Raw genomic sequence first — 53,815 nt, 5'->3', positions numbered from 1 at the left:
AACTTCCTGCTCGACGGCCTCTGCGTGGTGCCCGACCGTCGCGGACAGGGGATCGGTTCGGCCCTGATGAGCGCCATCGCCGCCGAAGCCCGGTTGCGCGGCTATCACTCAGTCCGGCTGGATGTCATCAACAGCAACGCGCGGGCGCAGGCGCTGTACGACCGTTTGGGCTTTGTCGAGACACGGCGACAAAGCATCGGCGTGCTGCGCCACGTCTTCGGATTCTCTTATGCCGTGACGATGGTGCGGCAGTTGTGACGGCTTAGCCGGCGAGGGCTGCGGCTTTCACCCAATAGTTCGGATAAGCCATGGAAATGGCAGATTCTGCCGCTGCTGCTTGATCAGCATGTTCGAAAAGTCCAAAGCAGGTTGCGCCAGACCCCGACATTCTGGCCAGCAGGCAACCCGTCTGGCCGGCCAGTGCTGCCAGCGCTTGGCCGATCTGCGGGGCCAACGACAGCGCGGCAGGCTGCAGATCGTTGCGGCACAGATGAAGGTAGGCGGCCAAAGCCGGGGCATCGCCAAGGGCCTCGGGCGCAGGCAGAGCCGGGTTGTCGCGGCGGGTCATGGCGCGGAACACATCCGCTGTTGCAAGGCCAAAGCCGGGGTTGACCAGCACCAGATGGGCCTGCGGCAGCGCGACCGGCGTGATCTTCTCGCCAATCCCCTGCATCCGCGCCGCCACGCCGGACAGACACACCGGCACATCCGCCCCCAAGGCCAGCACCTGCGCGTCCGAGGGCAAATCACATCCCCAAAGCTCTGCCAAGGCGGACAACGTCGCCGCCGCATCAGCCGAGCCGCCGCCGATGCCCGAAGCCACTGGCAGCCGCTTGTCGAGGGTGATCGCCCCCCCCCGCCCCATCACGGCCGCCGCCCGCAGCACCAGATTGTCCGGCCCAGCCGACAACCCCGCCCCCATCGGGCCGGTCACCATCAGACCAAGGCCGTCCGAGGCCTCAACCCGCACCACATCACCATAGTCGGCAAACGCCACGAGACTGTCGAGCAGATGATACCCATCGGCCCGCCGTCCGGTGACATGCAGGGCCAGATTGATCTTGGCCCGGGCTAACCGTTCAACCGCCATTGCTGCCTTGCGCTTTTTCGTCCTTCAGGACCTGATCCAGTCCGACATCCAGCTTGCGGTTGATCCGGGCGGCGTCCTTGTCTTCGGGGTGGAAGGACAGGGCGCGGTGCCATTGATATTGCGCTTCACGCTTGCGACCCACCATCCAGTAGACATCGCCCAGATGGTCCGTCACCACCGGATCGACCGGCATCAGCAGCGAGGCCTTTTCCTGTGGGGCCACGGCATCGGCATAACGCCCCAGCCGGAAATACGCCCATGCCAGACTGTCGATGATATAGCCTTGATCCGGTGCCGTATCGACCGCCTTCTGGATCATGGCCAAGGCGGCATCCAGATTCTCGCCCCGGTCGACATAGCCGTAGCCCAGTTCGTTCAGCAGACGCGGCTCGTTCGGAGCCAGGGCGAGGGCAGCCTTGTAATCAGCCTCGGCGGCGGGCCAGTTGCCCTGATCAAAGTTGCAACCGCCACGCCGGTAATAGATCGGCCAGTCGCTGGCGGTCGGAGAGACGATAAGTCCGATCGCCTGCGAATAGACCCCAATCGCCAGATCGCAATGCCCCTGCCGCCGCAACGTGTCGCCATAGGCCGTCAACACACCGGAATCCTTGGGATTCTTGTCAGCAAGACCCTTCAGCAGCACCACGGCCGCATCGGTCCTGCCCGCGGATATATCAGCATTGGCCTGACCGACCACGGCCGCCACATAGGCCGGATCGCCTTCAGGCACCTTGGAGAAGGCATCCGCCGCCAATTCGAATTGCTCCAGCTTGTTCAGGATCCGGGCCGTCATCAGTTGCGCTTCGACATGGTCGGGGCGCAGGGCTGTGGCGATGCGGGTATTGATCAGGGTGAAGGTGTCGTCGGCCTGCCCGGCCAGCACGGTGGCCAGGGTGAAGAACGCCTCGGCCAGACCCTCGCGTGCGGTGCGGGCCACGTCAAAGGGCACGGGCTCCCCAGCGGCAAGCCTGCGGCGCAGATCGGCCAAACCAGGGTCCAGATCCGGGCCATAGACCTTGTCAATCAGCGCCACGGCATCCGGCCCACGTTCAAGCTGGCTGAGAATTTCAACCTGCGCCAGCACGCCGCGCCTGAGGCCGGTGATCGCCGATGCCCGCGGGTCCGACAGAAGCTTCTCGGCCCCCTCGAAATCGCCGGTTTGCGCCAGGGCCAAGGCCTTGTGATACAGCCCGAAGGTTTCCATGCCCGGGGTGGCAATGATCTTGTCGAAGGCGGCAGCGGCGTCCGACATCTTGCCGGTGCCCACCTCAGCCCAGGCCGTCACCAGACCGTCCATCAACTGACCGATTGTCGCACCTTTGGCCTGTGCCGCCAGAATGGCCGCGAAATCATCGGACAGCGCATCATCGGCCAGAAGCGTCATGGCGGCGATCTGACTTTTGGACCCGAGTGTCTCCAGCGAACGCGCCAGCTTGGCCGCCCCCGCAATATCGCCCTGCGCCAGAAGACCGGTGACGGCGGCCTCCAACAGGTCCGGGTTCTGCGGATCGACCTGCAGAGCCACGTTGTACCAATAGGCGGCCGCTGCAAAATCATGGGTCGCCGCCGCCTGACGCGCCGCCAGATAGGCTCCGGCGCTGTCGGGCAGGGCTGCGGTGGCGTCGGTCGGCTTGGCCGTGGCGGGCGCAGGGTTGGCCGTCGTCCCCGCCGCAAGGGGGCCTCCGGCCAGCCCGAAGGCAAGGCTTGAGGCCAGGATCAGGGACAATGTGCGACGCGGCATCAGGCTCTCCTTCGACGATGCCCTACGCTAAAGGCGCAAGCCACCAAGAGCAATGCGGCCCGAGGGTCTTATCCTCGGGCCGCCTATGACGTTTCGGTGACAGAGGTCACATGTTGGGATAATTCGGCCCGCCGCCCCCTTGCGGCGTGGTCCAGGTGATGTTCTGCGACGGGTCCTTGATGTCACAAGTCTTGCAATGCACGCAGTTCTGGAAGTTGATCTGAAAGCGCGGCTCCTTGCCCTCTTCGCGGATCACTTCATAGACGCCGGCCGGGCAATAGCGCTGCGCCGGTTCATCATAGTCCGGCAGGTTGACCCGGATCGGGATGGTCGGGTCGGTCAGCTTCAGATGCGCGGGTTGATCGGGGTCATGGTTGGTGGCCGAATAGGCGATGTTGGTCAGCCGGTCGAAGGACAGCACGCCATCGGGCTTGGGATAGTCGATTTTCGGGAAATCGGCGGCTTTGCCGGTGTGGGCCGCGTCGGTCTTGTGATGCTTCAGCGTGCCGAAGATCGTCATGCCAAAGGTGTTCAGCCACATGTCGAGCCCGCCGCCCAAAAGGCTGGCGATAAGCCCGTAGTTCGACCACAGGGGCTTGATGTTGCGCACCTTCTTCAGGTCCTGACCGATGGCGCCACCGCGCACCTCGGTCTCGTAATCGGTCAGCTCGTCGCCCCGACGGCCCGCGCTGATCGCGGCATAGGCCGCCTCGGCGGCCGCTTTGCCCGACAGCATGGCGTTGTGGTTGCCCTTGATGCGCGGCACGTTGACCAGACCGGCCGAGCAGCCCAGCAGCGCCACACCGGGGGCGACCATCTTCGGAATAGACTGCCAGCCACCTTCCGAGATGGCCCGCGCGCCGTAAGCCACGCGCTTGCCGCCCTTCAAAAGGTCAGCGACCATCGGGTGATGCTTGAAGCGCTGGAATTCCATGTAGGGGTACAGGTGCGGGTTTTCGTAGTTCAGGTGAACCACCAGACCGATGTAAACCTGATTGTTCTCAAGGTGGTAGATGAAGCTGCCGCCACCGGCATTCTTGCCCAGCGGCCAGCCCATCGTGTGGGTCACGCGGCCTTCATGATGCTTGGCAGGGTCGATCTGCCAGATTTCCTTCATCCCCAGACCGTATTTCTGGAAGGTCTTGCCGGCATAAAGGTCGTATTTCGCGATGACCTCTTTCGACAGACTGCCGCGCACGCCTTCCGACAGGAAGACATACTTGCCCGCCAGCACCATCCCCGGCTCATACGACGGCCCTGGCGTGCCGTCGGCGTTCTTGCCGAATTCCCCCGCCACCACGCCGCGCACTTCGCCATTTGCGCCGTAGACCAGTTCGGAACAGGACATGCCCGGGAAGATTTCCACGCCAAGCGCCTCTGCTTGCTGCGCCATCCAGCGGCAGACATTCGCCATCGAGACGATGTAATTGCCGTGGTTGTTCATCAGGGGCGGCATCGGCCAGTTCGGAATGCGGATCTGCCCGGCCGGCCCTAGAATGTAGAAGTTATCCTCCTTGACCGCGGTCTTGATCGGCGCGCCGCGTTCCTTCCAGTCCGGGATCAGCGCATTCAGACCAGAGGGGTCCAGCACCGCGCCTGACAGGATATGCGCGCCGACTTCCGAGCCCTTTTCCAGGACGACGACGGACAGGTTGGCATCCAGCTGCTTCAGCCGGATCGCCGCGGACAGGCCCGAGGGGCCAGCGCCCACGATGACCACGTCATATTCCATCTCTTCGCGCACGATGTCCTGTGCCATGACCATCTCCTGCAAATCGGTTGGGGTTCCTTGCCCTATGCCACCGTCAGGGTCAACGCTGCGGCGCAACGAAACACCTATCCGTCGCAAGCTGGCCGCAAGATTCTATCGCTGCAGCGACGATCCGCCGTTTATTCGCGGCCTCCCCCTTGCAATCTTGCCGAGATCGGGCTTTCTGTGTGGCGTATGCAAGGTCATGGTCCGAAAAGGGCCGTGGCCTTTTATTTGATTGAGTGGGCCGATGGAAAAGATTCCGCTGACACGCGCAGGGTTCACCCTGCTGGACGACGAGTTGAAGCACCTGAAATCGGTGGAACGCCCCGCCGTGATCCGCGCCATTGCGGAGGCGCGCGAGCATGGCGACCTGTCCGAAAACGCCGAATACCACGCCGCGCGTGAAAAGCAGAGCTTCATCGAGGGCCGGGTCAAGGAACTGGAATCCGTCCTGTCGCGGGCCGAAGTGATTGACCCGTCGAAGTTCACCGGCGGCGTCAAGTTCGGCGCGACGGTCATTGTCTCGGATGACGAATCGGGCGAGGAAAAGACCTTCCAGATCGTGGGTGAGGTCGAAGCCGATCTGGAACGGGGCTTGCTCAACATCCGGTCGCCCTTGGCACGCGCGCTAATTGGCAAGGAAGAGGGCGATTCCGTCGAGGTCAAAACCCCCGGCGGCCAGAAAAGCTACGAAATCGTCAGCGTCCGCTTCGTCTGAGCCTTTAGGGCGCGATGCGGTCACCTAAGGGCTGATGTTCTTGGCTATTCGCCTATGGCATGGGAAGGTCAGAAGTTGAGGCAGATGTGGCGTCGCGCCAGATTTGCGTCTGACCTTGGGAACGGGGCAAGGATGCCGAAGAAACCAAATGAAGTCCCGAACCTGAAGGCCCTGCCGTTTGGCGCGGCGCAGACCAGCCCGCTGGATTGGGGGGCCGGGGCCTTCAGCCTTGTCTGGCTGCTGGTCGTTGGGATCTATGTCTGGTCCGGCCTCAGCCCCTCGGGTCTGATCGGCAAGGCGATGACCCTCCTGGTGGTGCTGCTGCCGTTGGGGCTGGCCTGGTTCGCGGTGGCCACGCTGAAATCCATCCACGCCCTGCAGGTCGAGGCGGGCCGCTTGCAAGGGACGGTCGACGCCATGCGGGTGTCCTACGCTTCGAGCCAGCAGCAATCGCAAGCCGCAGCCGCGCAGCGCCAGCCCGAACGCCCCGCCGACCGCAGCCGCGACGAGGCTGTGGCCGCCGAGCCCTCGGTGCCCTTCGCGTCACGCCGGGATGCGACGCTGACCTTGCCCTCGGCCGACCGCAAATCCACCATGCTGCCGCCGCGTGCGCCGATGATTGCGGAGGAGCAGCCCGCTTTGGCACTTGGCACGCCCATGGACGAGCCGCAGGCACCTTTGACGATGGAGGTTTTCCTGCGCGCCATCCATTTCCCCGAAGGCCCGGAAGACCGCGAGGGATTCCAGGCGCTGCGGCTGGCCTTGGCCGATCGCACCACGGCCAAGCTGATCCGTGCGGCACAAGATGTGCTGACCCTGCTGGCGCAAGAGGGCATCTACATGGACGACCTCTCCCCCGACCGCGCCCGTCCGGATCTGTGGCGGCAGTTCGCAGCTGGCGAACGCGGCCGCACCATCGCGGGCCTTGGCGGCGTGCGCGACCGCTCCTGTCTTGCCCTGACCGCCAACCGCATGCGCGAGGATACCGTCTTCCGCGATGCCGCCCACCACTTCCTGCGATCCTTCGACAAGGCGATTGCCGCCATCGAACCCAGCGCCAGCGACAGCGAATTGAGCTTCCTGTCCGACACCCGCACCGCGCGCGCCTTCATGCTGTTTGGCCGGGTGACCGGGACATTCGACTGAGGCGGCGCCCCTGTCTGGCCGCAGGGAGGGTTTCACACCCTCCCGGACCCTCCCGTGGAGTATTTCCAAAGGAGCAAATGCAAGGGGTCAGTTGACCCGGCTGACCACGTAGTCGGCAAGTTCGGACAGGGTTTTGCGCAGCGGTTGGTCTGGCAGAACGGCCAGCGCATCACGTGCCTTGGCGGCCCAGACAAAGGCCTCGTCGCGCGCCGCCTGCAAGCCGCCGGTTTCGGTCAGAAGCTTCAATGCGTGGTCCAGATCACCGTCACGCTGATCGCCTTTTTCGATGACCCGGGTCCAGAAGGCGCGCTCTTCAGGGGTGGCCTTGGCCACGGCCTTGATCACCGGCAGGGTGACCTTGCGCTCGCGGAAATCGTCGCCGGTGTTCTTGCCGATGACGGCAGAGGATCCGCCATAATCCAGAAGGTCATCCGCGATCTGGAACGCGATGCCGAGCGCGTCACCATAGTCAAACAACGCACGGACCTGATCCTCGGGGGCGCCGGCGATCACGCCGCCCACTTCGCAGGCGGCCGCAAACAACGCCGCGGTCTTGCCACGCACCACTTGCAGATAGATGGCTTCATCCGTCTTCAGATCCTGTGCGGCCGTCAGTTGCAGCACCTCGCCCTCGGCAATGGTGGCAGAGGCGTTGGCCAGGATATCCAGCACGCGCAGGGTTCCCGTCTCGACCATCAGTTGAAAGCTGCGCGAAAACAGGTAGTCGCCCACCAAAACCGAAGACTTGTTGTCCCACAAGAGGTTGGCCGTCGGGCGACCGCGACGCTGCTTGCTTTCGTCGACCACGTCGTCATGCAACAGGGTCGCGGTGTGAATGAATTCCACCGTGGCGGCCAGCTTGATGTGGTGATCGCCGTCATAGCCGCAGATCCGCGCCGCAGCCAAGGTCAACATAGGGCGCAGGCGCTTGCCGCCGGCTTCGACGAGATGCGCGGTCACCTCTGGAATGCGCGGCGCGTGCTTTGAGGCCATCCGTTCCCGGATCAGCAGGTTGACCGCGGCCATATCCGCAGCCAAGGCATCGGCGAGCGCGTCCTGCGGCTTGACGTGAGCCTGTTTGTCCATCGCGATCATCGCCTTCCCTAACGTCTCGACACGGGACGCAGGGTTCCGTAAGTCTGGCCCATGCGCCTGTTGTTACGCACCAATGACCCGACCCTGATTGCCTTCGCCCAAGCCTTGCTTGCGGGCGAGGGTATAGCGGCGTTTGAAATGGACGTCCACATGAGCGTCCTTGAAGGATCGAGCTTTCTGCTGCCAAGGCGGCTGATGGTGGCGGACCGCGATCATTTCTTGGCCCATGCGGTACTGCGCGACAATGATTTTCCCAAAGACAGCCTGCCGGAATGAACGACGACCTGACCCATGACGCCTTCCTGTGTGGGCGTCTGCATCTGTGGCAACCCCGGCGCGGTTACCGTGCGGCGACCGATGCCGTGCTTCTGGCCGCAGCTTGCCCGGCCGTGGCGGGGCAGCGGGTGCTGGATCTGGGCTGCGGTGCCGGGGCGGCCTCGCTTTGCCTTGCCGCGCGCGTGCCGGGGCTGGTGCAGACCGGGTTGGAATTGCAGGAAGATTATGCAGCGCTGGCCCGCCGCAATGCAGCAGGGAATGGCATTCCGCTGACCGTGATCACCGGCGATCTGACCGCAATGCCTGCCGTGCTGCGGGTGGGCTTTGACCATGTGATTGCCAATCCGCCTTGGTATCCGCGCGGCGGCTCGCCCTCGCCCGTCGCAGGGCGCGACGTGGCCTTACGGGCCGAACTGCCCTTGGGTGAGTGGGTGGCAGCGGCTTCGCGGCGGCTTGATCCGGGCGGATGGCTGACGATGATCCTTGGGGCTGACGGCTTGCCGGAGGTTTTGGCGGCGATGGGGCCGCGGCTTGGCTCGGCGGTCGTCCTGCCGATTGCCGCGCGCGAAGGGCGTCCGGCGCTGCGCGTCATCCTGCGGGCCCGCAAAGGCGGCAAGGCGGCGTTCCGGCTGCTGGCCCCCCTGATCACCCATCAGGGCGAGGCGCATGACGGCGACCGGGAAAGCTACACCCCCCGCGCGAACGACATCCTGCGCAACGGGGCGCCGCTTTCCGCCGAGTTTAGCTGAATTCTTGGCACTACGGCGCCGGGTGACCAGAAGATTTCGTGACAGACTCATGAATTCGTGCTGCACTGAAGGTCTTGGAAACAGCTATCGGAGGTTCCCCATGAGTGTTGCTTCGCATATCACTGAACTGAAGCGGAAGCACGAACACCTCTCCACCGCGGTCGAAATGGCGCAGCGCCGCCCTGCCGTGGATGATCTGGAAATTGCCGAACTGAAGAAGCAGAAACTCAAGCTGAAGGAAGAAATCGCCCGGCTTACCCAGTAGGGCCCTTGCTTCCGGCGCGGGCAGCCAGCGCTGCCCCGCCGGTTATCGCCAAGGCCGCAAGGCCAAGGATCGGGGTCGCGGTGGCGTGACCTGTCGTGATCAAGACCAGCGTGGACAGAAGCGGTGCTGCATAGGACAGAGTGCCAAGCATCTGAATATCCCCGCGTTTCATCCCCACATCCCAAGTGAAGAAGGCCAGCCCCACCGGCCCCGCGCCCAGAGCAAGCGTTGCAGCCCAGCCGGTGGCGCCCTGCGGCCAGGCTGTAACCTCCAGCGCCAGATGGCTTAGCGCTGACAAGGCTGCGGTCAGCAGGCAGAAGACCGTGACCGCCTCGGTCGGCACCTGCCCCATCTTGCGTGACAGCACGGAATAGCCAGCCCAGGTCACGGCACACAAGAAGGCCAGTCCCAGCCCCGCCGCGGCCCCCGGCCCCGCCGTCATGCCACCGCCGAGAACGATCAGAGCTGCCCCGGCGAAGGCCAGGGCTGCACCGATCAGATGCAGGGGCCGCAAAGTCTCGCCCGGCAGCAGGCCCGAGAGCAGAACGATGAACAACGGCCAAAGATAGGCGATCAGGCCGGTTTGCGCATAGGGCGCGATGCGGAACGCCGTAAAGTACAGGAAGTGGTAGCCGAACAGACCAATCGCGCCGAAGGCATAGACCTTCCAGCCCACCCCGCGCAGCACCGAAAAGCCGCGCCCGAAGGCCATCCAGATCAGGCCGATGGCGCCACCCAGACCAAAGCAGACGGCGTTCAGTTGCAAGGGCGGCACCGGGGCCGTGCCGATGGTCAGCGCCGCCAGAAGCGCCCACATCAGGATGGCGGTGGTTCCGATCAGGGTTGCGCGATTTCGGGTCATCTGGTCCTCCGTCGGCCTGCCTAACCGGAGCCGCTCCAAAGGAAAAGGCCCGCCGTGGGGCGGGCCTTCGCAGGATAGCGCTATGGCCCATCCGACCTCAGACGAAGAACTGCCCGCCGTTGGCCGAGATGGTCGAACCCGTGATGAAGCCCGCGTCGTCGGAGGCCAGGAACACCACGATCCGCGCGATCTCGGACGGCTCGCCCAGACGGCCGACCGGAATTTGCGGGATGATGCGCTCGGCCAGCACCTTCTCGTCGATCGCCTTGACCATGTCGGTGCCGATATAGCCCGGGCAGATCGCGTTCACGGTGATGCCAGCCCGCGCGCCTTCCTGCGCCAGCGCCTTGGTGAAGCCCAGATCACCCGACTTGGCGGCCGAGTAGTTCACCTGCCCCGCCTGACCCTTTTGCCCGTTTATGGACGAGATGTTGATCACCCGGCCAAACTTGCGGTCGCGCATGCCGGTCCAGACCGGATGGGTCATGTTGAACAGGCCCGACAGGTTGGTGTCGATGACCTCTTTCCAGGCCTGCGGCGTCATCTTGTGGAACATCGAGTCCCGCGTGATACCCGCATTGTTGACCAGCACGGCCACCGGGCCCAGATCAGCCTCGACCTGCGCGATGCCGGCCTTGCAGGCGTCATAATCCGCCACCGACCACTTGTAGGTCTTGATGCCCGTCTCGGCGGTGAACTTGGCCGCCGCCTCGTCGTTGCCGGCATAGTTTGCCGCCACCGTATAGCCCGCCGCCTGCAGTGCAACCGAAATGGCCGCCCCGATCCCCCGCGAGCCGCCCGTCACCAAAGCCACTTTCGACATTCTGTCCTCCTTAACTTCCCTCGAAGCCTGACTACCCAAAATAGAAATGCCGCGCAACTTTATTGCGCGGCACCGTGCCTATGCGGCAATATTACGCAAGCGCAGCAATCAGGCGCGTTCCAGGCACATGGCAACGCCCATCCCGCCGCCGATGCACAGGGTCGCCAGACCCTTCTTGGCATCGCGGCGGCCCATCTCGTGGATCAGCGTGTTCAGGATACGCGCGCCCGAGGCGCCAATCGGGTGACCGATGGCAATGGCGCCGCCGTTCACGTTGACGATCTCGGGGTTCCAGCCCATGTCCTTGTTGACAGCGCAGGCTTGGGCGGCAAAAGCCTCGTTCGCTTCGACCAGGTCCAGATCAGCCACCGACCAACCGGCCTTCTGCAGCGCCTTGCGGCTGGCCTGAATCGGCCCGACGCCCATGATCGAGGGGTCAACGCCGGCGGTCGCGTAGGACGCAATCCGCGCCAGAACCTTCAGCCCGCGCTTGGCCGCCTGCTCTTCCGACATCAGCAGAACCCCCGCCGCGCCGTCATTCAGACCCGAGGCATTCGCCGCCGTCACTGAACCGTCCTTGGTGAAGGCCGGACGCAGCTTCTGCATCGACTCCAGCGTGGCACCATGACGGATATATTCGTCAGCATCCACAACCGTGTCACCCTTGCGGGTCTTGATGATGAAGGGAACGATCTCGTCCTTGAACTTGCCGGCCTTATGGGCGGCCTCGGCTTTGTTCTGGCTGGCAAGCGCGAACAGATCCTGCATCTCGCGCGAAATCTGCCACTGATTGGCGACGTTCTCGGCGGTCTGGCCCATGTGATAGCCGTTGAAGGCATCCCACAGCCCGTCGCGGATCATCGAGTCGATGAAGGCGATGTCGCCCATCTTGGTGCCAGCGCGCATATGGGCGACATGGGGCGACAGGCTCATGCTTTCCTGACCACCGGCCACGACAACATCGGCATCGCCCAACTGGATGTGCTGCGCGCCAATCGCCACAGCCCGCAGACCCGAGCCGCAGACCTGGTTCAGACCCCAGGCGCTGGCTTCAATCGGCAGACCGGCGCGGATCGCCGCCTGACGTGCCGGGTTCTGGCCCTGACCGGCGGTCAGAACCTGACCCAGGATCGTCTCGCTGACCTCGGCCTTGTCGATGCCCGCCCGCGCCACCAGCGCCTCGATCACCGCCGCACCCAGTTCGTGCGCCGGGGTCGCAGCAAAGGCCCCGTTAAAGCTGCCAACAGCGGTCCGCGCCGCCGAAACGATCACGACATTGGTCATGTTTCCTCGCCCCCTCAGATGTTCCCTGCGGCAGCGTCTGTCGATGCCGCTCTGCAGCATGCCCTAGACGGGAAAGCCTACAAAAGCAACTTCGGATGCTGAAGAGCGACCTTCCATCTTGCCGCAGCGGCATGCATCCGGCGCAAACCTGCCACGGCCCAACACAGGGCCCTTGGCCTCAGGCGGACTTCTTTTGCGCCTCAACCGGGGCCCAGGGTGGCCGGACCGAGGGCGCGCCAAACAGATAGCCCTGCAGGCAATCCACCCCCATCAGACGCAGACATTCGGCATCCTCCGGCGTCTCCACCGACTCTGCCACCGTGAACATTTCGAAATGCTTGCCGATGCCCAGAAGAGCCTTGACCAGCGCCTGATTGTCGGGATCCCGGCTGATCTGGCGGATGAACTGGCCGTCGATCTTCAGGATGTCGAACATGAAGTCCTTGAAATAGCGGATCGCCGTGTTGCCCGCCCCGAAATCATCCATCGCAAAGGCCACACCCTTGCGCTGCCACTCTTCCATGAAGGTCACCACCAGTTCCGGCACTGTCATGGCAGAGCTTTCGGTGATCTCAAGGATCAAACGTTCCCCCACCGTGGGCCCGGCCTCCAGCCCCTTCTTCAGCGTCCGGATCCAGCGAGGGTAGCCGATCGATCGGGCTGACATGTTGATCGCCAAACGCAGGTCAGCGTGGCGGGCCAAGGCCCCCAACCCGAACTCTAACGCGGCACAGTCAATTTCCCGGCCCAGTTCATGGCTTTCGATGGTGTCGATGAACTCCCGCGCCGGGATGATTCGCCCGTTGGGTTCCAAGACGCGGATCAGGCCTTCATGGAAAGCCACCCGCCTTGGGTCGCGCGTCAGAACCACGGGCTGATAGGCCAAAGCCAGACGCCGGGTGCGGATCGCCTCCTCCACCATGCGCAGGGTGTCCTGATCGGCCTGACTGATTGCCGCGCCCAAGGGGCTTGCCATGCCAACCCGCGCCTCAACCCTTGGCTTGCCTTTGTCTGGCTGCATGCTGATTCCCCGTGCTTGTCGTGGCAGCGCACTCCTGCCCATGACAAACTTCGGCCCAAAGGCTAAAGCATCGGTTAACGCCGGCATTTATGCCAATTGCAACGCAGCGAGGAGGAGCCCATGCCCGAAGCAACCGTGACGCGGTGTCCCTGGTGCGGCACTGACCCGCTGTACTGCGCCTATCATGATACGGAATGGGGTGTTCCCGAATGGGACGCGCGCGCCTTGTGGGAAAAGCTGATCCTTGACGGGTTTCAGGCTGGGTTAAGCTGGATCACGATCTTGAAAAAGCGCGAGAGTTTCCGCGCCGAATTCGAGGGTTTCAACCCCCAAGCCATTGCCCGCTGGGGCGAACCCGACATCCTGCGCGCCCTGTCCAACCCCGGTATCATCCGCCACCGGGGCAAGATCGAAGGCACCGTGAAGAACGCCCGCGCCTATCTGACCCTGCAAGAGAAGGGCGATTTCGCCACCCTCCTGTGGGATTTCGTCGATGGCGCGCCGCGCCAGAACCGCCCCGCCTCAGGCCGCGACATCCCGACCGAAAGCCCGCAATCACAAGCCATGTCCAAGATGCTGAAGAAGGCGGGCTTTACCTTCGTCGGCCCCACCATCGTCTACGCCTTCATGCAGGCCTGCGGTCTGGTCAACGACCACCTCGTCACCTGCCATGCCCATGACAAGGTCGCAGCCCTTGCCGCAAGGCCCGCCTGAAGGTCAGGGTGCCATCAGCGCTGCAAACACGGCCTTGGCTTCTGGCGAGCTCCAATCCGCGCCGCCAATCAGCCGGGCCACTTCCATCCCATCCGGATTGACGATCACCGTCACCGGCAGGCCCAAAACCCCCATCTGATGCGCCAGTTCTTGCGTGGGATCGCGCAGCACGTTCAGGGTCTTGACCCCGGCCTTGTCCAGAAAGCTTTGGATCGCGGGCACCGGGTTCGGCCCGGTTGCCACCGCCACCACGGCAATGTCCGGGCGGTCCGCCGCCAACTTGTCCAACGCCGGCATCTCCAGCCGGCAGGGCACGCACCATGTCGCCCATAGGTTCACGACCAACCATTTGCCCTTGTAGGGGGACAGGTCGGCGGCCTGATCCGTCAGATCCGCCAACGCGACGGCAGGCAGAGCCTTGGGCGCCTCGACGATCAGCTTTTCCATGGCCCCGGTCAGCAGCGCCGGATCAACGGCCCCGGCAGAGGCCACATTTGCGCAGGCCAGAAAGCCCGTATAAAGGAAAGCCCGAATGATCCGCATCCATACCTCGCATCCATAGCCCTTGGGGGGGCCACCATGACCCAATCCGACAAGCCCACTGTTCCGCCATCCGCCAATACCATGTGGGGCGGGCGCTTTGCCAGCGGGCCGGATGCGATCATGACGGCGATCAACGCCTCCATCGGCTTTGACCAACGCCTTTACGCCCAAGACATCGCAGGCTCCCGCGCCCATGCTGCCATGTTGGCTGCACAAGGCATCATCACAGCTAGCGATGCACAGGCGATCCGGGAAGGCCTGCTCACGGTCTTGTCAGAGATCGAGGGAGGCAAGTTCACCTTCCGCACCGATCTTGAGGATATCCACCTCAACATCGAATCCCGCCTGACCGAGATCGTGGGCGAACCCGGCAAGCGCCTGCACACCGGACGGTCGCGCAATGACCAGGTGGCGGTCGATTTCCGCCTCTGGGTCCGCGATCAATGCGACGCCGCCATCCTTGGCCTCACCACCCTCATGCAAGCCTTCCTGACCCAAGCCGAGGCCGGGGCCGACTGGGTCATGCCCGGCTTCACCCATCTGCAAGTGGCGCAACCTGTGACCTGGGGCCACCACATGCTGGCCTATGTCGAGATGCTGGGCCGCGACCGCTCCCGCTTTGCCGACGCCCGCAAGCGGATGAACGAAAGCCCCCTTGGCGCCGCAGCCCTGGCCGGCACCGGCTTCCCCATCGACCGCCACATGACTGCCGAGGCCTTGGGCTTTGACCGCCCCACCGCCAACTCTCTGGACTCGGTGTCTGACCGCGACTTCGCGCTGGAGTTCCTGTCGGCCTCCGCCATCTGCGCCACCCATCTGTCGCGCTTTGCCGAGGAGCTGGTGATCTGGTCCACCGCCCAATTCCGCTTCGTCAAACTCTCGGACAAGTGGACCACCGGTTCCTCGATCATGCCGCAGAAGAAGAACCCTGACGCCGCCGAACTTCTGCGCGCCAAGATCGGCCGCATCTTGGGTTCCACCGTCGCCCTCTTCACCATCATGAAGGGCCTGCCGCTGACCTATTCCAAGGACATGCAGGAAGACAAAGAGCAGGTCTTCGATGCCGCCGACACCCTGATGCTGTCGCTGGCCGCCATGACCGGCATGGTCACCGACATGACTGCACAGCGCGAGGCGCTGAAGGCCGCCGCCGCCTCGGGCTTCTCCACCGCCACCGACCTTGCTGACTGGCTGGTCCGGGCCCTGAACCTTCCCTTCCGGGAGGCGCACCACGTCACCGGGCGTCTGGTGGCGCTGGCGGAATCAAAGGGCTGCGACCTGCCCGATCTGACCTTGGCCGAAATGCACTCCGCCCACCAAGGCATCACGCAAGAAGTCTACTCCGTCCTCGGCGTCGAAAACTCGATCCGCTCCCGCGTCTCCTACGGCGGAACCGCGCCGGATCAGGTGCGTGCACAGATCGCCCGCTGGAAAGCAGCGCTGGCTTAGGCCACGCTGCCGCAAACAAACCGGAGCCGCCGATGCGTCGCCTTGCCCTTCTCGCCCTCTTCGCCCTTGCCGCCTGTGGTGCGGAGGGCGCGCCACAGCCCCCGGCCGGCGTCTCCATCCACGGCACGGCAACGGTCGGGCTGGCCACCCAAGGCTAACTTATCCGAAAATGGGGCGACTTTTGCACCATCGCGCCATAATTCGCCCATGATCGACTGGCAGTTTCCCATCCCGAAACAATGCTGGAGAGGATCATGGCCGACATCACTGCACCCAAGGCCTTGACGCAATCAAACGCCCCGAAAGCGGGCGTGGGCCAAGGCCTGATGGTCGAGACGGCCAAGCGCTTCAAGGTCTCGCCCTTCCGGCAATTCTCGGATATGTTCCGCCTGCGCGGAGGGGCGATGCAGATCGTTCCGCGTGAATATTACGAATACCAACTGTTCCGCACCGACCTGCCCCTGGTGCAGAAGAAGGAATTCGTAGGCGAGAAGGGCAGCCTTGCCCTCAACATCCGCATGGCGCCCCCCACCATAACCCATATGCGCAACTTTCTGGCCGACAAGGTCGGGCTGACCACGATGATGGGCGCGCTAGGCCTGCCCACCACCCGCATTCAGGCGGCCTTTGCACCGTCCCGGGGCTTTGGCCTCTTGCCCACCCTGCGCGACGCAGCCGAGGTCGAGACCTTCCTGCGCACCAAGGCGCGGTTTCCCCTATTCGGCAAGCCGATCCAGGGCGCGCAGGCGATGGGAGCCGTGATGATCCTTGGCCTTGAAGGTGACATGGCGCTCTTGTCCACCGGAGCCCGCGTGGCCTTGGCCCAACTGGCAGCCGAGGTCGCGCAGAACCTGACCTACGGCTATGTCTTTCAGGATGCCGTCAAGGTGGCCCCCGAGATCGAGGCGCTGACCGGTTCGCGCGCCGTATCGACCCTGCGTGTGGTCACCGTGAACCGCAGCGACACTCCTGAAGTGCTCTACACCTCGTGGAAGCTGCCCTCGCTGACCGCGATGTCAGACAATTTCTGGCAACCGGGCAGCCTGATTGCTTCGGTCAACCCGCGCACGGGCGTGGTCGAGAAGGTCCGTCATGGCTCCGGCCTCGACACGCAATGGGTCGACCGGCACCCCGTCAGCGGCGTGCCGTTGAAAGGGATCACCCTGCCCCACTTCAAGGCGGCCACCGACCTTGCCGTGGCGTGCCATGCCGTCGTGCCCAACAACGGCCTTCTGGGCTGGGATATCGCCCTGGTTCCCACAGGCGCATGCCTGATCGAGTGCAACGAGAACACCGGCCACGCGCTTTATCAATTGGCTGCCGACCGTGGCGTGCTGAACGCCGATTTCCAGCCCGTCTTCGCCGAAGTGGCCGCCCGCAACGCCCGCCTTTTGGCCAGCCACGAAGCCAAGCGCAAAGCCTACCAGAAAGCCAAGGCCAGCTTTTGACCGCAACCAAGGGCGCCGCGCCCAGGTATTTTCGTTGAAAATTCCCGGGCGCGGCGCGCTCGGCGGACCCGGCTGGGAGGGCTGCCTGCCCTCCCAGACCCTCCCGGGGATATTTGGGCCAAGGTGAATGGCAAGAAAGTGCCGTCTTTCCCATTCATATTTGTGCAAATATCCCCGCCGGAGGCTCCTGCCCCATCCGCAATTGCACCCGGAAGGTCATCTGCTATAGCTGCCATGCAAAGCGAACAGGGACTTCGGGCGCATGGATCATTTCCTTTACAAGGACGGGCACCTTCACGCCGAGGATGTGGCGCTGGAGGATATCGCAGAGGCAGTCGGCACGCCGTTCTATGTCTATTCCGCGGCGACGCTGACCCGGCATTTCAAGCTGTTCAGCGAGGCGCTGTCCCCTTTGCCGCATCAGGTCTGCTTTGCCATCAAGTCCCTGTCGAACATCGCGGTTCTCAAGCTTTTGGGAGACCTTGGTGCGGGAATGGATGTGGTCTCGGGCGGCGAATATCTGCGCGCGAAGGCGGCGGGGGTGCCGGGTGACCGCATCGTGTTCTCGGGCGTGGGCAAGACGCGGGAAGAGATGAAGCTGGCCCTGACCGGCGGCATCCGACAGTTCAATGTCGAATCCGAGCCCGAACTGCACGCCCTGTCGGAGGTCGCCCATTGGCTTGGCCTGACCGCGCCCATTACGCTGCGCGTCAACCCCGATGTCGATGCCAAGACCCATGAAAAGATCGCCACTGGAAAGAAAGAGAACAAATTCGGCATCCCGATTTCAAAAGCGCGCGAGGTCTATGCCCTGGCCGCCAAGCTGCCCGGTCTGCAGATCGTCGGCATTGACGTCCATATCGGCAGTCAGCTGACCGAGCTTGCCCCTTTTGAAGCGGCCTTCATGAAGGTTGCGGAACTGACCGAGCAGCTGCGCGCCGATGGACATACGATCAGCCGCCTAGACCTTGGGGGCGGCCTTGGCATCCCCTACACCCGCTCGAATGAGGCACCACCGCTGCCCCTGGACTATGGCGCCATGATCCGGCGCACGCTTGGCCATCTGGGGTGTGAGATCGAGATTGAACCCGGCCGTCTGATTTCGGGCAACTCGGGCCTTCTGGTCAGTCAGGTCATCTATGTCAAAGAGGGCGAGGATCGCACCTTCCTGATCGTCGATGCCGCGATGAACGACCTTGTACGGCCCTCGATGTACGGCGCGCATCATGACATCGTCCCGCTCATCGAACCGCAAGCGGCGGCAGAGAGCCATGACTATGACGTGGTTGGCCCGGTTTGCGAAACCGGTGACACGTTCGCGAAAAGCCGCGCACTTCCCGCCCTGCACGAAGGAGACCTGCTGGCGTTCCGCTCGGCCGGGGCTTACGGTGCTGTCATGGCGTCCGAATACAACACCCGGCCCCTGGTTCCCGAGGTTCTGGTGCAGGGGCATCACTTCGCCGTCATTCGCGCACGTCCAAGCTTTGACGAAATCCTGAAGCGAGATACCATACCGGAATGGTTGTGAACCGGCGGAGGATATGACCGAAGGCAAGCCCGAAGCGGCCCTGAAACGGATCGAGTTTCCGCTTCGCCTGACCCTTGCCGGTCTTTGGGCGGAACGGCTTGCCCGTGCCTTCTGGCCCTTGTGGACGGTTCTGATCACGGGCCTTGGCCTTGCCGCCTTGGGTCTGCAAGACTACCTGCCGCTGGAGGCCGACTGGTTCGGCTTGGTCTCGCTGGCTTTTGCCGCGATCTGGGCGCTGGTCTGGGGTTGGCGTGCGTTCCGCAGGCCGACGCGGGCCGAGGCGCTCACCCGGCTCGACAGCCGCTTGCCCGGCCGCCCGATTGCCGCCCTGCGCGACGGCTTGGCGATGGGCTCGCAAGATCCGGCCACGCAAGCGATCTGGTCGGTGCACCGCGACCGCATGGCGCTGCGCGCCAGCGATGCCAAGGCGGTGGAACCTGACCTCAGGCTCGCCGCGCGCGACCCCTATGCCCTGCGCTACATGGCGCTGACCGTGCTGGTGCTGGCGCTCATCTTCGGCTCTGTCTGGCGGGTGGCCACCGTGGCGACGCTGCCGGCCCCGGGCGGTCAGGGTCAGGCCGCCACCGGCCCCGCCTGGGAAGGCTGGGCCCAACCGCCCGCCTACACCGGCAAACCCGCGCTTTATCTGGCGGACCAGAAGGACGAGGCGCTGATCCTGCCCGCCGGTACACGCATCCAGCTGCGGTTCTACGGGGCCCCCGGCGCGCTGATCCTTGCAGAGACCGTGTCCGGCCGCACGGATGTGCCCCCCGCCTCGCAGCCGGTGCAGGATTTCGTCGTCAAGCAATCCGGCAAGCTGTCGATCGAGGGCACCGGCGGGCGCGACTGGCTGGTGACGATCCTGCCCGATGCCCCGCCCTCCATCATGGCCACCGGCAAGATGGACCGCGACGCGGATGGCCGCTTCAAGCAACCCTTTGAAGCGACGGATGATTACGGTGTGGTCAAGGGTGACGTGACCATCGCGCTGGACCTTGCCGCCGTCGACCGCCGCTATGGCCTGAAGATCGACCCGGAAGACCGCCCCCCCGTCACGCTGGACCTGCCGCTGCCGATGAAGCGTGACCGCACCAAGGTGGATCAGGTGCTGGTTGATGACCTGTCCAAGGATGTCATGTCGAACCTGCCGGTGACGCTGACCTTCAGCGCAACCGATGCCGCGGGCCAAAAGGCGCTGGCTCAGCCTTTGCACGTCACCCTGCCCGGCCGCCGCTTCTTTGACCCGATTGCCGCCGCGCTGATCGAAATGCGCCGTGATCTGTTGTGGAACCGCAAGAACGCGCCAGAGGTGGTGCAGGTTCTCAAAGCCGTCACCAACAAGCCCGAGGGCTTCTTCCCCGACCAGAAGGCCTATCTGCGCCTGCGCGTGGCGATCAAGGAACTGGATGCGGTGGCCGCCACCCTCGACATCAAGACACGCGACGACGTGGCCGAGGAGCTCTGGCAGATTGCCCTGATCGTCGAAGACGGCACCCTGTCCTCGGCGTTCGAAGCCATGAAACGCGCACAAGACCGCTTGGACGAAGCCATCCGCAACGGGGCCTCCCCGGCGGAAATCGACCGTCTGATGAAGGAAATGCGGCAGGCGCTCGACAATTACATGAAGCAGCAGGCCCAAAAGAACGCCCAGAACCCGGACGAGCCGAACAAGCCTGACGGCAAGGCCATGCAGATGACGCAAGATCAGATGCAGCAGATGCTCGACAAGCTGCAGGAACTGATGAAAGAGGGCCGCACCGCCGAGGCGCAGGCCCTGATGCAGCAACTGCGTGATTTCATGAACAACATGAAGGTCACTCAAGGACAGGGCCAAGGTCAGGGCCAGGGCTCGCCCGGTCAGCAGGCGATGAAGGATCTGGGCCAGACCCTGCGCGACCAGCAGAAACTGTCGGATGACAGCTTCCATGACATGCAGAACGGCAGCCCGGACAGTCAGGCCAACCCGGATGGCCAGACAAACCCCAATGGTCAGACAAACCCCAATGGCCAGACCAATCCTGACGGCACCCCCAACCCGGATGGCAGCCAGCCCAATGGCCAAAGCCTGGCAGACCGGCAGAAAACGCTGAAAGACCGCATCGACCAGCTTGGAAAATCCGGCACCCTGCCGGGCGCGGGCGATCCCAAGGGCGAAGCGGGCCGCAAGGCGCTTGGCGATGCCGGCAAGGCGATGAACGACGCCGAAAAAGCACTGCGCGAAGGCGACCTGCCGCAGGCGCTCGACAAGCAGGCGCAGGCTCTGGACGCCCTGCGCAATGGCATGAAGCAGTTCGGTGACGCGCTGGCGCAAAGCCAGCAAGACCGCAATCCCGGCGACAGCCAGGCCAGTACGGACAATGCCCCGCAAGGCCAGCGCGACCCCTTGGGCCGCGACACCAGCCAGGGCACCCAGATGGGCACCGATCATTCACTGCTGCAAGGTCAGGACGTCTACCGTCGGGCACAGGAACTGCTGGACGAAATCCGCAAACGCGCTGGCGAGCAAGCCAGACCTGATCAGGAACGCAGCTACCTCAAGCGCTTGCTGGATCTGTTCTGAACGCCAGCCAAGCGCCTGATTTTTCGTAGAAAAATCGTGGTTCGCGGGTTGCGCGGGCCCTCAGCCCTGCGAGCCGCCTTCCATTCCGTGCAGCATGTTGATCAGGGTGCGGATTTCCGTATCCAGCCAGATCCGCCCCGCATCGACCGCCGCCACATAGGCCCCGGCCACATCGGCCAGCGCGGGCACCTGGGCCGCGATGATCGGCGCGAAGACATAAAGCGCCACCAGAATGACCGCCAGCAGCACCAGGGTCAGAAACCCGCTGCCAAACCGGTTGCGCGCTTCGTGGGCGGCTTCGGTCGCGGCTTGGGCCACGTCTTCGTCGCCCGTGCGCCCGGCACTGGCCCGCAGGGTCGAGTTGATTTCTTCGATCGCCGGCAACAACTCGCGGCGCGGGCGCGGCGCCTGTGCGGCGGCGGCGGGTTCGGGCTCGCCCTTCAAGCGGGCCACCACGCGGTTGGCCGCCTCGGCTGCACCGGGGTCCAGACGCATTTCGGTTTGGGTTTCCAAGGCAGGTGCCTCAGCCCGCCGCGCCGCCACTTCCCGCGCAGCTTCTTCGCGCAGAACCGACAGGACGCTTTCGTCGATGTTGCGGGTGGCGGCCACCGGTTCGGCCACGGGTTCGGCCACTGGTTCGGCGGCCAGTGGTTCAGCAACCACGGCGGCCTGCAAGGCCGGCCCGGCAACCGGTACGGGCAGCGGCACCTCGGGGGTTGGCTGCACGTCAAGTTCGTCCTCCGGCACCTCATCGACCGCCGGGTTCTGCGCGAAGGGGGTAACCTCGACAAAGGTTTCCGCCGCCGCATCCTGTTCCGCCGGTTCGCTCAGCGTGGCAGCCTCTTCCACGACCGCCTCGGGATGGGCCTGAAACCATGCATGCCCGCAATTGGAACATTGGACGTCCCGCCCGGTTCGCGGGATGGCAGCATCATCCACCTCATATTCCGCGTCACAATTGGGGCACACCAAACGCATTTTCACCTGTCCCGCCGGGTTCTGGGTAATCTGGCTGTCGTTGTAGCAATTAAACCTGTCCCGTCCAATGGTTTGTACCCAAATCATTAACTCTTCGACCGTCCAGCCACACTCCCGCCAGACAGGCGTTGAATCCCGACCCTCCTTGGGCAATGGTGCAACGGAAACCTGCGCGGGACGGAACCAGACCTTGATCGCCTTCGAAAATGCCGCCTACAGCTATGGCGGCGGGGAACTGCTGTCAGAGATCTCGCTGCGCCTTGCGCCGGGGTCCTTTCATTTCCTGACCGGGCCTTCGGGCTCGGGCAAATCCACATTCCTGAAGCTGTGCTATGCCGAGCTGCTGCCGACCGCCGGTCGCATCACGCTGTTTGACCGCGAGGTGCGCGGCCTGACCCGCGATGACGTGGCCCTGACCCGCCGCCGCATCGGGGTCGTGCATCAGGATTGCCAGTTCCTCGACCATCTGCCGCTGGCCTCCAACGTGGCGTTGCCCCTGTTGGTGGCTGGCAAACCCACGCCCACCTCGGACCTGTCCGCGCTGCTCGACTGGGTTGGCCTTGGCCCCTTGGCCACCGCCCTGCCGCCCTCGCTGTCGGGGGGGGAGCGGCAACGCGCCGCCCTTGCCCGCGCCATCATCATGGGTCCCGATGTCATTCTGGCCGATGAACCGACCGGCAACCTTGATTGGGAGATGTCGCTGCGGCTTCTGACCCTGCTGGTGGAGCTTAACCGCATGGGCAAGACGATCCTTGTGGCCACCCATGACCTCAACATCATCCGCCAGGCCAAAAGCCAGATCGCCGCGCGCGTGCTGCGCATTTCCAAACGACGCATCCAACTGGCGGGGGCTGACCTGTGATCCTGCTTCAACGCCAGCACCGTCAGGACGACCGCGTGGTGCCGCCGTCTGGCGCCTCGGCCCGGCTGACCTCGTTCACCGCCGCCGCCATGACCTTCCTCGCCGTCTTCGCCATGGCCCTGTCGCTGGCCACCGGCAAACTGGCCACCCGTTGGGCCGATGCGCTGGACCGCACCGCCACCGTGCGCATTGCGGCCCCCGAGGATCAGATGGCCCTGCAGACCAAGGCCGTCGTTGATATCCTGACCACCACCCCCGGCATCGCCACCGCCCGCGCCCTGACCGCGGACGAAGCGAAGAAACTGCTGGAGCCGTGGTTCGGCCCCGACCTGCCCTTGGCCGACCTGCCCCTGCCGCAACTGGTCGAAGTGACCGAAACCGGCGCCGGCTATGACGCCGAAGGCCTGCGCCAAAGGCTGGCCGCCGAGGCGCCCGGCGCTGTCCTGGATGACCACCTGCGCTGGCGCCGCCCGATGGCCGAGGCGGCGGGCCGTCTGCGCCTGCTGGGCCTGTTGTCGATGGTGCTGATCGGCTTTGCCATGGCCGCGATGATCACTCTGGCCGCCAACGCGGCACTGTCGGCCAATGCGCAGGTGATCCGCGTGCTGCGGCTGGTGGGCGCCAAGGACAGCTACATCGCCAAGGCCTTCGTCCGCCGCTTCACCCTGCGCGCCGCCTCCGGCGCGCTGGTGGGCGCGGTTCTGGGCACAGCCGGCGTCGCCCTACTGCCGGCCCAGGACGCCGCCGGCGGTTTCCTGACCGGCCTTGGCTTCACCGGCACCGGCTGGTTGCTGCCGCTGCTTCTGGTGCCGCTGGCTGCCCTCGTGGCGTTCCTTGCCACCCGCACCGCGGCCTTCCGTACCCTGAGGGGATTGACCTGATGCCCACCCCGATCCGCTGGCTGCTGTCACTGATCTTCATCGCCCAGATGTATCTGGCCATGGCCCTGTGCGCGCTGATCTTCGCCATCCCGGCCCTGATCTCGCGCAATGGGGCCTTCGCCGCTGTCCATACCTATGCCAACTGGGTGCGCCTCTCGGCCCGCCTGCTTGTCGGCCTGAAGACCGAGTTTCGCGGCCCCGTCCCGCAGGGCGAGGTCATCATCGCCGCCAAGCACCAAAGCTTTTTCGACATCATCCTGCTGTGCGCGATCCTGCCGCGTCCCAAGTTCATCATGAAGCGTGAACTGATCTGGGCACCGATCCTCGGCCAATATGCCCTGCGCATCGGCTGCATCCCGGTGGATCGCGGCAAGCGCGGGGCCGCCATCGCCAAGATGAAGGAAGACGCGGCCAAGGCAGCCCTCAACCCCGGTCAACTGGTGATCTACCCGCAAGGCACCCGCGTCCCTCCGGGCGAAACTCTGCCCTACAAGGTCGGCGCGGGCCTGCTCTACGCCCAGTTCAACCAACCCTGCATCCCGGTTGCCACCAATGTCGGCCTGTTCTGGCCCAAACGCGGCATCCTGCGCCACCCGGGCACCGCCGTCATCGAATTCCTGCCCGCCATACCGCCCGGCAAACCCTTGGGAGAGTTCATGCGCGGCATCGAGGCGACGATCGAATCCGCCTCAGATGCCCTGATGCGCGAAGCGGGGTGGAGGGGCTGATGGCGACCCGCACCCAGACCATCGAGGATCTGCTGGATGCGCTGCGCGAGCTGCCCGGCCTCAGCACACGCAAGATGTTCGGCGAATATGCGCTTTATCTGCACGGCAAAGTGGTGGCGCTGATCTGCGATGATCTGCTGTTTGTCAAACCCACCCCCGGCGCGCTGGCCGTGGTCGATACCCCGACGATGGCGCCGCCCTACCCCGGGGCCAAGGACCACATCTGCCTTGAAGGGGCGCTGGACGACCCCGACCTGACCATCGCGGCCCTGCGCGCCGTGGCCGCCGACCTGCCCGAACCGAAAGCCAAAGTCGCACCCAAGCCGCGCAAACCGAAGGTGTAGAATGGACTGGATCACCACCCTCGACGACCTGCACAGCCTGTATGGCACGCCATCGTCGCCCGCCGTCGTCAAGGTCACGCCGCACCTGATCCCCAGCTACCGCGCCTTCATCGCGCGCAGCCGGTTCTGCGTGCTGACCACCGTCGGCCCAGAAGGGACTGACGGCTCTCCGCGCGGCGATGCCGGGCCGGTGGTGCGCGTGCTGGATGACCGCACCCTTGCCCTGCCCGACTGGAAGGGGAACGAGCGGATCGATAGCCTGCGCAACATCCTGCGGGATGAGCGGGTCAGCCTGATGTTCCTGATCCCCGGTTCCACCACCGCCATGCGCGTGAACGGCCGCGCCCGCCTGACCGCCGACCCCAGCCTGACGGAAAGCTTTGACCGCGATGGCAAGCACCCCCGCACCGTCATCGTGATTGCCGTGGACGAGGTCTATTCCCAGTGTGCCCGCGCCTTGCAACGCTCAGAGTTGTGGACCGCGGGCGATCAAAGTCAGGACCTGCCCTCGGTCGGCACCATGCTGCAAGAGGCCAGCGCCGGCGGGATCGAGGCAAGCCAGTACGACCGAGACCGGGCAACGCGCGCGCATCTGGGCTGGTGGTAACCCCAAATCTTCCGCGAAAATTCCTGCCGCCGGTCCAGGGCCTGATCTTTCGCAGAAAGACCTTGGTCCGGCGGGGCAGAACCTGAACAAAAGGTTAAGGTTTTTCAATAAATCGTTTTATAACAAAGAGTTAGACAGAATTGCACGCGTGCAATCCTGTCCGTTTCACGCGGCCAGACCCTTGGTCCCCATGTCAAGGAACTTCTCGCGACGGTCCTTGATCAAGGTCTCGGGCTTCTTGCCGGACAATTCCTTCAACATGGCTTCGATCGCCTTGCCCACCGCCTCGATGGTTTCCTTGCGGCCCCGCTGTGCCCCGCCCAAGGGCTCCTTCACGATCCGGTCCACCACGGCCAGCTTCTGCAAGTCCTGCGCCGTCAACCGCAGCGCCTCCGCCGCCTCCCGCATCTTCTCGGCATCCTTCCACAGGATCGACGCGCAGCCTTCGGGCGAGATGACCGAGTAGATCGAATGTTCCAGCATCGCGATCCGGTTCGCCGTGGCCAAGGCAACGGCCCCGCCCGACCCGCCCTCGCCCACGATCACCGAAATCACCGGGACGCCGATCTGCAGGCTTTTCTCGGTCGCCCGCGCAATGGCCTCCGCCTGCCCCCGCTCCTCGGCACCCTTGCCCGGATAGGCACCGGGCGTGTCCACGATCATCACCACCGGCAAACGGAACCGGTCGGCCATCTCCATCAGGCGGATCGCCTTGCGGTAACCTTCCGGCCGCGCCATGCCGAAGTTGCGCTCGATCCGGGTCTTGGTGTCATGCCCCTTTTCTTGCCCCAGCACGATCACAGCGGCATCGTTGAACCGGGCCAATCCGCCCATGATCGCGTGATCGTCGGCGAAGTTGCGGTCGCCCGCCAAGGGGGTGAACTCTGTGAACAGGGTCTCAATGTAATCGCGGCAATGCGGGCGGTCCGGGTGGCGGGCCACCTGACATTTCTGCCAGGCGTGCAGCCCCTTGTAGAGGTCTTTCAGCATCTGATCCGCCTTGCGGTCCAGCGCCTCGGCCTCCTTGGCCACATCCATCGTCGGATTGGACCGGCCCATGGCGCGCAGCTCCTCGGCCTTGCCTTCGATCTCTGCGAGGGGCTTTTCGAATTCAAGATAGTTCATCGGAAACTCCCAAGGGGCCGCGTCAGGTCAGGGCCCCTATATGGCCGCGCCGCGTGCAAGTTGCAACTGAGCCGGTAAGGAGCATGAAAGGCCCCCAAAATCAACGCGCCCCGCAGCCGCAGGGGCGCAGGGCGCGTTTCCTCCCCAATGCGCTGCCGAAGGCCTCCTCTCCCGCGGCAGCTGGGTAACCAAATGACGTAGCGTCATGTCCCTTGTTTTGACACGTTAGTCAACACGAGTCGCTCAAAGGTCAGGCTGCGGCGATCAAGTCTGACTGCGCCACGATCACCTCCGCCTGTCGGATCGAGGCGATGTCGACCAAACGCCCCTTGTACACCGTCGCCCCCTCGCCGCGCTGTTTTGCATCGGCCATGGCGGCAAGAATCTCGCGCGCTTCGGCGACTTGGGTCTGCGAAGGCGTGAACACTTCATTGGCCAGCGCCACCTGTTTGGGATGGATCGCCCATTTGCCAACCATCCCCAGCGTGGCAGAGCGGCGGGCCTGGGCGCGAAAGCCCTCGTCATCGGAGAAATCGCCAAAGGGGCCGTCGACCGGCAGCAGGCCATGGGTGCGGCAGGCGGCGACGATGGCGGTTTGCGCCCAATGCCACGGGTCGGACCAGTGTCGGGCGCCTTGGTGCAGCATGTAGTAATTTTCCTGCGTGCCGCCGATGCCGGTGGTCTGCATGCCCATGCTGGCCGCAAAGTCGGCGGCACCAAGGCTCATCGCGGTCAGACGCGGCGAGGCTTTGGCAATCTCTTCGACATGGCTGATGCCCGCGGCGGATTCGATGATCACCTCGAACCCGATCTTCTTCGTCCGCCCCATGGCACGCTCGACAGCGGTGACCAGCGCGTCAACGGCATAGATATCCTCGGCGCAGCCGACCTTGGGGATCATGATCAGGTCCAGCCGCTCCCCGCCCTTTTCCAGCAGGTCTACGACGTCGCGGTACCAATAGGGCGTGTCCAGCGCGTTGATTCGCACCGACAGAATCTTGCGGCCCCAGTCGACCGATGAGATCGCCTCGATGATCTGCGCGCGCGCCTGCGACTTGTCGGCCGGAGAGACCGAATCCTCCAGATCGAGGTTGATCACATCGGCGGCAGACGCGGCCATCTTGGGAAAAAGCGCGGGCCGGGAGCCGGGGGCGAAAAGCTGGCAACGGTTCGGGCGGGCGGGAGGAGCAGGTTGCAGGCGGAAGGACAAGGCGGCCTCGCAAGTATGTTTCAAGATTACATGGCGCTGTGGTATATTGTTGCGCAACTACTTGCAAGCGGTCTTCGCAGGCGCAGCATGAGAAAGCTGTGGCGCAGCGGAAAGGAACATGGGCAAATTGTCCATCCTACGAGGGCCGCCATGATCACCGTCACGCCAGATACGTTCAAGATCGCCAGAACCTTCACGATCTCCCGGGGTTCAAAGACCGAAGCCCATGTGCTGACAGTCCGCGTGACGCGGAGCGGGGTGACCGGCTGGGGTGAATGCGTACCCTATGCACGGTACGGGGAAAGTCTGGAGTCGGTGACAGCGGCCATTCTGGCTTTGCCGGAGGGGATCACGCGGGCGGCGCTGCAAGGGGCGATGCCCTCGGGGGCCGCACGCAATGCGGTGGATTGCGCGCTATGGGACTGGGAGGCGAAGGCATCGGGGCGACGGGCGTGGCAGGTGGCGGGGCTGGCCGCGCCGGGGCCGGTGCAGATCGCCTTCACGCTGTCGCTGGACACGCCAGAGGATATGCGGGCGCAGGCGGCGGCGAATGCGCATCGGCCCTTGCTGAAGATCAAGCTGGGCACGCCGGACGACATGCCAAGGTTGGAGGCGGTGCGGGCGGGGGCACCGAAAGCGCGGCTGATCGTGGACGCGAATGAGGGCTGGACCCCGGAGGTCTATACCGAGCTTGCCCCGCACCTGATCCGGCTGGGCGTGGCGATGGTGGAACAGCCCTTGCCTGCCGGGGCGGATGACATGCTGGGGGAGATTGCGCGGCCTTTGCCGGTCTGTGCGGACGAAAGCTGCCATGGGACTGACAGTTTGGCGCGGTTGAAGGGCAAGTATGATCTGGTCAACCTCAAGCTCGACAAAACGGGTGGCCTGACCGAGGCGCTTGCGGCCAAGGCCGAGGCGGTCAGGCTTGGGTTCGGGCTGATGGTGGGCTGCATGGTCGGCTCCAGCCTTGCGATGGCACCTGCGGTAGTGGTGGCGCAGGGGGCGAATTATTCAGATCTTGACGGCCCGCTGCTTCTGTCCCAAGACCGCGAAAATCCCCTGCACTATGATGACGCCGGGGTTCATCCGCCTGAAAAGGCCCTTTGGGGATAGACCATGACCCGTATCGTCCATGTGAACGGCGCCTTCGTGCCGGAAGCCGAAGCTGTCGTCTCGGTCTTTGACCGGGGCTTCCTGATGGCGGATGGGGTTTACGAGGTGACCTCGGTCTTGGGCGGCAAGCTGATCGACTTCGCTGGCCATTGCGTGCGCCTGGCCCGCAGCCTTTCGGAACTGGAGATGGCCAACCCCCATACCGACGCGGAATGGCTGGACCTGCACCGCGAACTGGTGGCGGCCAATGGCATCGTCGACGGCATGGTGTACCTGCAGGTCACGCGCGGCAATCCGGGCGACCGCGATTTCGCCTTTCCGGGGCCGGAGGTGAAGCCGACGGTGGTGATGTTCACCCAATCCAAGCCCGGTCTGGCGGAGAACCCTGCGGCCAAGTTGGGTTACAAGGTGATTTCCATCCCCGACATCCGCTGGGGGCGGCGCGATATCAAGACGGTGCAGCTGCTTTACCCCTCGATGGGCAAAATGGCGGCCAAGAAGGCGGGTGTCGATGACAGCTGGTTTGTCGAAGATGGCGTGGTGACCGAAGGAACCAGCAACAACGCGTATATCGTCAAGGGGAACCGGATCATCACCCGGCAGCTGTCCTCCGACATCTTGCACGGCATCACCCGCGCCGCCGTGCTGCGCTTTGCGGCAGAGGCGCAGATGGAAGTGGAAGAACGCCCCTTCACCATCGCCGAAGCGCAGGCGGCGGACGAGGCGTTCATCACCTCCGCCTCCGCCTTCGTGATGCCGGTGGTGGAGATTGACGGCGCAGCCGTGGGAACCGGCAAACCCGGGGCAATCGTCGGGCGTCTGCGTGAAATCTACCTGGAAGAAATGCGCAAGGCCGCCATCTGAGGCGAGGGCACAGCCCTCAATGCAACAGGCGGCGTCGCAAGACGCCGCCTGTTGCATGTGATCCCTGCCGTGCGACCTTCCGTTCAGGCCTTGGCGATGCGCCCCTGCGGCAGAACCTTGCAGGTCACCAGCTCTTCGGGATGGGCGTTGGGGTCATCAAGGTGGGAAAAGTCTTGCGTCCGCGGCCCGGCATCCGCGAATGCCACGTCAAGCAGGACCGTGGAAATGGCCAACATCAGGATCGACAGGACTGGCAGAAACGCGATCATTCTTGCTCTCCGTGCTTTAAGGCACAAAGAAGGCAAATTCACGCAATGTCAAATTTCCGCCGTGTTCCCTGTCTTGGCATGAAACAGTCCCGGTCCCGCCAATGGACTGTCAACCAGCCGGATTGAGTGCCGCAAAAACGCCATCATAGGTTCCCGATGATTCGGCCTCGCGCAGGCGCTTGACGCGCTGGACCAGGATCTCGGGGCCACCCTGAGCCAGAAGGCCCATGACTTCCGCGATGTAATCCTCCAACGGCTGTGCCATCGGGTTGCTGCGGCTGCGCGGCATCAGGTCAGTGGCGACGGCGGGCGGCGCGATCTCGATCACCTCGACCGAGGTGGCCCGCAACTGGTGGCGCAGCGACTGGCTCCAGGAATGCATGGCAGCCTTGGTGGCCGAATAGGTCGGTGTCATTGCCAAAGGCACGAAGGCCAATCCTGAAGAGACGTTGAGCACGGCGGCTTTCGGTTGCGCCTTCAGATGCGGCAGCAGGGCGGCCGTCAGGCGGATCGGGCCCAGGAAATTGGTCGCCACCGTGGCTTCGGCATCGGCCAGATCGTAGGGTTCGGACAGCAGATTTTCGGCCCGCATGATGCCGGCGTTGTTGATCAGCACGTTCAGGCTGGGATGAGCGCCCAACACGGTCTGGGCAAAGCCCGGCAGCGAGGCCGCGTCTTCAATATCCAGAACCACACAATCCATGCCCGGATTGGCGTCAACAACCTCGGCCAACGCATCAGGGCGACGCCCGGCGATGATGACCCGATTGCCCAGCTTGTGAAAGGCTTCCGCCAGACCGCGCCCGATGCCGGACCCGCCGCCGGTGATGAGGATGGTGTTTTCGGTCAAGTTCATGATGGGTCCTTTCGGGGAAGATCTGTGGGTCTGATATAGCCACCGCCTTGCCCTTGGTAAGGTCACAGGACGAATATTCCTGCCGCGCCGAATCTGCAGCGCCACGCGATACGGCGGCTCAGGTAGCGGCATGGACCAAGGCTGACGTGACCCGCGCGCTCAAGCTGTCAGACCCGATCGCAAAACGATCTAAGGGGCCACCTTGGCCCCTCGCCGCCATCATTTGGACAACCGCGTCATGCCCCGGACCAAGGATCCTGCCTTTGCCATCCATGGCACAGACACCCGGCGCGGTCAGATCGCCTCAGGTCTTGGCGGGATCGCCGACATTTTCGGCAAAGGCCACTTTGAACGCCGCCTGTTTGGCGGCGTCTGCGGCGGTCTGGTGCTGCGCCACCCAATCGGAATACGGCATGCCATAGACAATCTCGCGCGCTTCGTCCTTGGTCATGGCGATGCCTTCCGCCGTGGCCGCCTCGTTGTACCAGCGGCTCAGGCAGTTGCGGCAGAAGCCGGCCAGGTTCATCAGGTCGATGTTCTGCACATCTGGGCGCTTTTCCAGCAGGTGGTGCATCAGGGCGCGAAACGCCGCAGCCTCCAGCTTTTCGGTCATGGCGGGATCAAGCTGTTCCATCAAGAGCCTCCAGTACTTCGGTCAGGATCGGGGCAAGGCGCAGGGCCCAGACCCTTTGCCCATCAGCGTCAGAGATGAGGTCGTTGCGCACCTCGATCAAGGTGTTCTGACGCCCCATCTGCAAGGCGTGCAGGTCAATCGCATCACCGGGCAGATGGCCGGCATAGGGTTCATTGTCGCCAACACACAGATCAGGCTCTGCCGACAGACGACGGATCAAGGGCACCGACAGACGGTCATCAAGATGGGAATAAAGCACGCCCACCTGCCACGGGCGCGGCTGGCGACCACGCAGGCAGGGGGTGAAAGAGTGGATCGCCAAAATGACCGTGTCCGGCCGCCGCGCCGCAAGCCGCGCCAAGGCAGCGTGATAGGGCCGGTGCAGACGGGCCAGACGGCGTTCGATCTCTTGCGGCGTTACATGGGCGTTGCCGGGGATGATCGTGCCGTCATAAAGCCGCATGACAAGGGTCGGGTCTTCTTCCCCCCGGTTGGCGTCAATCACCAAGCGGCTGAAGTCTGAACAGATCACCGGGCTGTCCAGCGCCTGCCCGAGTGCTTCGGCCACACCGCGCGCGCCGACGTCCCAGGCGATATGGCGCTGCATGTCCTGCGCCGAAATACCCAGATCGCCACCGCAGACATCGGCGGGGACGCGGTTGGAGGCGTGGTCGCAGGTAACAAGCCAGCGGCCGGGGCGTTCTTCGCCGATGATGTGAAAGGGGGTCATGCGTTGGGTTCCTGTCCGGCGGTCATAACGAAGGGCGGTCGAAAAGGGAATCACCTCTGTGTCAAAAGGCCCGCCAAACTGCATCTGCCGCTTGCTTGGGCGCAACCTGATCACTTCTTCGCCAAATTTTCACTCCGGGCGTATAGGGGGTGAACGGCCCGGTTGCCCCTGTGGCCCAATTGGGCCATAAGGCCAGCGGCCCACCGTAACATCGGAACACGACGAAAAGGATCAAGGCATGAGACGCCTTCGGAATGTAAAGATCGTGGCCACGTTGGGCCCGGCCTCCAGCGACTACGCCACCATCCGCGCTTTGTTTGAGGCAGGAGCCGACGTGTTCCGCCTGAACATGAGCCACGGCACCCACGATGACATCCGGGCGCGCCACGTCATCATCCGCAAGGTCGAGGCTGACGTTGGTCGCCCGATCTGCATTCTGGCCGACCTTCAGGGCCCGAAACTGCGCGTTGGCACCTTCGCCAATGGCAGCGAAGAGCTGATCGAGGGCGCGAAGTTCCGCATGGATCTGTCCTCGATCCCCGGCGACGTGAACCGCGTGCAACTGCCCCACCCCGAGATTTTCGCAGCGCTGGAGCCGGGCGCCTCGCTGCTGGTCAATGACGGCAAGATCCGTGTTGTCGTGGACGACTGCGGCAAGGACTATGCCAACTGCACCGTGACTGTCGGCGGCACGATTTCCAACCGCAAGGGCGTGAACGTGCCTGACGTGGTTCTGCCGGTGGCGGCGCTGTCCGAAAAGGACCGCGTCGATCTGGAATTCGCCTGCGAACTGGGCGTTGACTGGCTGGCCCTGTCCTTCGTGCAGCGCCCTGAGGATGTGATCGAAGCGCGTGGCATGGCCCGTGGCCGTGCCGCGATCCTGGCCAAGATCGAAAAGCCTGCTGCCGTGAAGGCCTATGACGCCATTCTGCAAGTGTCGGATGGCATCATGGTTGCACGCGGGGACCTTGGCGTTGAACTGCCGGTCTACACGGTTCCGCCGATCCAGAAGCGCCTGATCCGTGGCGCGCGCGCTGCCGCCAAGCCGGTGATCGTGGCCACGCAGATGCTGGAATCGATGATCGAATCGCCGGTTCCGACCCGGGCCGAGGTGTCGGACGTGGCGACTGCGATCTATGAAGGTGCCGACGCCATCATGCTGTCGGCCGAATCGGCAGCGGGCAAGTACCCGATCGAAGCCGTGACGACGATGAACAACGTCGCCATCGCGGTCGAGAAGGACCCGACCTACCGTCAGGTGATCGAAGCCAGCCGCCACATCCAGCGCGAGACCATCGCTGACGGCATCGTGGCCGCCGCACGCGAAATCGCCGAAGCGACCAACATCAAGGCGATCTGCTCGTTCAGCCAGACTGGCAACACGGCGGCCCTGGTGTCGCGGGAACGTCCGCGGGTTCCGATTATCGCGCTGACGCCGCTGATGTCGTCCGCCCGTCGTCTGGCCCTGACCTGGGGCACGCATTGCGTGATCTGCGAACCGCAGGAACGCCTGAAGGGCGCAGTCCTTGCCGCCGTCCATGCCGCCCGCGCCGACGGCTTCGCCGGTGTCGAGGACATGATCGTGCTGACTGCGGGCCTTCCGTTCAACGTGAAGGGCACAACCAACGTCCTTCGTGTCGCACCTTGCGATGAACGGTTGATTTCGCGGGTCGATCCTGAATAATCGCTGACACGCGGTTCCGGATTTAACCGCCGGAGATTTCATGGATACGGATCTGATCATTGTGGTGGGCATCCTGGCAATCTTGCTGGCGGTGCCCGCCTTGCTGTCATCCTGGGTAGACGGCACAGTGCCCCGCGCCGCCTCAATTCTGGTGTTGATCGGCGGGGTTTTGATCGTGGTGGCGCTGACCCAGCATGGTCGCGCCTACACCTTCGCCGAAATGCCTGACGTGATCATGCGGGTTGTCGCCCGTTTTACCAAGTAGCGGGCTGGCCAGACAATTCGGCTTTGCCCCTTGCGTCCCGGCGGCCCTGCCCCTATACGCCACCGTCTGAATACCCCGCACGGCCGGCCCACGTGGCATGCCGAGTCGTGCCTGCAACCACGGAGATGGAAATGCCCAAGATGAAGACCAAATCGGCGGCCAAGAAGCGCTTTCGCTTCACCGCCAACGGCCACGTGATCGCAGGCCCCGCAGGCAAGCGTCACGGCATGATCAAGCGCACGGCGAAGTTCGTGCGTGACTCGGCTGGGACGATGATCCTGTCCGCGTCTGACGAGAAGATCGTCAAGAAATACATGCCGTACAACCGCTAAGGAGAGCCAGATATGTCCCGCGTCAAATCCGGCGTTGTCACCCACGCCCGCCACCGCAAGGTGATCGCCAAGGCGGCTGGCTACTATGCCGCCCGCTCGACCAACTTCAAGACCGCCACGCAGGCCGTCGACAAGGCACAGCAATACGCCACGCGCGACCGTAAGGCCCGCAAGCGTCAGTTCCGCGTCTTGTGGATCGCCCGTATCAACGCCGCCGTCCGTCTGTTCGACCCGGCCTTCACCTATTCGCGCCTGATCGACGGCCTGAACAAGGCTGGCATCGTGGTCGACCGCAAGGTTCTGGCTGACCTTGCCGTGCATGAGCCCGAGGCGTTCAACGCCATCGCGGCACAAGCCAAGGCCGCTCTGCCCGCCGCGGCCTGAGCTGACCTTCAGACCTGACATCAGAAACCCCGCCAGTGGCGGGGTTTTTTGTTATGCATTGGTCGGCGAATGGCTGGCGTCAGTTGAAGGCCCGCAGGGCCGCTGCGCGATGACGGGCGGCGATGCGGAACGCCACCATCGACAGCCCGCCCACCCCCGCGGTCACCACAGCCGCCGACAGGGCCGGATCTGGACCGAGCCCCACCAAGGTCGTACACAAGGCCGCCACCATCATCTGCACGAACCCATAAACGCCCGAGGCGGCTCCGGCGAACTCTGGCAAGATGCCCATGGCTTCCGAGGTGGCAATCGGGCTGGTCACTCCGGTTGCCATGCAGAACACGAAGACCGGCGCCATGAAGATGGGGGCCGACAAGGGCATGACCTGCGGCACGACAAGCACCACGGCCAGCAGCGCCAGCCCTGCCCCCAGCGTCATCCAGTTCGCCACCCGCAACAAAAGCTTCAGCGGCACCTTGCCCGCTGTCAGCCTTATGACAAAGTTGCCCAAGGCCACGCCAAGCACGGCCATCGCCAGCCATGGCCCAACCTCGTGCGCGGGGCGGTGCAGATCGACCTCGAAGATGAAGGGCGCCGCTGTGATCACGCCGTACATCGAGGTCGTGGCGCAGGCGCCGCCCAGCACCAGCCACCGGAAATCGGGCCGCTTGGCAAGGGCTTTGGTTCCGGCGGTGAACTTGGCCTTTGCTGCCGCCGCGGGCCGGGTTTCCGGGATCAGCAGCAAGACGCTGGCCAAATTGGCCACGCCAATCGCCAACAGCAGCAGGAAGATCGCCCGCCAGCCCATATATTGCACCACCAGCCCGCCAAACAGCGGCGCCAGCGACGGTCCCAGCACCATGACCATCGTCAGCACTGCCAGACGGCTGGCAATCTCGGATGGGTGCGAGGTGTCGCGCAGGATCGCCCGGCCCAGCACCAGCCCGGCACAGCCGCCGAAAGCCTGAAACAGCCGCGCGGCGATCAACAGATCAAGGTTTGGCGCCAGATAACAGGCGATCCCGGCCAGCACATACAGGCTCAAGGCCGCCATCAGCACCGGTCGCCGCCCGAAATGGTCGCTCAACGGGCCGTAGAGCAACTGCCCCACCGCCATGCCAAGGATATAGACGCTGATCGTCATCTCCATCCGCGGGATCGAGGCGCCAAAGTCCTTGGCCGCCCCCGGCAAGGCCGGCACAAAGATATGCATGGCCAAGGAACCGGTCAGCGTCAAAGCCCCCAGAACCCAGATCGGCACATGGGCCAGCGGCTTGTCCGACGGGGAAACTGGGGCCTCAGCCGCAACTCTGTCAAAAGCCGTCATGCCGGCGTCTCCTCTGCCGCATCGGGCATGTGGGACAGGATCTGATGCAGAACCCGCTCCGTTGTGATCAGGTCCACCGGATCAATGCCCGACAGCACCTTGGCCCGCACCTCGCGCGCCGCCAATTCTGCAGCCGTCACCACAGGGGCGGCGGCCTGTGTCAGAACGATCCTGCGGGCGCGGCGGTCCTGCGGATCATCTTCGCGTACAACCAGCCCCTGCACCGACAGCGTGTCGATCAGGCGCACCACCGTGGACCGGTCAAGCCCCAGATAATCCGCCAGATCGCCCTGTCGCACCGGGCCCACCCGATTGAGGTACAAAAGCGGCAGCCACGTCGCCTCGGTCAGACCCACGGGCACAAGGCTCAGGTCCAGGGCACGCCGCCAATGGCGCGCGACCTGCTGGATCAGGCGTCCGACCCGTTCCCGCGCGGCTTCAGGTGTCATGGGGCCCTCGATTGGTTGCATTGCAACAATTGATATGTCACCGACATACGACCCTATAAGCTTTGGTCAAGGCGCCAGCTTTGCCGATTGCGCCGTAGCGCCACGGCGCGACCGCAAATGGAGTGCGCCCTCCCGACCAAGGCCAGTGCCTTACCCCGGTTTTGCCCGACCTTGGTCCGTCGCCAGAGGCCCTGATTCTGCTAAAGTTGCCCTCAGTTCAGGATCACACAGGTGCGAGATGACGCTTTTTGCAGGGCAGGTTCTTCGTGTGGTTCGCGCCACGGGCGAGGTTTCGACGACCTATCTGACCGTGGATGACAGCAACTCGACCGGCTCATCCGGGGATATCGGCACCGTTTGGTCGACCTGCGGCACCAAATTGGCCGGCCCTCCGGCGCTGGACATGCAACTGCTGACGGGCACATTGCTGGACGGATCAGCCTACAGCATCAAGGCGGTGCATTTCTTTGCCAACGGGCGGGATTTCTACATGATGCCGTCGGACCACGCTCCCGAGGCGATTGCCACCGTGGCGACTTCCGTCAGCGCAGGCGATGCCAACCCGTTCTCGTACCTCGATCGCACCATGTCGCCCGATGACGAAGCGCTGCAGTCGGGTCAGGCGCTGACGGTGCGCTTTGATGCGCTGGGGCATGCGCTGTCCAAAGCCACCGGGCAGGTCGTCGTCTCGGACGACGACGGGCTGATCCAGTTCGCGTCTGAAACCGGGCGCGGGGCAGAAGTGTTGCTAGGCCCCGGCCATGGCACCCACGCCTTCAACACCACCGGCGCGGGCCAGATGGCTCTGGTCGACGTCAGCTATCACGCCGCAGCCGGTGACGGCAGTTTCGAGGCGCTGCGCTACAGCCTGCCCGCCGCGGGCGGCAGCAGCCTTGTCTATTACATCCCCCTGGCCGGCAGCGTCGCCTTGGGCAAAGTGATCAGCTATCTGGGCGAGACGACCTTGGCTGGCAGCGCCGAGGGCATGCATTATTCCGACTTCGGCCTTGGAACCCAACTGTACACCCACGCCGGCACAGCGGGCGCCGATTTCCTGCAAGGGTCGATCCTGCCGGACTATCTGAAGGGCGGCGATGGCAACGATTCGCTGGTGGGTGGCATGGGGGCGGACAAGCTTTCGGGCGGCAACGGCAATGACGTCGAGCAGGGCGGCATGCAGAACGACACCCTGCTGGGCGGCGATGGCAATGACTTCCTGCAAGGCGGCAACGATGCCGACTATCTGCAGGGTGATGCGGGCAATGATCGGCTCTTGGGCAACTGGGGCAGCGACACGATCTATGGCGGCCTGGGCAACGACAATATCAACGCCGGGTCCGACAATGACACGGTGTTCGGCGACGGCGGCAGTGACACCATCAACGGCTTTGACGGCGATGACGAATTGCATGACGGCACCGGGCAGGATGTGCTGACCGGCGGTCTGGGCGCGGATCATTTCGTGCTGGAAAGCGATGGGGTCAAGGACCGCATCACCGACTATCAGGATGGCATCGACAAGATTTCGCTGGGTGTTGCCTTTGCGGATCTGATCATCACCACCTTGCAGACCGGACGGGTGCAGATCGAATATGGCACCGACCTGCTTTGGGTGTCGGACACCGCCCGCCATCTGACCGCCGCCGACCTGACCGCTGCCGATTTCATCTAGGCCCGCCGCGTTCCAGAGGGCCTCACCACTTGCATCCAGCCCCCCATCCGGCTAGCACCTTGGCCACTCTCAAGGAGACTGCCATGGACGGGCTCGACGCACTCAAAGCCAAATTTCTGACCGCCGTGGCGGCTGCATCGGACGAATCCGCGCTGGAAGAGGTGCGGTTGTCCGCCCTTGGCAAGAAGGGCGAGATTTCGGCCCTGATGGCGGGTTTGGGCAAGATGGCGCCCGAGGACCGCAAGGCCGCCGGGGCCAACCTCAACGTCCTGAAGGACGAGATTGACGCCGCGCTGCGCGCCAAGAAGGCCGGGCTGGCGGATGCCGCGCTGGACGAGCGTCTGCGCAGCGAATGGCTGGATGTGACCCTGCCGGGCCGGCCGCGCCCGCGGGGCACGATCCATCCCGTGTCTCAGGTCATGGAAGAACTGACCGCGATCTTCGGCGACATGGGATTTGCCGTGGCCGAAGGCCCGCAAGTCGAAAGCGACTGGTACAATTTCGACGCCTTGAACATCCCGCCGGAACACCCCGCCCGGCAAGAGCACGACACCTTCTTCATGGCCCGCGCGGCGGATGATCCACGCCCGCCGCATGTGCTGCGCACCCATACCTCTCCGGTGCAAATCCGCGCCATGGCTGCCCAAGGCGCGCCGATCCGCGTGATCGCGCCCGGCCGCGTCTACCGGATGGACATGGACCAGACCCACGCGCCCATGTTCCATCAGGTCGAGGGTCTGGCGATTGACCGCAACATCTCGATGGCCAATCTGAAATGGACGCTGGAAGAATTCTGCCGCGCCTTCTTCGAGGTGCCTTCGGTCGAATTGCGCTTCCGTGCCAGCCACTTCCCCTTCACCGAGCCCTCGGCGGAAGTCGATATCCGCTGCTCGTGGGAGGGTGGCCAACTGAAGATCGGTCAGGGCGACAGCTGGCTGGAAATCCTCGGCTCGGGCATGGTGCATCCCAAGGTTCTGTCGGCGGCCGGAGTGGACCCGACCCAGTGGCAGGGCTTTGCTTTCGGCATGGGCATCGACCGCATCGCCATGCTGAAATACGGCATCCCCGACCTGCGCGCCTTCTTCGAAAGCGACCTGCGCTGGCTGCGCCACTATGGCTTTGCCGCACTTGACCAGCCCGATCTGCCGGGCGGGCTGAGCCGATGAACGATGTCACCTATGTTGTGACAGACGTCGAATGTGACGGCCCGAACCCGACCCGCAACTCGATGCTGGCCTTCGCCTCGGTCGCGGTTTCAGCGCAGGGCGAGATCCTCAGCGAGTTTGAAGCCGTGCTGGAGCCGCGCCCGGACCGGATTGCGGACCCCGGCACGATGGACTGGTGGCGCAGCCAGCCCGAGGTCTGGGCCTCGGCCACCACAAACCCCGAACCGCCCGCCGTGGTGATGGAGCGGTTTGCGCAATGGGTGGAAGGTCTGCCCGGTTTGCGGGTCTTCACCGCCCGCCCGTTGATCTTTGACGGTCCGTGGATTGACCACTACCTTGACCGCTATGTCAGTTCGCGCGCCAATGTTGGCATCCGTCTGCAGCGCAAGGTTTTCAATGGCTTCGCCGCCCTTGACCTTGACAGCCTGATTGCCGGCCTGATGAGCCAGCCACAGCGCGTGGCCTACAAGCCCGATGTTCCCCCGGCCTGGTCGGGCGTTCATGAACACACGCACCGCGCCATTGACGACGCGCGTGGCTATGCCAGCATTCTGCAGAACCTGCTGGCCCTGGCCCGATCGCGCGGCTGAACCTAACCGCGCCACAGCGGCAAGACGGCCAGAAAGATCAGGACTGTCACGGCCATCAGCAGACACAGCTGACCGTGGGCAATGGGCTTGCGGCCTTTGGGGATGTCCAGCATGGGGTCCATGCGCCTGCTCTACCCTATCCCGCCGAGGAAAGTGTGAATTTGCCCGGCGAATTCACGGGACAATCCGTTTCCACCCCGGCAACCCGCGATTTCCGGCCTTGCCCATGCTTTTCCTTTCCCGCGCTTTGCGCTAAGCCCCGCAAGCTGAAACCCTGACCCGCCCCAACCCCAAGCTCACGAAGGCCCGCGATGAAATTCACGCTCTCCTGGCTCAAGGACCATCTCGACACCACGGCTTCGGTGGATGAGATCACCGAGGCGCTGACCGATCTGGGTCTGGAAGTGGAAGAGGTGGTCAACCCCGCCGCGCGTCTGGCGCCGTTCACGCTGGCCAAGGTGCTGCAGGCCGAAAAGCACCCCGATGCCGACAAGCTGCGCGTCTGCCGCGTGCTGACGGATGAGGGTGAAAAGCAGATCGTCTGCGGTGCGCCCAATGCCCGCGAAGGCATCACGGTGGTTCTGTGCAAGCCCGGCGATTATGTGCCCGGGATTGACGTGACCCTTGGCGTCGGCAAGATCCGCGGCATCGAGAGCCACGGCATGATGGCGTCCGAGCGCGAGCTGGAACTGTCTGACGAACACAATGGAATCATAGAGTTGCCCTCGGGTGAGGTGGGTCAGAAGTTCGTCGATTGGCTGGCCGTGAACCGCCCCGGCACCGTCGATCCGATGATTGAAATCAAGATCACCCCGAACCGTCCTGACGCTTTGGGCGTGCGCGGCATTGCCCGCGACCTTGCCGCGCGCGGGCTTGGCGTGTTGAAACCTTTGGCGGTGGTGCCGGTGCAGGGCACTTTCCCCTCGCCCATTGGCGTGAAGATCGACGCCACGCTGAAGGCCAGGGGCTGCCCGCATTTCGCCGGGCGGACCATTCGGGGCGTGAAAAATGGCGCCTCGCCGGAGTGGATGCAGCAGCGGTTGAAGGCGATCGGGCTGCGACCGATTTCGGCGCTGGTCGATGTGACCAACTACTTCACCTATGGACTGAACCGGCCTTTGCATGTGTTCGATGCGGCCAAGGTGAAGGGCGATTTGCGGATCCATCCTGCGGTTGGCGGCGAGGACTTCTTGGCGCTGGACGGCAAGACCTATGCCCTGCGGGCGGGCATGATGGCGATTTCGGATGACGCCGGAGTGGAGTCTCTGGCGGGCATCATGGGCGGCGAAGTGTCTGGATGTGTTGAAGAAACGGTCGATGTCTTCCTGGAAAGTGCCTTCTGGGATCCGATCACGGTGGCCTCGACCGGGCGAGCGTTGAAGATCAACTCTGACGCGCGGTACCGGTTCGAGCGGGGGGTTGATCCGGCCTTCACGCTGGACGGGCTGGAACTGGCGACGCAGATGATTTTGGACCTGTGCGGGGGCGAGGCCTCGGACGTGGTGCAGGATGGCGCGCCGTTGGACGTCAGCCGCGCCTACAAGCTGGACCCGGCGCGGTTGATTTCGTTGGTGGGCATGGAAATTCCTGAGGCAACTCAACGTGCTACGTTGGAGGCCTTGGGCTTTGTGCTGAACGGCGACATGGCGACGCCGCCGACATGGCGGCCCGATGTGCTGGGCGAGGCCGATCTGGTCGAGGAGGTGGCGCGGATCGCGAGTCTGACCAAGTTGCAGGGCATCCCCCTGCCCCGCGTCAACACCGGCGTGCCACGGCCCATCCTTACCGCATTGCAAATCAAGGAAAAATCGGCGCGGCGGACCATGGCGGCGCTGGGGTATAATGAATGCGTGACCTACAGCTTCATTGATGCCGAAGCCGCTGGCCTGTTTGGCGGTGGCACCGATGCGGTGCGGATCGAGAACCCGATTTCCTCGGAAATGACCCATCTGCGGCCTGACCTGCTGCCCGGTCTTTTGCGCGCTGCGGCGCGCAATCAGGCGCGGGGCTTTGCCGATCTGGCGCTGTTCGAGGTGGGTCCGGCCTTCCAGGGCGGGGAACCCGGAGAGCAGGCTTTGATGGCGACGGGGCTATTGGTGGGGGCTTCGGCGGGGCGTGACCCCTATGGGTCGCGTCGTCCGGTCGATGTGTTTGACGCCAAGGCGGATGCCGAGGCGGTTCTGGCGGCTTTGGGCGCCCCCGCCCGCGTGCAGGTCAGCCGCAAGGTGGCGGGCTGGTGGCATCCGGGGCGGTCTGGCGCGATTGGGCTGGGGCCGAATGTGATGGCGACGTTTGGCGAGGTGCATCCGAAGGTTCTGGCGGCGATGGGCGTCAAGGGGCCGGCCGTGGCGTTCACCGTCTCGGTCGCTTCGGTGCCGGAGCCGAAGACCAAAACGCCGACGCGGCCTGCGCTGGTCCTGTCGGATCTGCAGGCGGTGGAGCGCGATTTCGCCTTTGTGGTGGATGGCAAGGTCGAGGCCTTGACGGCGGTCAATGCAGCACTTGGGGCGGATAAGGTCTTGATCGAAAACGTGAAAGTCTTCGACCAATTCACCGGCGAGAAGGCTGAGGCGCAGATGGGGGCGGGCAAGAAGAGCATCGCCTTGACCGTGCGCCTGCAGCCGAAGGACAAGACTTTGACCGATGCGGATATTGAAGCCGTCTCGGCCAAGATCGTGGAAAAGGTCAGCAAGGCGACGGGCGGCACCTTGCGCCGCTGAGGACAAAGCGGCGCCCCGGCCTTGCGCCCGGCCCGGGCGCCGGACCCGCGCCGCCTGCAGCCGGTCTTTTGGCACAACGGCGGGGGCGCTGCCCCCGTGCCCCCGGAGTATTTCCAAAGGAGCAATGGGGCAAGGTTAATGGCGCGGTAGGGATTGCGGTCCGGGCCGGCGGATCGGGGCGGCGAATCGGGGCGGAATTTCGGGGTTAATGCGGGAAAACAGCGGGGTGGGGCCGGCGGGTTTCCGTATTTTGTCCGTCGGTTTTGCGACAGGTTTCTGTAGCTACAGACCGTCCCGCGAGGTCTGGTTAACGCAACGCGCGGCGGCAAGCGTTAACAGGCGCGGGCCTGCAGGTCGGGGCTGCAGGTCGGGTCAGGATTTGCGGCGCCAGAGGCGGGAGAACCAGCCCTTGGTGCGGTCACCGGCCTCTTGCACCTCGGCCACGGCGGGGTCGACCATACGGTCCCAGAACTGCAGCCACATGCGGCGGATCATGAAGGCGCCCAAGGCCAGCAGGGCGAGGATCACCACGTTCAGCCAGGGGAAATAGGTGTAGTCGGGGCCGGAGACTTCGGTGATGCGCAGCGCGTTGGGGTAGATCGACAGCATCGGGAAGCGCCAGCCGTAATGCGTCACCATCACCCATTTCGGCACGGCATCGGAGGATTTCAGATTGGAGGCGACGGCCTGCAGGTTGGAGCTGTCATATTTGAAATAGGGCGGCCAGATCCAGCCGGTGTCCTCGTTGCGATAGACCATCACGGAGCCATCGGCATAGGCCGCCGAGATGAAGCGGATGTCGCGGCTGTCCTTGCCCTCGGCGGTGCCGGTGTCGGGCGAGGCGTAGAAGTATTTGTTGGCCCAGCTGACCGTTGTCAGCCGGTTGTAGACTTCGGTGATGCGCACCACGTCGTGGTGGGGCAGCGTGTAGTTCAGGAAGCCTGCCAGCAAGAGCGCCAGCACACCCCAGATCGCCCATTTCAGCTTGCGCATCGCAGTCTCCTCAGGTGTGGTTCACGACATAGGCGATGATCACGATCAGCACCACCGGGATCACATAGACCAGAGCGATCAGCCGGCGCCGCAACCCGTGTTCATACTGCGCCATGCCTTTGGCAATAAAATCCTCACGCGGGCCGGCGATGCCGCCGGCATCAAATTCGTTTTCCAGCGCCTCGCGGCGGACCGAGCGGGCATAGGCCGAAACGATCCAGTAGAGGGCGCTTAGCCCGACGATCCCGCCGATGATCAGGTCCAGCATGACGGCCCCCTTGCCCCTGTCAGGTAAACATGCACCCGGGCGGGTTCAAGCAGCACCCGGGTCAGACGGCAATGTTGTCGATCAGCCGCACCCCACCGGCCCAGGCCGCCACCAGCAGGCGCAGCGGGCGCAGCGGGCGCGCGAGGTCGGTGGCGGGGGCGAGGGTTTCGGCGTCGCAGAGCGCAAGGTATTCGACCGTCTCGAAGCCTGCGGCGAGGAGGTCTGCCGTGGCGCGCTGCAGGGCGGGCGCGGGCGCTGTGCCCTGGCGCAGCGCCGCTGCCGCCGTCTGCAGGGCGGCATGGAGGGCTGTGGCGGTGTGGCGGGCCTGGGGCGAGAGGCGCTGGTTGCGCGAGGACATGGCCAGACCGTCGGCCTCGCGCAGGGTTTCGCAGCCGATCACCTCGACCGGCAGGTTCAGGTCGGCCACGAGGCGGCGCACGACCTGCAGTTGCTGCCAGTCTTTCTGGCCGAAATAGGCCCGGTCGGCCAGGGTCATGCCGAAGAGCTTGGTGACCACGGTGGCCACGCCGTCAAAGTGGCCGGGGCGCAGGGCGCCTTCCAGCGGGGCTGCGACGCCCAAGACCGAGACCGTGGTGGCAAAGCCAGCCGGGTAGACCTGATCGGGCGTGGGGGCGAAGATGGCGTCAACCTGAAGCGGGGCCAGAAGGGCGGCATCGGCGGCCTCGGTCCGGGGGTATTTGGCAAGGTCGCTGGCGTTGTTGAACTGCTTGGGGTTCACGAAGATGGTGACGATCACCCGGTCACATCCGGCCTTGGCGGCGCGGACGAGGCTGAGGTGGCCGTCATGCAGGGCGCCCATCGTGGGCACGACGCCGATGGTCTGGCCCTGCGCCTTCCAGCCCCGCACAAGAGCACGCAGGTCGGCCACGGTGCGCAGAAGGGGGATCACGATGCTTTGCCCGGCAGGACATCGGCAAAGCCATGCTCTGGCCCCGGAAAGCGGCGGGCGCGGACGTCGGCGGCATAGGCGGCGATGGCGTCTTCGGCCAGTTGGCCGAGGTTGGCGTAGCGCTTGACGAACTTCGGGCGGAATTCGGTGAAGGTGCCCAGCATGTCATCGACGACCAGCACCTGCCCGTCGCACTGCGCGCCGGCGCCGATGCCGATGGTGGGGATGGTCAGGGTCTGGGTGATGCGGGCGGCAAGACCAACCGGAACCTTTTCCAGCACGACGGCGAAGGCGCCTGCCGCGGCGATGGCGCGGGCGTCGGTCATGACACGCTCGGCCTCGGCATCGCGACCGACCACCTTGTAGCCGCCCAGAGTGTTCACCGCCTGCGGGGTCAGGCCGATATGGGCCATCACCGGCACACCCCGTTGGGTCAGAAATGCGATGGTTTCGGCCATGTGGCTGCCGCCCTCCAGCTTGACGGCGGATGCGCCGGTTTCCACCAGCAGGCGTGCGGCGTTGCGGAAGGCCTGGGCGGGGCTTTCCTCGTAGCTGCCGAAGGGCATGTCGATCACGGCCATGGCTTTGGACAGGCCGCGGACCACGGCGCGGCCGTGCAGGATCATCATCTCCATCGTGACGCCGAGGGTCGAGGGCAGGCCGTGCAGCACCATGCCGACCGAATCACCGACCAAGGCCACGTCGCAATGGGCATCGACCAGCCGGGCCATCGGCGTGGTATAGGCGGTCAGCACCACCAACGGAGACTGGCCTTTGCGCGCGCGGATGTCCGGCGGCAGGACGGATCGCTTCTCGCTGGGGCCAGTGGAGGGAACAGCACTCATCTTTCAGGCTCCGCAAGCTTTGATTGCTGACAATATGGGCACGGTTTGCCTGCCACCGCAAGAATCTTGCGCCGCATTGCAGCGGCAGCCGGACTTGACCTTGGTGCAACGCTTTGGCGTTCGGCGGGAAGATCTGGCGTTCGGGGGGAAAAGGAGTTGCCATGTCCCATCTTCTGCCCCTGAGCCGCGACGGCGTAGCCCCCGAGGTGTCACGACCTGCGCCCGAAAAGCGTGTCGCCGGGGACCCGGTTCACACCACATGGAACGTTGAGGAGCGTGGCAACCTGTATGCTGGCCTGTGGCATTCGACGCCGGGGGAATGGCGGGTGCAGTACAGCGAGTGGGAATATGTCCACATTCTGGAAGGCGTCTCGGTTCTGACCGATGAGAGCGGTTTGGAGACGGTGCTGCGGGCCGGGGACAGTTTCGTGATCCGCCCGGGCTTTCGCGGCACCTGGCGGGTCGTGCAGGCCACGCTGAAGGACTATGTCATCCTGACCTGAGGCCAGCAGCGGGCCCGTGCGGGCCCCCTGCAGCCTTGGGGGTGTCGGGTCAGTTGCCGCTGCCACCGGCGGCTTCGGCCTGCTTCTTGGCGGCTTCGTCCGCCGCACGGGCCTCGGCGTCATAGGCGGCGAGGGTGGGGTTTGCGGCCTCGGCGGCGGCGAGGGCTGCGGCGTCCTTGATCTTCTTGGCCTCGTTCTCGGGGGTATCGGGGACGGCGCGGCCGAAGGCGTCTTCCATGTAGGGCCCTTCGAGGGCGATGCTTTCGTCCAGCGTGCGCACCTTCACGACGGTGCCCAGCTTCACACGGTCATAGAGTTCGATCGCATCTTGATTGAACAGCCGGATGCAGCCGGCCGAGGTGGCGTGACCGATCGAGTTGTTGTCGACCGTGCCGTGGATGCGGAAGTGGCTGTCGGCACCGCCGCGATAGAGATACATGGCGCGGGCGCCCAGCGGATTGTCGAGGCCGCCCTTCATGCCGCCGGCGTATTGCGCGTAAAGGTCCGGCCGGGTGCGCACCATGTTGGCGGTGGGTTGCCAGTTCGGCCACTTCTCCATCCGGCCAATCACGCCGGTGCCGCGGAAGGACAGGCCCTCGCGGCCGACGGCGATGCCGTAGCGGGTGGCCATGCCGCCCTCTTCGACGAAGTAGAGTTTGCGGGCGAAGGTGTCGACCACGATGGTGCCGGGCTTGTCCTTGCCGGCATAGGGCACCTCGGCCTTCTCATAGCCGTCGGTCATCAGACGCGGGTCAACCGCGGCAATCTGGAAGCCGCCATCCTCCATCGCTTCATATCCGGGCAGCGGCGGCGGCGGGGCGGCCACCTGCTGGGATTTCGGGCTGGCGCAGGCGGCCAGCATCGAAAGCAGGGCCACAGCGGCGAATTTGGACAGAACTCTGATCACTGGCGCGTCTTCCGAGAGAGAAATACCTCTTGTGGGAACAAACGCCTATCATGGGGCCTGTCAAGCCCTTGCGCATCTGGCGTTAACTTTCGCTGCGCAAGTGTATCAGAGCAGTGGCCGTGCCGCGCTGATCAGCATGATCGGAATGCCGTCACGGATCGGAAAGGCGAGCTGCCCCTGATCGGAGATCAGCTCTTGCTTTTCGGCGTCGTAGCGCAGGGCCCCTTCGGTGCGCGGGCAGACCAGAGCCTCCAGCATGCGGCGGTCACAATGCGCGGGGGGGCTGTCGGTCACTGCCGGACCTCGTCCGTCGTGCCGCCGGTCTGCATGGCGAAGGCGATCAGGGTTTCCATCACGCGGCGCCGGTCGCCCAGACTGTGCGCCTCGAGCAGGGCCTGCTTTTCCTCGGGGGCGAAGGGGCAAAGCATGGCCAGCGCGTTGACCAGCAGTTCATCCTCGGCCTCTTTCAGGGTGGCCCAGTCCACGCCCAGACTGCGGGCCTTGAAATAGCGCGAGAGCTTGTCAAGGAAGGCCTGACGGGGGAAATCTTCCTCGACCTCTTCGCCGCGCAGGTCGTCGGCGAAGGGCAACCAATCCGCCCGGCAGCGGCGGTAGGGGGCAAATCCGGTGACCTCTTCCACGACGCGAAACCGGCTGACGCCGGTCAGGGTGATCATGTAGCGGCCATCTTCGGTTTCCGAAAACGACGTGACGCGCCCGGCGCAGCCCACGGCAGAGAGGGCGGGCACCGGACCGGTGCCGCTGCGCGGCTGGATCATGCCGATCATGCGACGGTCGGACTTCAGGCAGTCGTCGATCATCGCCAGATAGCGCGGTTCAAAGATGTGCAGCGGCAGCCGCGCCCGGGGCAGCAAGATGGCTCCGGGCAGCGGGAAGACCGCGATGGTTTCGGGCAGGTCTGCAAGATTTATCATGGCAGACAACCTAGCGTGCAAATGCCCAAGGACAAATAGGCCGCGTGCGGGTCAGGCAAAGATCATCGACGACAAGCGGCGACGGCCTTTCAGGGCGATCGGGTCCTGTGGCTTCAAGGCGCCGAAGATGGTGAAGAGTTGCGCCTTGGCGGCCCCTTCGTTCCACTCGCGGTCGAGCTTGAAGAGGTCCAGCAGGGTATCGACAGCCTCTTCGACCTTGCCGGAGGCGTGCAGCGCGGTGGCAAGATCGAACATGACCTGACGGTTGGTCGGGTCCTTGGCCAAGGCGGCGCGCAGGTCATTTTCCGGGCCGGCCTTGGCGGCTTGGCGGGCCAGTTCGATCTGCGCCTTGACGGCTGCCATCTCGGGCGAGGCGGCGATCTTGGCGGGGGCGGAATCGACCAGAGCCTGCGCCTTGTCCAGATCGTCAATCGCCAGATAGGCGCGGATCAGGCCGGTGTAGGCCAAGGCATTCTCGGGCTCTTCCTCCAGCACGGCGGCGAAGGTTTCGGCGGCATCGGCGGCAGCGCCCTCGGCCAGCATCTGCTCGGCGGCGTCCAGAGCATCGGCCAGACCGCCATCGACGCCGGGGCCCATGGCCGAGAGGGTGTCGACGAACTTCTTGATCTCGGACCCCGGGATGGCGCCCTGAAAGCCGTCAACCGGCTGGCCCTGCCAGAAGGCATAGACCGTGGGGATCGACTGGATCCGCAGCTGGCCGGCCAGAGCCTGCGCCTTGTCAACGTCGATCTTGACCATCTTGACGGCCCCTTTGGCCTCCGTCACGGCCGCTTCGAGCAGGGGGCCAAGGGTCTTGCACGGGCCGCACCACGGGGCCCAGAAATCGGCGATGACCGGAACAGTCTTGCTCTGCTCGATCACGTCTTTCATGAAGCTGGCTTCGGTGCCCTCTTTGATATGTTCAGAAGAGGGGGCGGGTTTTGTGGTTTGGGCAGTTCCGAACATGACATCCTCATTCGGCATAAACTTTTCCCATATATGCGCGTGGGTAGCGGAAACTCCAAGAGGGGTAGGAGGCCTGCACCGATATAGTCCTTGGCTTTATCCCTGCAATCCTCGCAAAATGGGGGCATGAAAATCGAACCAACCTCTTTGCCCGATGTCATGATCCTGACGCCCGCCCGCTTTGGCGATGCGCGCGGCTGGTTTTCCGAAACCTTCAACGCCAGCCGTTTTGCGGCAGCGGGCCTGACGACGGCGTGGGTGCAAGACAACCACTCGATGTCCGCCGCGGTTGGCACCTTGCGCGGCTTGCACTTTCAAAGCCCGCCGCATGCGCAGGACAAGCTGGTGCGCTGCACGCGGGGGGCCGTGTTTGACGTGGCGGTCGATGTCCGGCGCGGCTCGCCCAGCTATGGCCAATGGGTCGGCGTCGATCTGACACCGGAGAATGCGCGCCAGCTTCTGGTGCCCAAGGGCTTTCTGCACGGCTTTGTCACCCGCCTGCCCGATACCGAAGTGCAGTACAAATGTTCGGACGTCTACGCGCCCGAATGCGACGGTGCCATCCGCTGGAATGATCCGGACATCGGCATCGACTGGGGCGTGACGGATCCGGTGCTGTCGGCCAAGGATCAGGTGGCACCCTTGCTGTCGCAATGGCAGACCCCGTTTGAATGGGGCACGCCATGAAGCTGCTGGTCACCGGGGGCGCAGGGTTCATCGGCTCTGCCGTGGTGCGGCAGGCGGTGGCGCGGGGGCATCAGGTGGTGAACCTGGACGCCCTGACCTATGCGGCCAATCTGGAGAACGTGGCCACGGTGTCGGGCTCGTCCCGGTACCGCTTCGAGCGGGCGGATATCCGCGACCGTGCGGCGCTGGACCGGATCTTTGCCGCCCATCAGCCCGATGCCGTGATGCATCTGGCCGCCGAAAGCCATGTCGACCGGTCGATCGACGGGCCGGGGGATTTCATCGAGACCAACATCACCGGCACCTTCAACATGCTGGAGGCCGCCCGCGCCCATTGGACCAAGGCGGGCAAGCCAGAGGGGTTTCGCTTCCACCACATCTCGACCGATGAGGTGTTCGGGTCGCTGGGGGCCTTGGGCAAGTTCAGCGAAGAGACCCCCTATGACCCGCGCAGCCCCTATTCGGCCAGCAAGGCCGCGTCGGATCATCTGGTGCGGGCCTGGGGGGAGACCTATGGTCTGCCGGTGATCCTGACCAACTGCTCCAACAACTACGGGCCGTATCATTTCCCCGAAAAGCTGATCCCGGTGGTGATCCTGAATGCGCTGCACGGCCGCCCGATCCCGGTGTACGGCGCCGGGGAGAATATCCGCGACTGGCTTTATGTCGAGGATCACGCCGATGCGCTGCTGACTGTTGTCAGCCGGGGCAAGGTTGGTCGCAGCTACGCGATCGGCGGCGAGAACGAGGCGCGCAATATTGATCTGGTGCGGTCGATCTGCGCCCTGATGGACGAGATGCACCCGGCCGGTGCGCCGCATGCCCGGCTGATCACCTTTGTCACCGACCGGCCCGGCCATGATGCCCGCTATGCCATCGACCCCTCGCGCATACGGGCCGAACTGGGCTGGCGGCCTTCGGTCACGCTGGAGGAGGGGTTGCGCAAGACGGTGCGCTGGGTTCTGGACAACGAGGCGTGGTGGCAGCCCTTGCTGGCGCGGCAGGGTGTGGGCGAAAGGCTGGGGGTTGCGTCGTGAGGCTGCTGATCTTCGGGCAGACCGGACAGGTCGCCCGCGAACTGGCGCGGCGGTTGCCGCAAGGGGTGAGGGCGCGGTTTCTGAGCCGGGCCGAGGCCGATCTGGCGGACCCCTGCGCCTGTGCCGCCGCAGTGCGCGACTGTGACGCGGTGATCAATGCCGCCGGGTGGACCGCCGTCGACAAGGCCGAGGCGGACGAGGCCGCCGCCACCGTGGTCAACGGCGATGCGCCGGCGGCGATGGCGCGGGCCTGTGCGGCGCTTGGGGTTCCGTTCCTTCATCTGTCGACCGATTATGTCTTTGATGGCGGCGGTGCGGCGCCCTTTGCGGTGGATCATGCCGTGGCCCCGCTGAACGCCTATGGCCGCTCCAAACAGGCGGGAGAGATGGGCATTCGGGCCGCCGGTGGCCACCATCTGATCCTGCGCACATCGTGGGTCGTCTCCGCGCAGGGGGCGAACTTCGTGAAGACCATGCTGCGGCTGGGGCGCGAGCGGGCGAGCCTGAATGTCGTGGCCGACCAGATTGGCGGGCCGACGCCGGCGGCGGATATTGCCGATGCGCTGGTGGTTCTGGCGCGGGCGATGGCGGGCGGCGCCAAGGGCGGGACGCATCACTTCGCCGGCGCGCCCGACACCTCTTGGGCGGATTTCGCCCGCGCCATCATGGGCCGGGCCGGGCTGACCTGCCAGATCCACGACATTGCAACCACCGACTACCCGACCCCGGCCAGACGTCCGCTGAATTCCCGGCTGGATTGCAGCGCGCTGCACAGGGCCTTCGGCCTTGCGCGGCCGGACTGGCGGGCGGGCCTTGATCTTATCATACAGGAATTGACCACATGACACGCAAGGGCATCATTTTGGCAGGCGGCTCTGGCACGCGGCTGTGGCCGATCACCATGGGTGTGTCAAAGCAGTTGCTGCCGATCTATGACAAGCCGATGGTCTATTATCCGCTGACCGCGCTGATGCTGGCCGGCATCCGCGACATCGCGCTGATCTCGACCCCCGAGGATCAGCCGGCGTTCATCCGCCTGTTGGGCGACGGCAGCCAATGGGGCATCCGCCTGACCTACATCATCCAGCCCTCGCCCGACGGACTGGCGCAGGCCTATTTGCTGGCCGAGGATTTTCTGGACGGGGCGGCGTCTGCCATGGTGCTGGGCGACAACATCTTCTTTGGCCATGGCCTGCCCGAGATCTTGACGGCGGCGATGCAGCAAGCGGTGGGCGGCACGGTGTTCGGCTATCGGGTGGCCGATCCGGAACGGTATGGCGTGGTCAAGTTCGATGCCGCGGGCACCGTGCAACAGATCATCGAGAAGCCCGAGGTGCCACCGTCGAATTTTGCGGTGACGGGGCTGTATTTTCTGGATGGGACGGCGCCGGAGCGGGCCAAGGGCATCCGCCCCTCGGCCCGGGGGGAGCTGGAAATCGTCGATCTGCTGGACAGCTATCTGCAGGACGGCAGCTTGACGGTGCAGAAGATGGGGCGCGGGTTCGCCTGGCTGGACACCGGGACGCATGGCAGCCTGCTGGATGCGGGGAACTTTGTGCGCACGCTGCAAGCCCGGCAAGGGTTGCAGGTGGGCTGCCCGGACGAAATCGCGTTTCGCGCCGGCTGGATCGACCGGGCAGCGCTGGCGGCGCGGGCCGCGATCTTCCGCAAGAATGATTACGGCCACTATCTGCTGGGGCTGTTGGCAGAGACCGCCTAACGCATCACCACCGACAAGGCGACCAGCGCCGCGACGGCCAGCAGACTGAGCACGGCAAAGCGCGGCAGGCCAAGGATCGGGCGTTTGGGGTCGTCGACCAAGCGGTAGCCGTCCTGGATCTGCCGGCCCAGAACGGGCGAGGCCCAGGGCCGCCGCTCGACCAGAAAGGCGGCGGCAAGGGCGAAGACGGCGGCCCCGGCAAGGCCGCCCAGCAGCCACAGACTGCCCGAGCGCACGACCTGCCCGGTGCTGGCGCGTTGCAACAGGGCAAAATCCCCCGCCCTTTGGCGGTCGGCCAGACGGGCGGCCACTTCATCCTCGGCCAGATGGTGGCGGACCACATCGTATTGATCCTGCAACAAAAGCAGCGGGCGATCATCGGGGGTCGAGTCGCGCTCGGCGCGGATACGAACGCCCGCCATCTCGGCCTTCAGGGCTGCGATTTCCTGCCAGAGCCGCTCTTCCTCGCTGCGGTAGAAGGCCAGTGCGTCGTGGCTGGCGTCCAGTTGGCCATTCTGCCCCAGATCCAGCACCTGCAGCGCCAGATCATTGGCGATCTGCGCCGCCTGTTCGGCCTGCGGCCAGCGGACCGAGATCACAACCCCGGCCACGTCCGGCGCAAGGCCAAGGGTGGTTCCGGCCACAGCGGTCAACGCGTGCAGGCCGACAGCCTCGCGCAGGGTGGTGGCGGCGGTGTAGCCGGTGAGGCCATGGCGCGCGGCCGTGGCGATCAGCGCGTCGCGGGCCATCAGATGCGCCTCGATCAGACCCAGCACATCGGCGCCAAGCCGGACCCGCACGACCGATTGCGCCTCATAGGCCGGCCCCCGGCTTTGCAGGACGGCGATGGCGGACAGGCAGGACAGGATCACGACCAGACCCACCGCCCAGTACCGACGGAACGCGCCTGACCGAGGGCGTATCGCGCCCCCGATGTCGGATGGGTCGCCCGATTGGGCCATGTGCCGCCACCTGCTTTGCCTATGCCTGCTTTTCAGGCCCGCTTACACGCCGATTGGGGCAGCAAGATGGAGGGTTTGCGGCCTCAGGCCGCCACGGGGCGGCGGATCGACTGCGCCGCTTCAATCACAAGGGGACGCAGGCCTTGGCCGCCGGCATCCAGCACCTCGAACAGGTGGCGTCGCATACGGGGTTCCCAGAAGTCATTGATATGGCTGGAAAGACCAGC

60 protein-coding genes (2 of these 60 only partly in view) are annotated in these 53,815 nt (G+C 64.6%); 32 read left to right on the top strand and 28 right to left on the bottom strand.

Going from position 1 to position 53,815, the window contains the following annotated elements:
* Positions 1-258, top strand: the end of a protein-coding gene (locus AC1Y2B_RS11415; protein ID WP_482253214.1) for a GNAT family N-acetyltransferase. Its footprint begins 333 nt before the window's first position; only the last 258 of its 591 coding nucleotides appear in the window; its start codon lies beyond the left edge, outside the window; its stop codon occupies positions 256-258.
* Positions 259-262: 4 nt separating this feature from the next.
* Here the strand turns inward: AC1Y2B_RS11415 and AC1Y2B_RS11410 are convergent, their stop codons facing one another.
* The 3 genes from AC1Y2B_RS11410 to AC1Y2B_RS11400 form a co-directional block, all read right to left on the bottom strand.
* On the bottom strand, positions 263-1,090 hold the full coding sequence (locus AC1Y2B_RS11410) for a 4-(cytidine 5'-diphospho)-2-C-methyl-D-erythritol kinase (protein WP_482253213.1): 828 nt from the start codon (positions 1,088-1,090) through the stop codon (positions 263-265).
* Entirely contained in the window at positions 1,080-2,831 is a 1,752-nt protein-coding gene (locus tag AC1Y2B_RS11405) for a tetratricopeptide repeat protein (protein WP_482253212.1), read from the bottom strand. Before AC1Y2B_RS11405 ends, AC1Y2B_RS11410 begins: the two co-directional genes overlap by 11 nt.
* A gap of 106 nt (positions 2,832-2,937) precedes the next feature.
* Positions 2,938-4,590 (bottom strand): electron transfer flavoprotein-ubiquinone oxidoreductase, encoded by a 1,653-nt coding sequence (locus tag AC1Y2B_RS11400; protein ID WP_482253211.1) that lies wholly within the window; start codon positions 4,588-4,590, stop codon positions 2,938-2,940.
* Between the two features lie 241 nt (positions 4,591-4,831).
* On the opposite strand from AC1Y2B_RS11400, the gene greA reads away from it, so the two are divergent.
* Both greA and AC1Y2B_RS11390 read left to right on the top strand, forming a co-directional pair.
* Entirely contained in the window at positions 4,832-5,302 is a 471-nt protein-coding gene (gene greA / locus AC1Y2B_RS11395; protein ID WP_482253210.1) for a transcription elongation factor GreA, read from the top strand.
* Positions 5,303-5,434: 132 nt separating this feature from the next.
* A complete protein-coding gene (locus AC1Y2B_RS11390) occupies positions 5,435-6,448 on the top strand; it encodes a hypothetical protein (protein ID WP_482253209.1) in 1,014 nt (337 codons plus the stop codon).
* 87 nt (positions 6,449-6,535) lie between these two features.
* On the opposite strand, the gene AC1Y2B_RS11385 is transcribed toward AC1Y2B_RS11390, so the two are convergent.
* Positions 6,536-7,534 carry a polyprenyl synthetase family protein gene (locus AC1Y2B_RS11385; RefSeq protein WP_482253208.1) on the bottom strand — a complete coding sequence of 333 codons (999 nt, stop codon included), beginning with the start codon at positions 7,532-7,534 and terminating at the stop codon, positions 6,536-6,538.
* A 60-nt stretch (positions 7,535-7,594) separates the two neighbouring features.
* Here AC1Y2B_RS11385 and AC1Y2B_RS11380 point away from each other — a divergent pair, with 60 nt between their 5' ends.
* The 3 genes from AC1Y2B_RS11380 to AC1Y2B_RS11370 all read left to right on the top strand — a co-directional run bounded on the left by AC1Y2B_RS11380 (position 7,595) and on the right by AC1Y2B_RS11370 (position 8,833).
* Positions 7,595-7,819, top strand: coding sequence for a putative signal transducing protein (locus AC1Y2B_RS11380; protein WP_482253207.1), 225 nt, complete (start codon positions 7,595-7,597; stop codon positions 7,817-7,819).
* The gene (locus AC1Y2B_RS11375; RefSeq protein ID WP_482253206.1) at positions 7,816-8,568 is read left to right on the top strand and encodes a tRNA1(Val) (adenine(37)-N6)-methyltransferase; all 753 of its coding nucleotides are present in this window, start codon (positions 7,816-7,818) and stop codon (positions 8,566-8,568) included. Before AC1Y2B_RS11380 ends, AC1Y2B_RS11375 begins: the two co-directional genes overlap by 4 nt.
* 100 nt (positions 8,569-8,668) lie before the next feature.
* On the top strand, positions 8,669-8,833 hold the full coding sequence (locus AC1Y2B_RS11370) for a YdcH family protein (protein WP_482253205.1): 165 nt from the start codon (positions 8,669-8,671) through the stop codon (positions 8,831-8,833).
* Here AC1Y2B_RS11370 and yddG read toward each other — a convergent pair.
* The 4 genes from yddG to AC1Y2B_RS11350 form a co-directional block, all read right to left on the bottom strand.
* Entirely contained in the window at positions 8,823-9,695 is an 873-nt protein-coding gene (yddG, locus tag AC1Y2B_RS11365; protein ID WP_482253204.1) for an aromatic amino acid exporter YddG, read from the bottom strand. The genes AC1Y2B_RS11370 and yddG overlap by 11 nt on opposite strands.
* Before the next feature lie 97 nt (positions 9,696-9,792).
* Positions 9,793-10,518 (bottom strand): acetoacetyl-CoA reductase, encoded by a 726-nt coding sequence (gene phbB, locus AC1Y2B_RS11360; protein ID WP_482253203.1) that lies wholly within the window; start codon positions 10,516-10,518, stop codon positions 9,793-9,795.
* A 108-nt stretch (positions 10,519-10,626) separates the two neighbouring features.
* Positions 10,627-11,802: an acetyl-CoA C-acetyltransferase gene (locus AC1Y2B_RS11355; RefSeq protein ID WP_482253202.1), complete on the bottom strand. Its 1,176-nt coding sequence runs from the start codon at positions 11,800-11,802 to the stop codon at positions 10,627-10,629.
* A gap of 178 nt (positions 11,803-11,980) precedes the next feature.
* Positions 11,981-12,823, bottom strand: a complete 843-nt coding sequence (locus AC1Y2B_RS11350) for an EAL domain-containing protein (RefSeq protein WP_482253201.1) — start codon at positions 12,821-12,823, stop codon at positions 11,981-11,983.
* Positions 12,824-12,943: 120 nt separating this feature from the next.
* Between AC1Y2B_RS11350 and AC1Y2B_RS11345 the strand changes: the two genes are divergently transcribed.
* On the top strand, positions 12,944-13,537 hold the full coding sequence (locus AC1Y2B_RS11345; protein ID WP_482253200.1) for a DNA-3-methyladenine glycosylase I: 594 nt from the start codon (positions 12,944-12,946) through the stop codon (positions 13,535-13,537).
* Positions 13,538-13,540: 3 nt separating this feature from the next.
* Here the strand turns inward: AC1Y2B_RS11345 and AC1Y2B_RS11340 are convergent, their stop codons facing one another.
* The gene (locus AC1Y2B_RS11340; protein ID WP_482253199.1) at positions 13,541-14,080 is read right to left on the bottom strand and encodes a TlpA family protein disulfide reductase; all 540 of its coding nucleotides are present in this window, start codon (positions 14,078-14,080) and stop codon (positions 13,541-13,543) included.
* Positions 14,081-14,116: 36 nt separating this feature from the next.
* Here AC1Y2B_RS11340 and argH point away from each other — a divergent pair, with 36 nt between their 5' ends.
* The 5 genes from argH (at position 14,117) to AC1Y2B_RS11315 (ending at position 21,065) form a co-directional block, all read left to right on the top strand.
* A complete protein-coding gene (gene argH / locus AC1Y2B_RS11335; RefSeq protein ID WP_482253198.1) occupies positions 14,117-15,529 on the top strand; it encodes an argininosuccinate lyase in 1,413 nt (470 codons plus the stop codon).
* Between the two features lie 32 nt (positions 15,530-15,561).
* The gene (locus AC1Y2B_RS11330) at positions 15,562-15,687 is read left to right on the top strand and encodes a hypothetical protein (protein WP_482253197.1); all 126 of its coding nucleotides are present in this window, start codon (positions 15,562-15,564) and stop codon (positions 15,685-15,687) included.
* A 96-nt stretch (positions 15,688-15,783) separates the two neighbouring features.
* Positions 15,784-16,977 carry a sugar-transfer associated ATP-grasp domain-containing protein gene (locus tag AC1Y2B_RS11325; protein ID WP_482253196.1) on the top strand — a complete coding sequence of 398 codons (1,194 nt, stop codon included), beginning with the start codon at positions 15,784-15,786 and terminating at the stop codon, positions 16,975-16,977.
* A 262-nt stretch (positions 16,978-17,239) separates the two neighbouring features.
* The gene (lysA, locus tag AC1Y2B_RS11320; RefSeq protein WP_482253195.1) at positions 17,240-18,505 is read left to right on the top strand and encodes a diaminopimelate decarboxylase; all 1,266 of its coding nucleotides are present in this window, start codon (positions 17,240-17,242) and stop codon (positions 18,503-18,505) included.
* A 13-nt stretch (positions 18,506-18,518) separates the two neighbouring features.
* Entirely contained in the window at positions 18,519-21,065 is a 2,547-nt protein-coding gene (locus tag AC1Y2B_RS11315; protein WP_482253194.1) for a TIGR02302 family protein, read from the top strand.
* 60 nt (positions 21,066-21,125) lie between these two features.
* Here AC1Y2B_RS11315 and AC1Y2B_RS11310 read toward each other — a convergent pair whose 3' ends face one another.
* Positions 21,126-22,043 (bottom strand): zinc-ribbon domain-containing protein, encoded by a 918-nt coding sequence (locus AC1Y2B_RS11310; RefSeq protein ID WP_482253193.1) that lies wholly within the window; start codon positions 22,041-22,043, stop codon positions 21,126-21,128.
* 190 nt (positions 22,044-22,233) lie between these two features.
* On the opposite strand from AC1Y2B_RS11310, the gene AC1Y2B_RS11305 reads away from it, so the two are divergent.
* Genes AC1Y2B_RS11305 through AC1Y2B_RS11285 form a run of 5 tightly spaced genes read left to right on the top strand, consistent with a single transcriptional unit; the run spans position 22,234 to position 25,465 of the window.
* A complete protein-coding gene (locus tag AC1Y2B_RS11305) occupies positions 22,234-22,905 on the top strand; it encodes a cell division ATP-binding protein FtsE (RefSeq protein WP_482253192.1) in 672 nt (223 codons plus the stop codon).
* On the top strand, positions 22,902-23,786 hold the full coding sequence (locus AC1Y2B_RS11300; RefSeq protein WP_482253191.1) for a cell division protein FtsX: 885 nt from the start codon (positions 22,902-22,904) through the stop codon (positions 23,784-23,786). The genes AC1Y2B_RS11305 and AC1Y2B_RS11300 overlap by 4 nt, the downstream gene beginning before the upstream one ends.
* Positions 23,786-24,514, top strand: coding sequence for a lysophospholipid acyltransferase family protein (locus AC1Y2B_RS11295; RefSeq protein WP_482253190.1), 729 nt, complete (start codon positions 23,786-23,788; stop codon positions 24,512-24,514). Before AC1Y2B_RS11300 ends, AC1Y2B_RS11295 begins: the two co-directional genes overlap by 1 nt.
* Positions 24,514-24,858: a TfoX/Sxy family protein gene (locus AC1Y2B_RS11290; RefSeq protein WP_482253189.1), complete on the top strand. Its 345-nt coding sequence runs from the start codon at positions 24,514-24,516 to the stop codon at positions 24,856-24,858. Before AC1Y2B_RS11295 ends, AC1Y2B_RS11290 begins: the two co-directional genes overlap by 1 nt.
* A 1-nt stretch (position 24,859) precedes the next feature.
* Positions 24,860-25,465: a pyridoxamine 5'-phosphate oxidase family protein gene (locus AC1Y2B_RS11285; protein ID WP_482253188.1), complete on the top strand. Its 606-nt coding sequence runs from the start codon at positions 24,860-24,862 to the stop codon at positions 25,463-25,465.
* A 165-nt stretch (positions 25,466-25,630) separates the two neighbouring features.
* Here AC1Y2B_RS11285 and AC1Y2B_RS11280 read toward each other — a convergent pair whose 3' ends face one another.
* A complete protein-coding gene (locus tag AC1Y2B_RS11280; RefSeq protein ID WP_482253187.1) occupies positions 25,631-26,590 on the bottom strand; it encodes an acetyl-CoA carboxylase carboxyltransferase subunit alpha in 960 nt (319 codons plus the stop codon).
* Between the two features lie 250 nt (positions 26,591-26,840).
* Positions 26,841-27,800, bottom strand: coding sequence for an L-malyl-CoA/beta-methylmalyl-CoA lyase (locus AC1Y2B_RS11275; protein ID WP_482253186.1), 960 nt, complete (start codon positions 27,798-27,800; stop codon positions 26,841-26,843).
* A gap of 150 nt (positions 27,801-27,950) precedes the next feature.
* Between AC1Y2B_RS11275 and dgcA the strand changes: the two genes are divergently transcribed.
* Entirely contained in the window at positions 27,951-28,913 is a 963-nt protein-coding gene (dgcA, locus tag AC1Y2B_RS11270) for an N-acetyl-D-Glu racemase DgcA (RefSeq protein WP_482253185.1), read from the top strand.
* A 3-nt stretch (positions 28,914-28,916) separates the two neighbouring features.
* Positions 28,917-29,777: a D-amino-acid transaminase gene (locus AC1Y2B_RS11265; protein ID WP_482253184.1), complete on the top strand. Its 861-nt coding sequence runs from the start codon at positions 28,917-28,919 to the stop codon at positions 29,775-29,777.
* Between the two features lie 83 nt (positions 29,778-29,860).
* On the opposite strand, the gene AC1Y2B_RS11260 is transcribed toward AC1Y2B_RS11265, so the two are convergent.
* From AC1Y2B_RS11260 to AC1Y2B_RS11245, 4 genes are all read right to left on the bottom strand, one after another.
* A complete protein-coding gene (locus AC1Y2B_RS11260; RefSeq protein ID WP_482253183.1) occupies positions 29,861-30,046 on the bottom strand; it encodes a hypothetical protein in 186 nt (61 codons plus the stop codon).
* Between the two features lie 109 nt (positions 30,047-30,155).
* Positions 30,156-30,902: an SDR family oxidoreductase gene (locus AC1Y2B_RS11255; protein WP_482253182.1), complete on the bottom strand. Its 747-nt coding sequence runs from the start codon at positions 30,900-30,902 to the stop codon at positions 30,156-30,158.
* Between the two features lie 304 nt (positions 30,903-31,206).
* Positions 31,207-31,536, bottom strand: coding sequence for a DUF1244 domain-containing protein (locus AC1Y2B_RS11250; protein ID WP_482253181.1), 330 nt, complete (start codon positions 31,534-31,536; stop codon positions 31,207-31,209).
* The gene (locus AC1Y2B_RS11245) at positions 31,523-32,266 is read right to left on the bottom strand and encodes an N-formylglutamate amidohydrolase (RefSeq protein WP_482253180.1); all 744 of its coding nucleotides are present in this window, start codon (positions 32,264-32,266) and stop codon (positions 31,523-31,525) included. The genes AC1Y2B_RS11250 and AC1Y2B_RS11245 overlap by 14 nt, the downstream gene beginning before the upstream one ends.
* A gap of 238 nt (positions 32,267-32,504) precedes the next feature.
* Here AC1Y2B_RS11245 and pyk point away from each other — a divergent pair, with 238 nt between their 5' ends.
* The 4 genes from pyk to rplT all read left to right on the top strand — a co-directional run bounded on the left by pyk (position 32,505) and on the right by rplT (position 34,931).
* Complete coding sequence (gene pyk / locus AC1Y2B_RS11240; protein WP_482253179.1) at positions 32,505-33,950, top strand: pyruvate kinase; 1,446 nt, start codon at positions 32,505-32,507, stop codon at positions 33,948-33,950.
* A gap of 40 nt (positions 33,951-33,990) precedes the next feature.
* Positions 33,991-34,215, top strand: a complete 225-nt coding sequence (locus AC1Y2B_RS11235) for a hypothetical protein (RefSeq protein WP_482253178.1) — start codon at positions 33,991-33,993, stop codon at positions 34,213-34,215.
* A 131-nt stretch (positions 34,216-34,346) separates the two neighbouring features.
* Entirely contained in the window at positions 34,347-34,547 is a 201-nt protein-coding gene (rpmI, locus tag AC1Y2B_RS11230; RefSeq protein ID WP_482253177.1) for a 50S ribosomal protein L35, read from the top strand.
* 12 nt (positions 34,548-34,559) lie between these two features.
* Complete coding sequence (rplT, locus tag AC1Y2B_RS11225; protein WP_482253176.1) at positions 34,560-34,931, top strand: 50S ribosomal protein L20; 372 nt, start codon at positions 34,560-34,562, stop codon at positions 34,929-34,931.
* A 79-nt stretch (positions 34,932-35,010) separates the two neighbouring features.
* Here rplT and AC1Y2B_RS11220 read toward each other — a convergent pair whose 3' ends face one another.
* Together AC1Y2B_RS11220 and AC1Y2B_RS11215 are read right to left on the bottom strand one after the other, a co-directional pair.
* On the bottom strand, positions 35,011-36,258 hold the full coding sequence (locus AC1Y2B_RS11220; protein WP_482253175.1) for a multidrug effflux MFS transporter: 1,248 nt from the start codon (positions 36,256-36,258) through the stop codon (positions 35,011-35,013).
* Positions 36,255-36,707, bottom strand: a complete 453-nt coding sequence (locus AC1Y2B_RS11215; RefSeq protein ID WP_482253174.1) for a MarR family winged helix-turn-helix transcriptional regulator — start codon at positions 36,705-36,707, stop codon at positions 36,255-36,257. Before AC1Y2B_RS11215 ends, AC1Y2B_RS11220 begins: the two co-directional genes overlap by 4 nt.
* Before the next feature lie 238 nt (positions 36,708-36,945).
* Between AC1Y2B_RS11215 and AC1Y2B_RS11210 the strand changes: the two genes are divergently transcribed.
* The 4 genes from AC1Y2B_RS11210 (at position 36,946) to pheT (ending at position 42,855) form a co-directional block, all read left to right on the top strand.
* Positions 36,946-38,379: a calcium-binding protein gene (locus AC1Y2B_RS11210; RefSeq protein ID WP_482253173.1), complete on the top strand. Its 1,434-nt coding sequence runs from the start codon at positions 36,946-36,948 to the stop codon at positions 38,377-38,379.
* A gap of 83 nt (positions 38,380-38,462) precedes the next feature.
* A complete protein-coding gene (gene pheS / locus AC1Y2B_RS11205; protein WP_482253172.1) occupies positions 38,463-39,545 on the top strand; it encodes a phenylalanine--tRNA ligase subunit alpha in 1,083 nt (360 codons plus the stop codon).
* On the top strand, positions 39,542-40,135 hold the full coding sequence (locus tag AC1Y2B_RS11200) for a 3'-5' exoribonuclease domain-containing protein (RefSeq protein WP_482253171.1): 594 nt from the start codon (positions 39,542-39,544) through the stop codon (positions 40,133-40,135). The genes pheS and AC1Y2B_RS11200 overlap by 4 nt, the downstream gene beginning before the upstream one ends.
* 311 nt (positions 40,136-40,446) lie before the next feature.
* The gene (gene pheT, locus AC1Y2B_RS11195) at positions 40,447-42,855 is read left to right on the top strand and encodes a phenylalanine--tRNA ligase subunit beta (RefSeq protein ID WP_482253170.1); all 2,409 of its coding nucleotides are present in this window, start codon (positions 40,447-40,449) and stop codon (positions 42,853-42,855) included.
* A gap of 372 nt (positions 42,856-43,227) precedes the next feature.
* Here pheT and AC1Y2B_RS11190 read toward each other — a convergent pair whose 3' ends face one another.
* The 4 genes from AC1Y2B_RS11190 to panB all read right to left on the bottom strand — a co-directional run bounded on the left by AC1Y2B_RS11190 (position 43,228) and on the right by panB (position 45,871).
* Complete coding sequence (locus AC1Y2B_RS11190) at positions 43,228-43,848, bottom strand: DUF1523 family protein (RefSeq protein ID WP_482253169.1); 621 nt, start codon at positions 43,846-43,848, stop codon at positions 43,228-43,230.
* A 10-nt stretch (positions 43,849-43,858) separates the two neighbouring features.
* Positions 43,859-44,116 carry a hypothetical protein gene (locus tag AC1Y2B_RS11185; RefSeq protein ID WP_482253168.1) on the bottom strand — a complete coding sequence of 86 codons (258 nt, stop codon included), beginning with the start codon at positions 44,114-44,116 and terminating at the stop codon, positions 43,859-43,861.
* A gap of 61 nt (positions 44,117-44,177) precedes the next feature.
* Positions 44,178-45,026, bottom strand: a complete 849-nt coding sequence (panC, locus tag AC1Y2B_RS11180) for a pantoate--beta-alanine ligase (RefSeq protein WP_482253167.1) — start codon at positions 45,024-45,026, stop codon at positions 44,178-44,180.
* A complete protein-coding gene (gene panB / locus AC1Y2B_RS11175) occupies positions 45,023-45,871 on the bottom strand; it encodes a 3-methyl-2-oxobutanoate hydroxymethyltransferase (RefSeq protein WP_482253166.1) in 849 nt (282 codons plus the stop codon). The genes panC and panB overlap by 4 nt, the downstream gene beginning before the upstream one ends.
* A 161-nt stretch (positions 45,872-46,032) precedes the next feature.
* On the opposite strand from panB, the gene AC1Y2B_RS11170 reads away from it, so the two are divergent.
* Positions 46,033-46,374 (top strand): cupin domain-containing protein, encoded by a 342-nt coding sequence (locus tag AC1Y2B_RS11170; RefSeq protein WP_482253165.1) that lies wholly within the window; start codon positions 46,033-46,035, stop codon positions 46,372-46,374.
* A gap of 49 nt (positions 46,375-46,423) precedes the next feature.
* Here the strand turns inward: AC1Y2B_RS11170 and AC1Y2B_RS11165 are convergent, their stop codons facing one another.
* The 4 genes from AC1Y2B_RS11165 to AC1Y2B_RS11150 all read right to left on the bottom strand — a co-directional run bounded on the left by AC1Y2B_RS11165 (position 46,424) and on the right by AC1Y2B_RS11150 (position 49,182).
* Positions 46,424-47,236 carry a L,D-transpeptidase gene (locus tag AC1Y2B_RS11165; RefSeq protein ID WP_482253223.1) on the bottom strand — a complete coding sequence of 271 codons (813 nt, stop codon included), beginning with the start codon at positions 47,234-47,236 and terminating at the stop codon, positions 46,424-46,426.
* Between the two features lie 150 nt (positions 47,237-47,386).
* Positions 47,387-47,539, bottom strand: a complete 153-nt coding sequence (locus tag AC1Y2B_RS11160) for a Trm112 family protein (protein WP_482253222.1) — start codon at positions 47,537-47,539, stop codon at positions 47,387-47,389.
* 32 nt (positions 47,540-47,571) lie between these two features.
* Positions 47,572-48,216, bottom strand: coding sequence for an LON peptidase substrate-binding domain-containing protein (locus tag AC1Y2B_RS11155; RefSeq protein ID WP_482253164.1), 645 nt, complete (start codon positions 48,214-48,216; stop codon positions 47,572-47,574).
* Positions 48,217-48,267: 51 nt separating this feature from the next.
* Positions 48,268-49,182: a tetratricopeptide repeat protein gene (locus tag AC1Y2B_RS11150; RefSeq protein ID WP_482253163.1), complete on the bottom strand. Its 915-nt coding sequence runs from the start codon at positions 49,180-49,182 to the stop codon at positions 48,268-48,270.
* A gap of 126 nt (positions 49,183-49,308) precedes the next feature.
* Here AC1Y2B_RS11150 and rfbC point away from each other — a divergent pair, with 126 nt between their 5' ends.
* Genes rfbC through rfbA form a run of 4 tightly spaced genes read left to right on the top strand, consistent with a single transcriptional unit; the run spans position 49,309 to position 52,626 of the window.
* Complete coding sequence (gene rfbC / locus AC1Y2B_RS11145; protein WP_482253162.1) at positions 49,309-49,869, top strand: dTDP-4-dehydrorhamnose 3,5-epimerase; 561 nt, start codon at positions 49,309-49,311, stop codon at positions 49,867-49,869.
* Positions 49,866-50,906: a dTDP-glucose 4,6-dehydratase gene (gene rfbB / locus AC1Y2B_RS11140; RefSeq protein ID WP_482253161.1), complete on the top strand. Its 1,041-nt coding sequence runs from the start codon at positions 49,866-49,868 to the stop codon at positions 50,904-50,906. The genes rfbC and rfbB overlap by 4 nt, the downstream gene beginning before the upstream one ends.
* On the top strand, positions 50,903-51,751 hold the full coding sequence (rfbD, locus tag AC1Y2B_RS11135; RefSeq protein WP_482253160.1) for a dTDP-4-dehydrorhamnose reductase: 849 nt from the start codon (positions 50,903-50,905) through the stop codon (positions 51,749-51,751). Before rfbB ends, rfbD begins: the two co-directional genes overlap by 4 nt.
* Complete coding sequence (rfbA, locus tag AC1Y2B_RS11130; RefSeq protein WP_482253159.1) at positions 51,748-52,626, top strand: glucose-1-phosphate thymidylyltransferase RfbA; 879 nt, start codon at positions 51,748-51,750, stop codon at positions 52,624-52,626. The genes rfbD and rfbA overlap by 4 nt, the downstream gene beginning before the upstream one ends.
* Here the strand turns inward: rfbA and AC1Y2B_RS11125 are convergent.
* Both AC1Y2B_RS11125 and AC1Y2B_RS11120 read right to left on the bottom strand, forming a co-directional pair.
* Positions 52,623-53,588 carry a hypothetical protein gene (locus tag AC1Y2B_RS11125; RefSeq protein ID WP_482253158.1) on the bottom strand — a complete coding sequence of 322 codons (966 nt, stop codon included), beginning with the start codon at positions 53,586-53,588 and terminating at the stop codon, positions 52,623-52,625. The two genes, rfbA and AC1Y2B_RS11125, sit on opposite strands and share 4 nt — an antisense overlap.
* An 83-nt stretch (positions 53,589-53,671) precedes the next feature.
* Positions 53,672-53,815 carry the 3' portion of a formate dehydrogenase subunit delta gene (locus AC1Y2B_RS11120; RefSeq protein WP_482253157.1) on the bottom strand. 87 nt of this gene lie beyond the right edge of the window, so only the last 144 of its 231 coding nucleotides appear in the window; the start codon falls outside the window, past its right edge; it ends in the stop codon at positions 53,672-53,674.

This window comes from Stagnihabitans sp., from assembly GCF_964946895.1.
The sequence above is the reverse complement of the archived record's forward strand: the minus strand, read 5'-3'. Positions and strand labels throughout refer to the sequence as shown.

Bases quoted from the DNA above. Each gene is read 5' to 3' on its own strand.
- AC1Y2B_RS11410 (WP_482253213.1), bottom strand. From the start codon at position 1,090: ATGGCGGTTGAACGGTTAGCCCGGGCCAAGATCAATCTGGCCCTGCAT.
- AC1Y2B_RS11405 (WP_482253212.1), bottom strand. From the start codon at position 2,831: ATGCCGCGTCGCACATTGTCCCTGATCCTGGCCTCAAGCCTTGCCTTC.
- AC1Y2B_RS11400 (WP_482253211.1), bottom strand. From the start codon at position 4,590: ATGGCACAGGACATCGTGCGCGAAGAGATGGAATATGACGTGGTCATC.
- greA (WP_482253210.1), top strand. From the start codon at position 4,832: ATGGAAAAGATTCCGCTGACACGCGCAGGGTTCACCCTGCTGGACGAC.
- AC1Y2B_RS11390 (WP_482253209.1), top strand. From the start codon at position 5,435: ATGCCGAAGAAACCAAATGAAGTCCCGAACCTGAAGGCCCTGCCGTTT.
- AC1Y2B_RS11385 (WP_482253208.1), bottom strand. From the start codon at position 7,534: ATGGACAAACAGGCTCACGTCAAGCCGCAGGACGCGCTCGCCGATGCC.
- AC1Y2B_RS11380 (WP_482253207.1), top strand. From the start codon at position 7,595: ATGCGCCTGTTGTTACGCACCAATGACCCGACCCTGATTGCCTTCGCC.
- AC1Y2B_RS11375 (WP_482253206.1), top strand. From the start codon at position 7,816: ATGAACGACGACCTGACCCATGACGCCTTCCTGTGTGGGCGTCTGCAT.
- AC1Y2B_RS11370 (WP_482253205.1), top strand. From the start codon at position 8,669: ATGAGTGTTGCTTCGCATATCACTGAACTGAAGCGGAAGCACGAACAC.
- yddG (WP_482253204.1), bottom strand. From the start codon at position 9,695: ATGACCCGAAATCGCGCAACCCTGATCGGAACCACCGCCATCCTGATG.
- phbB (WP_482253203.1), bottom strand. From the start codon at position 10,518: ATGTCGAAAGTGGCTTTGGTGACGGGCGGCTCGCGGGGGATCGGGGCG.
- AC1Y2B_RS11355 (WP_482253202.1), bottom strand. From the start codon at position 11,802: ATGACCAATGTCGTGATCGTTTCGGCGGCGCGGACCGCTGTTGGCAGC.
- AC1Y2B_RS11350 (WP_482253201.1), bottom strand. From the start codon at position 12,823: ATGCAGCCAGACAAAGGCAAGCCAAGGGTTGAGGCGCGGGTTGGCATG.
- AC1Y2B_RS11345 (WP_482253200.1), top strand. From the start codon at position 12,944: ATGCCCGAAGCAACCGTGACGCGGTGTCCCTGGTGCGGCACTGACCCG.
- AC1Y2B_RS11340 (WP_482253199.1), bottom strand. From the start codon at position 14,080: ATGCGGATCATTCGGGCTTTCCTTTATACGGGCTTTCTGGCCTGCGCA.
- argH (WP_482253198.1), top strand. From the start codon at position 14,117: ATGACCCAATCCGACAAGCCCACTGTTCCGCCATCCGCCAATACCATG.
- AC1Y2B_RS11330 (WP_482253197.1), top strand. From the start codon at position 15,562: ATGCGTCGCCTTGCCCTTCTCGCCCTCTTCGCCCTTGCCGCCTGTGGT.
- AC1Y2B_RS11325 (WP_482253196.1), top strand. From the start codon at position 15,784: ATGGCCGACATCACTGCACCCAAGGCCTTGACGCAATCAAACGCCCCG.
- lysA (WP_482253195.1), top strand. From the start codon at position 17,240: ATGGATCATTTCCTTTACAAGGACGGGCACCTTCACGCCGAGGATGTG.
- AC1Y2B_RS11315 (WP_482253194.1), top strand. From the start codon at position 18,519: ATGACCGAAGGCAAGCCCGAAGCGGCCCTGAAACGGATCGAGTTTCCG.
- AC1Y2B_RS11310 (WP_482253193.1), bottom strand. From the start codon at position 22,043: ATGCGTTTGGTGTGCCCCAATTGTGACGCGGAATATGAGGTGGATGAT.
- AC1Y2B_RS11295 (WP_482253190.1), top strand. From the start codon at position 23,786: ATGCCCACCCCGATCCGCTGGCTGCTGTCACTGATCTTCATCGCCCAG.
- AC1Y2B_RS11290 (WP_482253189.1), top strand. From the start codon at position 24,514: ATGGCGACCCGCACCCAGACCATCGAGGATCTGCTGGATGCGCTGCGC.
- AC1Y2B_RS11285 (WP_482253188.1), top strand. From the start codon at position 24,860: ATGGACTGGATCACCACCCTCGACGACCTGCACAGCCTGTATGGCACG.
- AC1Y2B_RS11280 (WP_482253187.1), bottom strand. From the start codon at position 26,590: ATGAACTATCTTGAATTCGAAAAGCCCCTCGCAGAGATCGAAGGCAAG.
- dgcA (WP_482253185.1), top strand. From the start codon at position 27,951: ATGATCACCGTCACGCCAGATACGTTCAAGATCGCCAGAACCTTCACG.
- AC1Y2B_RS11265 (WP_482253184.1), top strand. From the start codon at position 28,917: ATGACCCGTATCGTCCATGTGAACGGCGCCTTCGTGCCGGAAGCCGAA.
- AC1Y2B_RS11260 (WP_482253183.1), bottom strand. From the start codon at position 30,046: ATGATCGCGTTTCTGCCAGTCCTGTCGATCCTGATGTTGGCCATTTCC.
- AC1Y2B_RS11255 (WP_482253182.1), bottom strand. From the start codon at position 30,902: ATGAACTTGACCGAAAACACCATCCTCATCACCGGCGGCGGGTCCGGC.
- AC1Y2B_RS11250 (WP_482253181.1), bottom strand. From the start codon at position 31,536: ATGGAACAGCTTGATCCCGCCATGACCGAAAAGCTGGAGGCTGCGGCG.
- AC1Y2B_RS11245 (WP_482253180.1), bottom strand. From the start codon at position 32,266: ATGACCCCCTTTCACATCATCGGCGAAGAACGCCCCGGCCGCTGGCTT.
- pyk (WP_482253179.1), top strand. From the start codon at position 32,505: ATGAGACGCCTTCGGAATGTAAAGATCGTGGCCACGTTGGGCCCGGCC.
- AC1Y2B_RS11235 (WP_482253178.1), top strand. From the start codon at position 33,991: ATGGATACGGATCTGATCATTGTGGTGGGCATCCTGGCAATCTTGCTG.
- rpmI (WP_482253177.1), top strand. From the start codon at position 34,347: ATGCCCAAGATGAAGACCAAATCGGCGGCCAAGAAGCGCTTTCGCTTC.
- rplT (WP_482253176.1), top strand. From the start codon at position 34,560: ATGTCCCGCGTCAAATCCGGCGTTGTCACCCACGCCCGCCACCGCAAG.
- AC1Y2B_RS11220 (WP_482253175.1), bottom strand. From the start codon at position 36,258: ATGACGGCTTTTGACAGAGTTGCGGCTGAGGCCCCAGTTTCCCCGTCG.
- AC1Y2B_RS11215 (WP_482253174.1), bottom strand. From the start codon at position 36,707: ATGACACCTGAAGCCGCGCGGGAACGGGTCGGACGCCTGATCCAGCAG.
- AC1Y2B_RS11210 (WP_482253173.1), top strand. From the start codon at position 36,946: ATGACGCTTTTTGCAGGGCAGGTTCTTCGTGTGGTTCGCGCCACGGGC.
- pheS (WP_482253172.1), top strand. From the start codon at position 38,463: ATGGACGGGCTCGACGCACTCAAAGCCAAATTTCTGACCGCCGTGGCG.
- AC1Y2B_RS11200 (WP_482253171.1), top strand. From the start codon at position 39,542: ATGAACGATGTCACCTATGTTGTGACAGACGTCGAATGTGACGGCCCG.
- pheT (WP_482253170.1), top strand. From the start codon at position 40,447: ATGAAATTCACGCTCTCCTGGCTCAAGGACCATCTCGACACCACGGCT.
- AC1Y2B_RS11190 (WP_482253169.1), bottom strand. From the start codon at position 43,848: ATGCGCAAGCTGAAATGGGCGATCTGGGGTGTGCTGGCGCTCTTGCTG.
- AC1Y2B_RS11185 (WP_482253168.1), bottom strand. From the start codon at position 44,116: ATGCTGGACCTGATCATCGGCGGGATCGTCGGGCTAAGCGCCCTCTAC.
- panB (WP_482253166.1), bottom strand. From the start codon at position 45,871: ATGAGTGCTGTTCCCTCCACTGGCCCCAGCGAGAAGCGATCCGTCCTG.
- AC1Y2B_RS11170 (WP_482253165.1), top strand. From the start codon at position 46,033: ATGTCCCATCTTCTGCCCCTGAGCCGCGACGGCGTAGCCCCCGAGGTG.
- AC1Y2B_RS11165 (WP_482253223.1), bottom strand. From the start codon at position 47,236: ATGCTGGCCGCCTGCGCCAGCCCGAAATCCCAGCAGGTGGCCGCCCCG.
- AC1Y2B_RS11160 (WP_482253222.1), bottom strand. From the start codon at position 47,539: ATGCTGGAGGCTCTGGTCTGCCCGCGCACCGAAGGGGCCCTGCGCTAC.
- AC1Y2B_RS11155 (WP_482253164.1), bottom strand. From the start codon at position 48,216: ATGATAAATCTTGCAGACCTGCCCGAAACCATCGCGGTCTTCCCGCTG.
- AC1Y2B_RS11150 (WP_482253163.1), bottom strand. From the start codon at position 49,182: ATGTTCGGAACTGCCCAAACCACAAAACCCGCCCCCTCTTCTGAACAT.
- rfbC (WP_482253162.1), top strand. From the start codon at position 49,309: ATGAAAATCGAACCAACCTCTTTGCCCGATGTCATGATCCTGACGCCC.
- rfbB (WP_482253161.1), top strand. From the start codon at position 49,866: ATGAAGCTGCTGGTCACCGGGGGCGCAGGGTTCATCGGCTCTGCCGTG.
- rfbA (WP_482253159.1), top strand. From the start codon at position 51,748: ATGACACGCAAGGGCATCATTTTGGCAGGCGGCTCTGGCACGCGGCTG.
- AC1Y2B_RS11125 (WP_482253158.1), bottom strand. From the start codon at position 53,588: ATGGCCCAATCGGGCGACCCATCCGACATCGGGGGCGCGATACGCCCT.